The sequence below is a fragment of the Pseudomonas sp. MWU16-30322 genome (assembly GCF_020515535.1).
Taxonomy (GTDB): Bacteria; Pseudomonadota; Gammaproteobacteria; order Pseudomonadales; family Pseudomonadaceae; genus Aquipseudomonas; species Aquipseudomonas fluorescens_H.
Map to the genome: position 1 here is coordinate 397,262 of NZ_JAIWYL010000002.1, position 56,078 is coordinate 453,339.

A 56,078-nucleotide genomic window follows, 5' to 3' on the forward strand; every position below is an offset into this window, starting at 1 on the left:
GCATTCGCGAGCAAGCCCGCTCCCACATTGGTTTTGTGTAGAGGCATGACAGATGTATTCACTTGAAGACCTGCTCCACCTGATGAACCGCCTGCGCGACCCGCAGTTCGGTTGCCCGTGGGACATCAAGCAAACCTACGCGACCATCGTCCCGCATACCCTCGAAGAAGCCTATGAAGTGGCTGACGCCATTGAACGCGGCGACTTCGATCACTTGCAGGGCGAGCTGGGTGATCTGTTGTTTCAGGTGGTCTATTACAGCCAGTTGGCCCGGGAAGAAGGGCGCTTCGAATTTGCCGGAGTGATCGACAGCATCACTCGCAAGCTGATCCGCCGTCATCCGCACGTGTTTCCCACCGGCGATCTGTACGCGCCGCTGGATGTGCCACGGCTGAATGAAGAACAGGTCAAGCAGCGCTGGGAAGAGATCAAGGCCGAAGAACGCGCCGAGAAATCCGCCGTGCCCGAGCAGCTGTCACTGCTCGATGACGTGCCTGCCGCGTTGCCGGCACTGTCGCGTTCGGCCAAGTTGCAAAAGCGTGCAGCGCAGGTCGGCTTCGACTGGCCGGATGCACTGCCGGTGCTGGACAAGGTGCGCGAAGAGCTCGATGAAGTGCTCGAAGCCATGTCCGAAAACGATCCCGACGCGGTGGCTGACGAGATCGGCGACCTGCTGTTTTCCGTGGTCAATCTGGCCCGGCATCTCAAGGTCGATCCGGAAACCGCACTGCGCGCTGCCAACGCCAAGTTCGAACGACGTTTCCGATTTATCGAACAGGCATTGCGCGACACCCGTCGTCCCATGGAAGATTGCACCCTCGAAGAGTTGGACGCCCTGTGGGGTGAAGCCAAACGCCAGGAAAAGAATGTGCCCAGCTGCGGCTGAGCCGTTGCCCAAGTGAGTAAGCATTAATGAGCCTTTCCCTTCGCGACCAGTTGCTCAAAGCAGGCCTGGTCAACCAAAAGCAGGCCAAGCAGGTCAGCAAAGACAAGCAGAAGCAACAGCGTCTGGCCCACAAGGGGCAGGCCGAGCTGGATGATTCGCAGCAACGCGCCGCTCAGGAAGCCATGGCCGAGAAGGTCAAGCGCGACCAGGAGCTGAACCGTCAGCAGCAGGAGAAGGCCGAGGCCAAGGCCCGTGCCGCGCAGGTCAAGCAGTTGATCGAAGTGACGCGTCTGCCGAAGCTCAATACCGAGGACTACTACAACTTCGTTGACGACAAGAAGGTCAAGCGCATCTGCGTCAACACGCTGATGCGCAACAAGCTCAGCAATGGTTCGCTGGCGATCGTGCACCATGCCGGCGGCTACGAAGTGATCCCCCGTGAAGCGGCCCTGAAGATCCAGGAGCGTGATCCGCAGCGCATTGTGCAGCTCAACGTGCAGACCGAAGAGGTCGCAGCCGAGGATGATCCGTACGCGGCCTACCAGATCCCTGATGATCTGATGTGGTAAACCGATAAAGCTGTAACAACACAAACTGTGGCGAGGGAGCTTGCTCCCGCTGGGGCGCGAAGTGGCCCTTGTTTTAAAACAGGGCCTGCTGCGCAGTCCAGCGGGAGCAAGCTCCCTCGCCACAGGTTCAATATTCGCCTAAGCGGATTTCAGATCCCGTTGCTGTTCCTGCAGTTCGAGTTCGGCCTTGTAGTTGTGGGCGTCGATCTCGTTGTGGAACATGCCGACCAGCAAGTCTTGTTGATGCACATCCCAGATCCGTACACCGGCGGCTACGCCTTCATGGGACATGTGTGAATCGTCGCGTTCAGTTACTTTTACAGTCATCTGCTAGCTCCAAATCTCAAGTTATCTGCAGCAAGGCGTGTGCAGGACTCTTTTATATGATTTGTTAGCTTGCTAAGTAAACGCTTGATTTGTGCAAGGTGTTGTTGCGGTTTTTGCAACAGTGCTACAGCCCGCTAAATCCGCGACATTCGGTCGCAGGGCGGGAAGTTGCATGACAGAAGTTTCATTTTCAGGCGCACTGACATCCTTTGTGGGAGCGGGCTTGCTCGCGAAGGCGGTATGTCAGACAGACTGATGTCGACTGACACGACGCTTTCGCGAGCAAGCCCGCTCCCACAGGGTTTTGCGCTGTGGCTGCTGGTTTCAAACCGGCCAAAAAAAACGCCCCGAACCAGTCGGGGCGTTTTCATGTGGAGCTCAGCAGCGGGGAATTACTTGCCTTCCCAGCGCTTCAGCACCAGCGTGGCGTTGGTGCCGCCGAAGCCGAAGCTGTTGCTCATCACGGTGTTGATGGTGGCGTTCTCGCGGGTCTTGGTCAGCACCGGCAGATCGGCCACTTCAGGGTCCAGCTCGTCGATGTTGGCGGAACCGGCGATGAAGTTGCCTTCCATCATCAGCATGCAGTAGATCGCTTCGTGAACGCCGGCGGCGCCCAGGGAGTGACCGGACAGGCTCTTGGTCGAGCTGATCGCTGGCGCCTTGTCGCCGAACACTTCACGCACACCTTTCATTTCCGCGACGTCGCCGACCGGAGTCGAGGTGCCGTGGGTGTTCAGGTAGTCGATCGGGGTGTCGACGGTGGACATTGCCATCTGCATGCAGCGGATCGCGCCTTCGCCACTTGGAGCAACCATGTCGTAGCCGTCGGACGTTGCGCCGTAGCCAACGATTTCGGCGTAGATCTTGGCGCCACGGGCCAGCGCGTGTTCCAGCTCTTCAACCACAACCATGCCGCCACCGCCAGCGATGACGAAACCGTCACGGTCGGCGTCGTAGGCGCGGGAAGCTTGTTCCGGGGTGTCGTTGCGCTTGCTGGACAGGGCGCCCATCGCGTCGAACAGGAACGACTGGCTCCAGTGCTCTTCTTCACCGCCACCGGCGAAGACGATGTCCTGCTTGCCCATCTGGATCTGTTCCATGGCGGTACCGATGCAGTGAGCACTGGTGGCGCAGGCAGAGGCGATGGAGTAGTTCAGGCCCTTGATCTTGAACGGTGTGGCCAGGCACGCGGAAACGGTGCTGCTCATGGTCCGCGTTACACGGTATGGGCCGACGCGCTTCACGCCTTTCTCGCGCAGGATGTCCAGCGCTTCCATCTGGTTCAGGGTCGACGCGCCGCCGGAGCCGGCGATCAGGCCGGTACGCGGGTTGGACACTTGCTCTTCGGTCAGGCCGGAGTCAGCAATGGCGTCTTTCATGGCCAGGTAGGCGTAAGCCGCTGCGTGGCCGACGAAACGATAGATCTTGCGATCGATCAGTTCTTCAAGGTTGAGGTCGATGGAGCCGGAAACCTGGCTACGCAGACCCATTTCAGCATATTCCGGGTTGAACCGGATGCCAGGGCGGCTTGCACGCAGGTTAGCGGAGACGGTCTCTTTGTCATTGCCCAGGCACGAAACAATGCCCAGACCAGTGATAACGACGCGGCGCATGCGAATAACCCTTAGAAGTTGTCAGTGGAGGTGAAAACGCCGACGCGAAGGCCTTCGGCGGTGTAGATTTCGCGACCGTCGACAGTCACCGAACCATCGGCGATGGCCAGGTTCAGCTTGCCCTTGAGGACGCGTTTGATATGAATGTTGTAGGTGACTTTCTTGGCGGTCGGCAGGACCTGGCCGAAGAATTTCACTTCGCCCGAACCCAGCGCACGACCACGGCCCGGCAGGCCTTGCCAGCCGAGGAAGAAGCCGACCAGTTGCCACATGGCGTCCAGACCCAGGCAGCCCGGCATCACCGGATCGCCCTCGAAGTGGCACGCGAAGAACCACAGGTCAGGGTTGATATCCAGCTCGGCGACCAATTCACCTTTGCCGTACTTGCCGCCTTCTTCGCTGATCAGGGTGATGCGATCGACCATCAGCATGTTCGGGGCGGGCAGTTGCGCGTTACCTGGGCCGAACAGCTCACCGCGACTGCAGCGCAGCAGGTCTTCCCGAGTAAAGGCGTTTTGTTTGGTCATGCGAGCTCCTCAATAATCCCATGCGGCAGGTGGGGCAAATCTTCCCGGCCGATCGACGCGTTCATGCCTCGTACCGGCAGCCTACTCATAGACTATTGCGTTGTGGTGAAAGTCACAGCACCAAGGACATGAATGTACACTTGTGCACTGAAATTTTTATTCAAGCCTCTTTTGAGGCTCGTTCGGGTGCCTAAGACTGCCGCACTTTCGCTTTTCACGCCAGTCGCAGATGGTCGAAAAACCGTCACTACTGCACCCAGCGCTGCAGAATCTGTTGTAGGTCATTGCGTTTGAACGGCTTGGCCAGATAATCGTTCATGCCCGCCGAAAGGCAAGTTTCGCGGTCGCCCTGCAACGCGTTGGCGGTCAGCGCGATGATCGGCACCTCGCGGCGTCCGGGCAGTTGGCGGATCTGCCGGGTCGCCTCGTAGCCGTCGATGATCGGCAGCCGGCAATCCATCAGAATCACTTCGAAATCATTGCCTTCAGCGCTGCGCACCGCTTGCGCGCCATCGGTGGCGACGCTGACGGTAAAGCCCAGGCTGCGCAGCATCGCTTCGATGACGGTCTGGTTGACCGGATTGTCCTCCACCAGCAACACATTGCGCCCCTCGCCATGCCCGTTGCCATTGGCCGCGCGCGGCGCCGCCAGTGTCGGCAGCGTCTGCTTATATAGCGCCAGCGGGATTTCCAGGGTGAACACCGAACCCAGGCCTTCTTCGCTTTGCGCCCGCAACGTGCCGCCCATGCGTTCGGCCAGGGTGCGGGCGATCGGCAAACCGAGACCGGTGCCGCCATAGCGCCGGGAAATCGAACTGTCGGCCTGCTGGAAGGCGTTGAACATCAATTCCAGACTCTCAGACGAAATGCCGATGCCGCTGTCGCGCACCGAACAGGTGAACCACAGCAACTCGTGATCCAGCGACTGCCACTGTGCCTCGATGCTGACCCGGCCACGCTCGGTGAACTTCAAGGCGTTGCCCACCAGATTGACCAGAATCTGCCGGATCCGCGTCGGGTCGCCCTGCACCTGCAAGTCGCGCATGTCCTCGGGAATCTGCAGGTTCAGGGCGAGGCCACGCTGCACCGCGCTGTGCTGGAACGATTGGGCGCAGGCACCGATCAGGTCGGCGAGGTTGAACGGAATGTGCTCAAGCTCCAGCTCCGAGCGTTCGATCCGCGAGAAGTCGAGAATGTCGTTGATGACTTTCAGCAGGTGTTCGGTGGACTCGGAAGCGAGCGCCGCGTACTCGATCTGCTCCTCGGTCATGTCGGTGGTTTCCAGCAACTGCAACATGCCCAGCACGCCGTTCATCGGTGTGCGCAGTTCATGGCTCATCATCGCCAGAAAATCGGATTTGGCGTTGTTGGCCTTTTCCGCTTCTTCACGGGTCTGGATCAGTTGCGCCATCGCCTGATGCTGTTCGCGGCTGGCCTGCTCCAGTGCCTGGGCGAGGTTGTTGATGTGCTGCGACAGGGCGCCCAACTCGGTGTCATCGACGATCGGCAGCGGGGTCTTGTAATCACCTTGCTGAATCGCCTTGACCGCGTTGCCGATATCGCGGATCGGCGCCGACAGACTGCCGGCCAGACGCCGCGCCAGAACAAAGGTGAAGAGCAGGGCGAACAACGCCAGAATCCCGGCCTTGAGCAGAATTTCCTGTTGGCGCTGACTGAAGGCATCGTTGGACAGACCGACGATCACCCGGCCCAGGTAATCCTCGCTGGTCACGTTGTTGCTGGCTTTGGCGTCGTGGAAAAAATCGCTGTTGAGGGCGATCCGTTGCAGGCGCACCGGGGCCTGGAACACCTCGACCTGATGCGGTCGGTTGTGCGCGTCGGCGGCTTGTTCAACGTAGGCCAGAATCCGGTTGGCGCTGTCCTGCACTTCCAGAAAGCGTACGTTCGGTGTTGCGAGAGTCGCCTTGAGCAGGCTTTCCAGCACTTCGTTGTTGCCGGAAATCACCCCGTACTCGGTGGCGGGCGCCAGTTGATTGGCGATCAGTTGCCCGGTGTGATTGAGCTCCTGACGCAAATCCTGAATCCGCACGAAGGTAAAGAAACTGATCAGCAGCAGCGTGAGCAGCAGGGCCGGGCCGAGGCTGATCAATTGCGTGCGGGTGTTGATGTCCCAGCGGCGACGCAGATTCATGGGTGGCTTTCTCCTTCAGCCAACTGGCGGGCAACAGACGCTTCATCGATTGGCTCGATACCGAGGGAACGAGCGACCTGCACATTACTTGAGACTTTGAAACGATCGGGGTAGAGCGAGCGCGGCCACGTCGCCGGGGGACGATCCAGCAACCGGTCAAGGATCGCCAGCCAGTCGGGCTGATCGCTGTAAGTGCTGGCGAGGCTGCCGGCACGCACGAACGCCGCGTTCGGCCCGATCAGCGCCACTTGCCGGGAGTAGCTGCTGAGCAGCAGGTTTTTCGCGGTTTTCGGGTTGTACAGATCGGGATCGTCGAGGCCCAGCAACACGTCACTGTTTCTCAACACGGTTTGCAACGGGCGACTGTCCTGGGTGTTGTCCCAACGCTGGCTGACGATTTGCAGGTTCAGCGGCGCAGCAGCCTGGTGCAGCTCCTTGAGCAGGAATTCGCTGTGCTGGTCAAACAGCACGCCAACCCGCCGCACCTGCGGCAGAATCCGCCGAATCAGTTGCAGTTGCCGGCCCAGCGGCGGGTCGCTCCACAGCAGACTCAAGTACGGCGGTTGTGCGGCACCGAGGCGTTGCCGGGCTTGCAGGCGACTGATGCGCAACACCAGCGTCGCCGGCCCCTGAGACTCTTTCAGGCGCCAGTCGAGGCTGGGCAGGTCGAGCAGAATCATCCGCAGATTGGCCGGCAACTTGCCCGGTGCCGGCAGGCTGGCCAGTGGCTGGAAACGTACGTTGTCGGTGGGGCGCAGCTCGCTCAACGCCTGGACGAAGGCCTGCACACCGGGACTTTCTTCTGCGCCGGTCAACAGAATGTCGGCGGCCTGCACCGCCACCCCGTGCAGCCACGCGGTCAAAAACAGACACGCACCGGCCAGCCAGTGGCCCAGGGTTGGTGTCTTGTTTGCCGTGCCGAAGCGCACCCTAGAACTCCAGCTCGGCGCTGAAGTACAGCACCCGGCGTTCGTCGTAATTGTTGTCGACGAAAGTGGTCGGTTCGTTGTCGAGCCGTTGTTGCAGCACGCCGGCCAGTTGCAGTTGCGCCTTGCCCAGCGGGAGGCGTTTGGCGATGCGCGTGTCGACCCGTTCGAAGCGGTAGCCATTGAGCGCGTTGTCGCCGTAATAGAACAGGGCGCTGTTCCAGCCGTGGCCCCAATCGCGCAGCCAGCCGGCAGAACCGCTGTTGCGCGAGGTGAATTGCTGATCCAGCGGATTGCTCGCTTCGGTGTCGACGAAGGCGTAGGTGAAGCGCAGGCGATCAATCATGCTCAGGCGCCAGTCGAGCTGGGTTTCGGTGCCGCGAAAGCGTGAGCTGTTGGCGTTGCTGGCGATGTATTGGTTGTTACGCAGCGGCTCGCTGATCATCCCGGTGATTTCGTCGTAGAACAGCTTCACGTCCACGGCCAGCCCCAGCTCGGCGAAATAGCCGTTGTAGCCCAGTTCGCGCGAGCGCATGTGTTCCTGATCGAGATCGCCCGGGCCACGGGTCTTGACGAAGTAGCGCGCCGAGGACTGACCGTAGGCCGAGGGCCGCAGGTTACTCACCTGATAGCTCCAGTTGACGTTGTTCTCGAACATGTCCGGCGAACGGATCGCCTCCGAGTACACCGCGCGCAGGCCATGACGCGGGTTGATCAGATAGTTGACCGCAAATCTGGGCGTCAGCGAACTGCCGATCAGTTGGGTGTTTTCGAACATTGCGCCGCCCTGCAACAGCCAGTGTTCACTGGCGCGCCACTCCAGTTGGCCGAACGCGCGCCAGGTGGTGTCGTCCAGTGTGCCGTTGAAGTAGGTTTCGGAATCGGCCCGGTCATAACGATAGTTCATGCCGCTGACCAGCCGCAGGCTGTCGGACAGGCTGAGGGTGTCCTGCAATTCCAGATCGTAGCGCGACTCGCGGGCGCTTTGATCGATGTCGCCACACAGGGTCTGGCTGGCACCGTTGCGCCATTGGTCGAGCACCTGATTGGCCAGGGCCATTTCCTGTGGCGTTCCGGCTTCCGGGCCGGGGCCAGTGAAACGGGTGATGTTGCGCGCCAGGCGTTCGGTGTAGTTCGGGTTGAGTTGCCACAGCTGCGTCAGCTGCGGGCTGAACGACACTTCGGCATCACAGGCGCGCCACACCTGCTGGCGATCCCAGTGCTGGGCCGAACCTTGTATATAAAGGCTGTGTTCGGGATTGATGTCGAGATTCCAGCGCACCGAGCCCGCGTAATCCTTGGCGATCACGTCGGAATTGTTCCCGGCAGCGGTAATCCCCGAGAACACCGGGTGGTAGGTGTAGGGCCGCTGGTTGGTACCGTCCTTCGCGTTGATCTGCCAGTCGAGGCTCTGGTTGTCGCTCAGGGTCTGGCTGACGGCGAGGCTGAAGCGGTTCAAGCGGCGGCTGTCGCGGTAATCGGCGCCGGTGCGGTCGCTGTCGAAGCCATCGTCTTCCTGACCGGACAGCGACAAACGCAGGTCGCCGCCATTCCACCCCGTGCCCTGGCTGGCATAGAAGTCGTTGATGCCGCGCTGGCCACGGGTGACCTTCAGGCGCGTGCCGTGGCTGTCCGCCGGGTTGCGGGTGATGATGTTGACCACCGCCATCAGCGCGTTGGCGCCGTAGCTGACGGTGTTCGGCCCCCGAAAAACCTCGATGCGTTCGATGTCTTCCATGGTCACCGGAATGTCGCTCCAGTCCACCGTGGCCAGGCCTGCGCGGTACACCGAGCGGCCATCGATCAGCACCTGCATGCGCCGCGCTTCGCTGGCATTGGTCCCGTGATAGTTGACCGCCGCCTGATTGCCGCTGATGTTGCCGACCATCATCCCCGGCACCAGTCGCAGCAATTCGCTGATGTCCCGCGCGCCACTGGCACTGATCAGCTCACTGTCGATGACGGTCATGCTCCCCGGCACTTCCGCCGGCGTCTGTTTCAGGCGCGTGGCCGTCAGCACCTGCGGCAGCGTTTCGCTGTCGACAAACAGGTCGTCCGCCTGCAACACCGGGCTGAACAACAGCGCCAGCAACAGCGACGAACGCGAGGGGGCAGAGGCAAAAGACACAACACAGCCTTGATCACAAAGAATTGGCGCGCATGTTAACCGAGGACAGTGACTTTTCCAGTCACGATGCGGGCATTTTCCTCGGTTTTATTGGTCTTCTTCCTACAAGTGCCGGTAATTGACGCAGGGGCTGGCCGCGCTTCGGTCGCCCCGTATAATGCCGGCATCGCCACTGGTATGGATTAACGGATTGCATATGACTGAACAGCGCCCGATTGCGGTCCTGGGAGGCGGAAGTTTTGGTACCGCCGTGGCTAATCTCTTGGCCGAGAACGGCCATCAAGTCCGGCAGTGGATGCGTGACCCCGAGCAGGCCGAGGCCATCCGGGTCAACCGCGAAAACCCGCGTTACCTCAAGGGCATCAAGATTCTGCCGGGGGTGACTGCCGTCACTGATCTGCAGGAAACCCTCGACGCCTGCGAGCTGTGCTTCGTTGCGCTGCCCTCGAGCGCATTGCGCACGGTACTGGCCGCCCACGCCGAGCGCCTGAGCGGCAAGATGCTGGTCAGCCTGACCAAGGGCATCGAAGCGCACACCTTCAAACTGATGAGCCAGATCCTCGAAGAAATCGCCCCGCAGGCGCGCATTGGCGTGCTGTCCGGGCCGAACCTGGCGCGGGAGATCGCCGAGCATGCGCTGACCGCCACCGTGGTCGCCAGCGAGGACGAAGATTTGTGCAAACAGGTGCAGGCGGCGCTGCACGGTCGAACCTTCCGCGTTTACGCCAGTGCTGACCGATTCGGCGTCGAGCTGGGCGGCGCACTGAAAAACGTCTACGCAATCATCGCCGGCATGGCGGTGGCGCTGGAGATGGGCGAGAACACCAAGAGCATGCTGATCACCCGCGCACTGGCCGAGATGACGCGTTTTGCAGTGAATCAGGGCGCCAACCCGATGACCTTCCTCGGTCTGGCCGGGGTAGGGGATTTGATCGTGACCTGCTCGTCGCCGAAGAGCCGCAACTACCAGGTCGGGTTTGCCCTCGGTCAGGGCTTGAGCCTGGATGAGGCGGTATCGCGTCTGGGCGAAGTGGCCGAAGGCGTGAACACCCTGAAGGTGCTCAAGGCCAAATCCCAGGAGGTGGGCGTGTACATGCCGCTGGTCGCCGGGCTGCATGCGATCCTGTTTGAGGGGCGCACGCTGGAGCAGGTGATCGGTCTACTGATGCGGGCCGAGCCGAAAACCGACGTCGACTTTATTTCCACCAGCGGTTTCAACTGATTCAACAGGAAGCGAGCCATGAACGATCCGAAAACCGAAGCCAAGTACGAATCCATTCTCCTGCGGGTGCTGTGGATGATCGTCTATGTGCTGGTCTGGCAAGTGGCGCAGTTCATCCTCGGCGCCGTGGTGCTGGTGCAGCTGATCTATCGTTTGATTTATGGCGCGCCGAGCGCCAGTCTGATGAATTTCGGCGACAGCCTGAGCCAGTTTTTGGCGCAGATCGGCCGTTTCGGCAGCTTTCACAGCGACCAGAAACCCTGGCCGTTCGCCGACTGGCCAACCCCGCGTACTCCTGAAGGCGAAGCACCGCACGCCGTGCCGCCAGCGCCGCACCCGGCCCGCGATGAGGAACCCAAGCTATGAAACTCTGGGTGTTGCGTCACGGTGAAGCGGTGCCTTATGGCTCGTGCCCTGACTCCGAGCGGGAACTGACCGAGCGTGGTCGTAAAGAGGCCTTGAGCAGCGCCGCCCATTTGATTGGTCAGCCGCTGACCGCGATCTATGCCAGTCCTTACCTGCGTGCGCAACAGACCGCACAGATTGTCCGCGAAGCCCTGGGATTCGAGCCGGAGATTCGCACGGTCGGCTGGCTGACGCCGGAGAACGATCCGGACAAGGTGGCCGATCAACTGGTGTCGGTGAGTGATGTGCTGCTGGTCAGTCACAACCCGTTGGTGGGCAATCTGCTGAGCTATCTGCAGCATGGCGCCGGGTATCCGCCGGAGAAGGTCGGCACTGCTGGGCTGGCTGAGCTGGAAAGCCCTGAACTGCTGATCGGCTCGATGACCCTCAACAGCCTCAAGCATCCCTGACGCTGATTCCTTGTGGGAGCGGGCTTGCTCGCGAATGCGCTGTGTCAGTCACTGTAAATGTCACTGATAGACCGCATTCGCGAGCAAGCCCGCTCCCACAGGGCCCTCATTTTCAGCCGAAATTATTTGTTTGCATTTTCCAACCAAGCACTTGCTTGGTTGACTACGCTTGCTCCAGACCAAAAAAACAGGAGCGAGTCGCATGTCTGCCGCATTCCGTTTGCCGCTGGACGTGTTTTACGAGCGTGAGGCCCGGCACCCGCGCCAGCGTTTTCTGGTGCAGCCCATCGGCGGCGGGCAGGTCGAGACCCTGACCTGGGCCGATGTCGGTCATCAGGCCCGTTGCGCCGCGCACTGGCTGCGCGCGCGGGAACTGCCGCAAGGCAGCCACATCGCGCTGATCTCGAAAAACTGCGCGCACTGGATCATTGCCGATCTGGCGATCTGGATGGCCGGGCACGTCTCGGTGCCGCTGTATCCCAACCTCACGGCAGACTCGGTGAATCAGGTTCTGACGCATTCGGAAAGTGTGCTGGCGTTCATCGGCAAACTCGATGACTGGCCGGGCATGTCGGTCGGTGTACCGGCGGATTTGCCAACCATCAGTCTGCCGCTGCATCCGCCGGGCGACTTCGCTTTCAGTTGGGACGACCTGCAACGCAGCTCGCCGATCCAGGACGATCCGCGCCCGGCTGCCGAGCAACTGGCGACGATCATTTACACCTCCGGCACCACCGGCCAGCCCAAAGGCGTGATGCATAGCTTCGCCAATCTCGGTTTCGCCACGACCCACGGCACCCGGTTGTTCGGGCTCAATGAGCATGACCGGCTGCTGTCCTACCTGCCGCTGTGTCATGTCGCCGAACGGATGTTCGTCGAGCTGGCGTCGATCTACACCGGGCAAACCGTGTTCTTTGCCGAAAGTCTCGACACCTTTATCACCGACCTCAAGCGAGCACGACCTACCGCGATGTTCGGCGTGCCGAGAATCTGGACCAAATTCCAGATGGGGGTGTACGGCAAGATCCCGGCTAAACGCCTGGATTTCCTCCTTGACCTGCCGTTCATTGGCAAACGGGTCGGGCGCAAGGTGTTGGCGGGGCTGGGGCTGGATGCCTTGCGCGTGGCGCTGTCCGGCGCGGCACCGGTGCCGCAGACCCTGCTCGACTGGTATCAGAAACTCGGCCTCGATGTGCTGGAGGTCTACGGCATGACCGAGAGTTGCGGCTACTCGCACATCTGCCTGCCGGGCCAGTACAAACAGGGCTGGATCGGCAAGCCATGCCCGGAGGTCGAGGTGCGGATCGACGAGTCCGGTGAAGTGCAGGTGCGCAGTCAGGCAAACATGCTCGGCTATTTCAAGGAACCGCAGAAAACTGCCGAAACCCTGACCGAGGACGGCTTCCTGCGTACCGGCGACAAGGGCGAACAGGATGCCGAGGGGCGCTTGCGCCTGACCGGACGACTCAAGGAAATCTTCAAGACCAGCAAGGGCAAATATGTGGCCCCGGCGCCAATTGAAAACCGTTTGGCGGTGCATTCGCGAATCGAGCAGGTCTGCGTGGTTGGCGATGGTCTGAGTGCGCCGCTGGGCTTGTGTGTACTGTCGGTGGTCAATCAGGAGGAAGCGCGGGGCAGTCTGCATTCGAGTCTGGAAAAACTGCTGGAAGAGGTCAACGCCGGGCTCGACAAGCACGAGCGTCTGCGGCGGCTGGTGGTGGTCAAGGACAGCTGGGCGGTGGAAAACGGCTTTCTTACACCGACGTTGAAGATCAAGCGCAACGTCATCGAAGACACCTACGGTGCGCGGTTTGAGGAATGGAGCGCGCGCAGCGAGGCGGTGCTGTGGCAGGATTGAGTGACGATCAAAACAACAAAGGAAGCCTGCGATGACCTTGTGGCGCACCACTCCGAACATCGAGCAGTTGAATGCAATCCAGAAAAACACCATCGGCGAAGTGCTGGATATCCGTTTTGAAGCCTTCGACGAAGCGTCGCTGACAGCGAGCATGGTCATCGACCACCGCACCCATCAACCCTACGGTCTGCTGCATGGCGGCGCCTCGGTGGTGCTGGCGGAAACCGTTGGCTCGATGGCCAGTTACCTGTGCATCGATGCGAGCAAATTCTACTGTGTGGGGCTGGAGATCAATGCCAACCATTTGCGCGGTTTGCGCAGCGGGCGGGTGACTGCAGTGGCCAGGCCAATTCACATCGGTCGCACCACCCACGTCTGGGATATCCGCCTGACCAGTGATGAAGGCAAGGCCAGTTGTGTGTCGCGGTTGACCATGGCGGTGGTGCCATTGGGCGAGCAGCCGCCGGCGCGCTGAGGTTCGATGTGCCCATAGCCATGACCGGACTGTCATCATTCCTGGCAGTTACGGTCATTGCTGCGGGGCGCGGTCTTGCGGACAATCAGCGGCATGTTTTCCGCTCATGGATTTACCGGCATGTCGCAACCGATCTTTTTCGCCCACGCCAACGGGTTTCCCTCGGGCACCTATGGCAAGTTGTTCGCGGCGCTGGCGCCCGAGTATCGGGTCGCGCATCTGGAACAGCATGCCCATGACCCGCGTTTCCCGGCGGACGACAACTGGTACAACCTGGTCGACGAACTGATCCACCATTTACAGCAGCAGGATCAACCGGTGTGGGGCGTCGGCCATTCGTTTGGTGGCGTGTTGCACCTGCACGCGGCGTTGCGCTGCCCTGAGTTGTATCGCGGTGTGGTCATGCTCGACTCGCCGGTACTGACCCGCACCGATCAGTGGGTGATCCGCGCTGCCAAGCGTTTCGGCTTCATCGACAGACTGACCCCGGCCGGACGTACGTTGGGCCGGCGCGAAGAATTCGCCGACCTCGACAGTGCGCGCAGCTATTTTGCCGGCAAGACGCTGTTTCGCGGTTTCGACCCGGAATGTTTCGATGCCTACCTGCAACACGGGCTGCATGCGGTCGGCGACAAGCTGCGTCTGCGCTTCGACCCCGCCACCGAAATCAGTATCTATCGCGGCGTGCCGCACACCAGTCCGGGCCGCACGCGCCAATTGCAGGTGCCGCTGGCCGTGGTGCGTGGCCACAAGAGCCGCGTGGTCATGCGTCATCACACCCGATTCGTCGGGCGCCTGCCGCAGGGTGAAGCGCTGAGCATGCCCGGCGGGCACATGTTCCCGCTCGAGCGTCCACAAGACACGGCGCGCCTGCTCAAAGAGCTGTTTACCCGCTGGGAGCGCCGCCAACAGAAGGATTGCGCATGAACCCGACCTTCGAAGAAGTGCGCCTGAGCCTGCCGCATATCGAACTGGCGGCGCACTTGTTCGGTCCCGAGGATGGTCTGCCGGTGATTGCCCTGCATGGCTGGCTCGACAACGCCAACAGCTTCGCGCGTCTGGCACCCAAGCTCAAAGGTTTGCGCATCATCGCGCTGGACATGGCCGGGCATGGGCATTCCGGGCATCGACCGAATGGCGCCGGTTATGCGCTGTGGGATTACGCCCACGACGTGTTGCAGGTCGCCGAGCAACTGGGCTGGAAACGCTTCGGCCTGCTCGGGCATTCGATGGGCGCGATCGTTTCGCTGGTGCTGGCCGGTTCGTTGCCGGAGCGCATCACTCACCTGGCGTTGATCGACGGGGTGATTCCTCCTACGGACAAAGGCGAAAATGCCGCCGAGCGTATGGGTATGGCCCTGCAAGCGCAGCTGGATCTGCGCGAGAAGCGCAAGCCGGTCTACAACACCCTCGATCGTGCCATCGAAGCGCGGATGAAGGGGCTGGTGGCGGTCAGTCGCGAAGCCGCCGAACTGTTGGCACAACGCGGCCTGATGCCGGTGCCCGGCGGTTATACCTGGCGCACCGACAATCGCCTGACCCTGCCATCACCGCTGCGCCTGACTCAGGAGCAGGCAATGGCCTTCGTCCAGCGCATCACCTGCCCGGCGCAACTGGTGGTGGCCGCCGACGGCATGCTGGCCAAACATCCGGAGTTGCTGGAGCGTCTACCCTTTAGCCAGGAACAGTTGGCGGGCGGGCACCATTTGCACCTGAACGATGAGTCCGGTGCCGACCTTGTCGCAGACTGTTTCAATCGCTTCTTCGCCATTCCTTGACTTGCACCGGGCAACTGTCGAGGCTGGGCGGGTTGAAATGGGAGACAACCACGATGGATTTCTATACCGCTGCGAACCCGACCCGCCAAGCCATGCCGATCCGATGAGCCTGACTATGCGGTCACTCAGTCTGTTGGCGCTGTGCTGCTTCAGTTCCGTTTCGTTCGCCGTCGACGTGCCCGGCAGCCAGGATCTGCAGATCGTGCCGCGTCTGGCCGATGCGCAGATCGTCGACTATCGCCCTCCCGTGGAGCTTGAGCGGATCTATCCGCTGGGCTCGATCCGCAAGATCAGCGGCCAGTTACGCTTTGACGGCCAGGTCACGGCGCGTGGCCAGACCACCTCGGTCACCTATGAGTTACCCCCGGAGCATTCCGCCACCGAAGCCTTCACCGCCGCTCGCGAAGCCCTGCAAAAGCAGGACGCCGAGTTGTTGTTCTGGTGTCAGGCCCGCGACTGCGGCGAAAGTAGCCTGTGGGCCAATGAAGTGTTCGGCAATTCCAAGCTGTACGGCGCCGATGAGCAACAGGCCTATCTGCTGTTGCGTCTGGCCGCGCCGAGGGACAACACCCTGGTGGCGCTCTACAGCATCACCCGCGGCAATCGCAAAGCCTACCTGCATGTCGAACAGTTTGAAGCGGGCGCACCGTTGGGCGAGTTGCTGCCGACCTCGGCCACGCTGTTGCGACAGCTCAAAAGCACCGGTGAGCTGGACTTTCCCAAACTGGTTGGCGATCCGGATGACACCTGGCTACGGCTGATTTCCCGTGGCTTGAACCTCGACACCACTCAACGCGTGACGATTGCTGGACCCAAGGCCGAGGCCTGGCGTCAGGCGCTGATCGGTCAGGGTGTGCGCGCGGCGCGGATGGAGGCGGGGAGCGCCGACGGCTCTGGCCTGCGCATCGATCTGTTGCGATAAGCTGCACCGGGCGTGCGCGCGTGGCGTGTTCGCCTACTCTTTGACGAACTGAATTCTTCGAGACTTTACATGCTCAATAACGATCGGCTGTTGGTGCAAATCCTCCTGCTGGTGCTGTTCGGTGCCAGCCTGTGGGTGATGGCGCCGTTCTGGTCGGCGCTGTTCTGGGGTGCGGTGCTGGCCTTTGCCAGTTGGCCGCTGATGCGCCTGTTGACCCGTTGGCTCAATGGCCGCGAATCTCTGGCCGCAGCCATTCTGACTCTGGGCTGGATGTTACTGGTGGCGGCGCCGCTGGTGTGGCTGGGGTTCAACCTGGCCGATCACGTACGCGACGCCACGGTCTTCATCAAGGACGTGCAGGTCGACGGTCTGCCTGAGGCGCCGGTCTGGCTCGGGACTATCCCGTTGGTGGGCGAACGTCTGGTGGGCCTCTGGAACAGCATTGATGAGCAGGGCGCGGCGCTGATGGTATCGATCAAGCCCTACCTGGGGCAGGTGGGTAACTGGTTGCTGGCGCGCAGTGCACAGATCGGTGGCGGCATCCTTGAGCTGACCCTGAGCATTGTCTTCGTGTTCTTTTTCTATCGTGACGGGCCGCGATTGGCGGCATTCGTTCACAGCCTGCTGGAGCGGCTGATCGGTGAGCGTGCCGGGTATTACATCGAACTGGTGGCCGGTACGGTGCAGCGGGTGGTCAACGGGGTGATCGGTACGGCGGCGGCGCAGGCGATTCTGGCGTTGATCGGGTTTCTGATTGCCGGGGTTCCGGGGGCTCTGGTGCTGGGGATCGTGACCTTTCTGTTGAGTCTGATTCCGATGGGGCCACCCTTGGTGTGGATTCCGGCCACAGCCTGGCTGGCGTGGAAGGGTGAGTATGGGATGGCGGTGTTTCTCGGGATCTGGGGGACGTTCATCATCAGTGGCGTGGATAACGTGTTGAAGCCCTATCTGATCAGCCGCGGTGGGAATCTGCCGTTGGTGATTGTGTTGCTTGGGGTGTTTGGCGGGTTGATTGCTTTTGGGTTTATCGGGTTGTTTATCGGGCCTACGTTGTTGGCGGTGGCTTATAGTTTGTTGACGGATTGGAGTAAAAGTCAGGCTCGGGTTTAGGCGCCTTGGCTTTTTTGGGGTTGTGGGCATATCCGTTGGTTTGGGTGTGGCGGCTGGCGGTTTCGCCCTTACGGCGAGTCACTTTCCCAGACGCCGAAAAGTAACCAAAAGGCTTGGCCCCGGCGTACGGCCCTCGCTTAGGCTCGGGTTCCTTCGTTGCGGGGTTCATCCGGGGGCATCGCCTCCGGTTTGCTTCGCTGCACCTCCTCTCGATGTGTTCGACTTCGTCGAACGGTCGCTGCGCTCCCACCCCCGGATAAACCCCTCCACTCAGCCTGCCGAAGGGGCCGGCACGGCAAGATCAAGAGCTTTCGGCGAGCTGACACTCGGCCATTGAGTGGGGCGGCTTCGCCGCGTGCGGTGCATACAGTTCAAAATTGTGGGAGCCAGCCTGCTGGCGATGGCGGCCTTACAGCCAACCAACCTCTAACTGCCTGTACTCGATCCAATTGTAGGAGTGAGCCTGCTCGCGAAGAGGCATCTCAGGCAACCAGCCTCTCACGGCCACACCCAAATGATCGTTCCCACACCGCTGCATGGAAACGATCACCCATCACGACATCATCTCAGGTCGCCACATTCAGGTATTTGCCCACCGGCGCGGCATTGTCGAGTGAGTATTGTTTGCTCAAGTTGGCAATCATCCGGTTCAGCGCTTCGCTGGTGGTCTGGGTGCTGGCGGTCTGTTCTTCGGGCGGGCGTTCCCGACCTGCCTGTAGCGCCGCTTTCAGTTCGTCGCTGCTCACGCCGCCACTGCTGTCGCTATCCAACACCTTGAGCAGCGCGGCGCTGGTGTCGGTGCTGGTTGTCGAGGTGTTGTCGCTGGTCTGCAGGGCACTGCTCAGTTCGGTAGCGCTGATGTTGCCATCACCATCGGCATCCAGTTGGCTGAACAGTGCGTCGCTGGAGGCTTGTTGCGGGGGCGGAGGTGGTGGGGTCAGGCTGGCGGAGAGTTCGTCCTGGCTGACGGTGCCGTCTTTGTTCTTGTCCAGGGCCGAGAATATTTGGTTGCTGTCGGCGCTGCTGCCTGCGCTGGTCAGGCCGGTGCTCAGTTCGTCGCTGCTGATGGCGCCGTCGCCATCGGTGTCGAGGGCGCTGATCAGGGCGTCGGCGAGGTCGGTGTTCGGTGCTTGATCCTGCGGAGGCGGCGGGGGTGCCATCGCGGTCATTTCTTCGGCGCTGAGGCTGCCGCTATCGTCGCTGTCCAGATCGCCGAATTGCTTGCTCAGGTTGACCAGCAGGCCATCGTCGGATTTCTGCGACAGGGCACTTTTCAGTTCGTCCTGATCCACCGCGCCGTCGCCGTTGCTGTCGAGTTTGGCGAACAGTTCCTTTTGCAATTGCTGGCTGCGGGCGTTCTGGGTGGTGCTGCTGGTGCTGGTATAGCTCGTGTAGTTGCTGACGCTACCGATCATGGGCTCACTCCTTGGACTGTCAAACCGGTTCGCGTACCGGCTTGTGCAGACTCAAGGGGCAAGTTGTCCTGGGTATTTGGGATTTGTACCGGTGGGTATACACGATGGAGTGAACACCACTGAAACCTGTGGGAGCGGGCTTGCTCGCGAAGGCGGCCGATCATTCAACACAGAAGTCGACTGACACACCGCTTTCGCGAGCAAGCCCGCTCCCACGGGGGATAGGTGTGTTTCTCAGGAGCGCGGCAGGCGGATGATTGCGGTCAGGCCGCCACCCGGGGTTTCTTCCAGATTCAACTGGCCACCCAAACGCTGCGCTGCCTCGCGGGCGATGGTCATGCCCAGGCCGACGCCGCCGGAGTTGCGGTTGCGCGAGCCTTCCAGGCGAAAGAACGGTTCGAACACCGCCTCGCGTTTGTCTTCGGCAATCCCCGGGCCGTGGTCGATCACGCGGATCAGCAGTTGCTCGCGTTGATCCTGCAGTTCGATGCGCGCCTGCCCTGCATAGCGCAGGGCGTTGTCCATCAGGTTGTTGATGCACGAGCGCAGCGCCATCGGCTGCACCTGCAGCGGTGCGCAATGGCCGCTGACGTCAACGTCGGCGCCCTGATCCTGAGCGTTTTCGCACAGCGATTCGACCAGCGCCTGCACGTCCATCAACTGCAACGCTTCGCTGGTGCGCTGTTCGTGCAGGTAGGTGAGGGTGGCGTCGAGCATGCCGATCATGTCGTTGAGGTCTTGGCGCATCTGGCCTTGCAGTTTTTCGTCGTCGATCTGTTCCAGACGCAGCTTCAACCGCGACAGCGGCGTGCGCAGGTCGTGGGAGACGGCGCCGAGCATGCGTGCTCGCTGCTGCACCTGTTCGCGAATGCGTTGTTGCATCAGGTTGAAGGTGTTCGCGGCTTGTCGGGCTTCACGCGGGCCGGACTCGTCCAGCGGCGGGCTGTCGAGGTTTTCGCTGAGGCGTTCGGCGGCGTCGCTCAGGCGCTGGATCGGCCGGCTGAGCAGTTTGGCGCCGTACCACGCGGCGATCATCAACGAGATGAACTGGAAGGTCAGCGGCACCAGCGGTCCGCCGAACCACGGACGCGGCGGGCGATGGGCGAAGCGTGGATCCGGCGGTGGCCGTTGGCCGTCGACGCCCTCGGCAAACTCCGGCGGGGGCGGCGGTGGGGGTGGCCCATAGTGATGAAACCAGGCAAAGGCCAGCAGGTGCGCCAGGACGATCGCCACGAACAGCATGCCAAACAGGCGGCCGAACAGCGTGTCGAAGCGCCCTCGCATCAGCCGATGTCTCGTGCGTCGAACAGGTAACCTTCACCGCGCACGGTTTTGATCAACTGTGGGGCTTTCGGGTCGTCGCCGAGTTTTTGCCGCAGGCGCGACACCAGCAAATCGATGCTGCGGTCGAACGCTTCGATCGAACGGCCACGGGCGGCGTCCAGCAGTTGTTCGCGGCTGAGAACGCGGCGCGGGCGTTCGATGAAGACCCAGAGCAGGCGGAATTCGGCGTTGGACAGCGGCACCACCAGGCCATCGTCGGCGATCAGCTGGCGCAGGACGCTGTTCAGGCGCCAGTTGTCGAAGCGGATGTTGGCCCGTTGTTCGGTGCGATCGTCACGTACCCGGCGCAGGATGGTCTGGATCCGCGCCACCAGTTCCCGTGGTTCGAACGGTTTGGCCATGTAGTCATCAGCGCCCAGTTCGAGGCCGATGATGCGGTCGGTGGGTTCGCAGCGGGCGGTGAGCATCAGGATCGGGATGTCCGATTCGGCGCGCAGCCAGCGGCACAGCGACAGGCCGTCTTCGCCTGGCAACATCAGGTCGAGGACCACCACGTCGAAATGCTCGGCCTGCATCGCCTGGCGCATGGCCGCGCCGTCGGTGACGCCGCTGGCGTGGATGTTGAAGCGGGCCAGGTAGTCGATCATCAGCTCGCGAATCGGCACATCGTCGTCGACGATCAGCGCGCGGATGCTCCAGCGCTTGTCGTCTTTCTGCTCATCAATCACGGTCGTTTGGGTGTTGTGCATGGGGCTGTTCATCTGCCTGTAGGCCCGCCAACCACAAGATGGGCGCGAGGTGGTGGTTTCAGCATAGGCGTCCGGCCGTAAAGCGGGAAGTGCTGATGTAAGGACGTGTTGCGGCTGGCGAGGCTAGCGCGCACGCTTGTTGGCCGCGTGTCGGTTGTGTATCTCATTCGACACAATAACGCCGCGGGCTAAGCTGATCACGCCAGCGGCGACGATTTACCGATCATCGGGTGCCGCGCCGCCGCCGCTTCCGCTACAATGCGCGCCGATTTCGACTTGCCTGAGAGCCCATCCATGTCCGCCTGCCAGACTCCTATCATCGTCGCCCTGGATTTCCCTACCCGTGACGCCGCACTGAAGCTGGCCGACCAGTTGGACCCGAAACTGTGCCGGGTCAAAGTGGGCAAGGAACTGTTCACCAGTTGCGCCGCGGAAATCGTCGGCACCCTGCGTGACAAAGGCTTCGAGGTGTTCCTCGACCTGAAATTCCATGACATCCCCAACACCACTGCGATGGCCGTGAAAGCTGCTGCCGAGATGGGCGTGTGGATGGTCAACGTGCATTGCTCCGGTGGCCTGCGCATGATGGCGGCCTGTCGTGAAGAGCTGGACAAGCGCAGCGGCCCGCAACCGTTGCTGATCGGCGTGACCGTGCTGACCAGCATGGAACGTGAAGACCTGGCCGGCATCGGTCTGGATATCGAACCGCAGGAGCAAGTGCTGCGTCTGGCGGCGCTGGCCGAGAAGGCCGGGATGGACGGTCTGGTGTGCTCGGCGCTGGAAGCCACCGCATTGAAGTCGGCGCACCCGTCGCTGCAATTGGTGACCCCGGGGATTCGTCCGGCGGGCAGTGCGCAAGATGACCAGCGCCGTATCCTGACGCCACGTCAGGCGCTGGATGCCGGTTCCGATTATCTGGTGATCGGCCGTCCGATCAGCCAGGCGGCAGATCCGGCCAAGGCACTGGCTTCGGTCGTGGCCGAAATCGCCTGATCAAACACGCAAGATCCAACAATGTGGGAGCGGGCTTGCTCGCGAATGCGGTGGTTCAGTCGAAATTGATATCGACTGACACGGCCTCTTCGCGAGCAAGCCCGCTCCCACAGTGGTTTTAGGGTATTGTCGAGTTAAGTTTCAGACCTTCAGCACCAACTTGCCGAAATTCTCCCCGCTGAACAACTTCATCAGCGTCTCCGGAAAGGTCTGCAGACCTTCGACGATGTCTTCCTTGCTCTTGAGCTGCCCTTTGGCCATCCAGCCGGCCATTTCCTGCGCGGCGCTGGCGTACTGTGCGGCGTAGTCCATTACCACAAAGCCTTCCATACGTGCGCGGTTGACCAGCAATGACAGGTAGTTGGCCGGGCCTTTGACGGCTTCCTTGTTGTTGTACTGGCTGATGGCGCCGCAGATCACCACCCGGGCTTTCGGGGCCAGGCGGCTGAGCACGGCGTCGAGGATGTCGCCACCGACGTTATCGAAATAGACGTCCACCCCTTTCGGGCACTCGCGCTTGAGTCCGGCCAGTACGTCCTCGTGCTTGTAGTCGATGGCGCCGTCGAAGCCCAGTTCATCGATCAGGTATTTGCACTTGTCGGCACCACCGGCGATACCGACGACCCGGCAGCCTTTGATCTTGGCGATCTGCCCGGCAATGCTGCCCACCGCACCCGCAGCCCCTGACAGCACCACGGTGTCGCCAGCCTTCGGTGCGCCCACGTCGAGCAGGGCGAAGTAGGCGGTCATGCCGGTCATGCCAAGGGCCGACAGATACACCGGCAGCGGCGCCAGTTTCGGATCGACTTTGTAGAAACCTCTGGGTTCGCCAAGGAAATAATCCTGCACGCCGAGGGCGCCGTTGACGTAGTCCCCGACGGCAAAGCCCGGGTTGTTCGAAGCGATGACCTGGCCTACGCCCAAGGCGCGCATGACCTCGCCAATCGCCACCGGCGGGATGTAGGACTTGCCCTCGTTCATCCAGCCGCGCATGGCCGGGTCGAGGGACAGGTATTGGTTTTTCACCAGTATCTGGCCTGCGCCCGGCTCGCCGACCGGGACTTCCTGATAAGTAAACGTCTCACGGGTCGCCGCGCCCACCGGGCGTTTGGCGAGAAGGAACTGGCGATTGGTCTGGCTGGTCATGGCAGGCACTCGAACTGAATGAAGCCTTGTTGATAGACCCTCGACGCCAATGCTGCAAGGTTGGCTGATGCGGCGAATGCGCAATGATCCAGTGCAGTGATAGTCCCCCGACAGGTTTTATCACTGCGACGGATGAAGGCATAAACAGCCTTCTGATAGTGCTGACGTGGGGCGCGCCCCGGTGGCTATGCTGCGACTCTGCAAATACCTCCTGCATCTCTCCCTTCGAGGACATAACAATGAGCATGACGTTTTCCGGCCAGGTGGTCGTAGTCACCGGAGCGGCCAACGGTATTGGCCGGGCGACCGCCCAGGCATTCGCCGCCGAAGGCTTGAAAGTGGTGGTGGCCGATCTTGACGCGGCAGGGGGCGAGGGGACGGTGGCGCTGATTCGTACAGCCGGTGGCGAAGCGACCTTCGTGCGCTGCAACGTTACCGTCGAAAGCGAAGTGAAGAATCTGATGGACGAGGTGATCAATACTTACGGTCGCCTGGACTACGCCTTCAACAATGCCGGGATCGAAATCGAGCAAGGCAAACTGGCCGACGGCTCGATGGACGAGTTCGACGCGATCATGGGCGTCAACGTCAAAGGTGTGTGGTTGTGCATGAAGTACCAGTTGCCGTTGTTGCTCGCTCAGGGCGGCGGGGCGATCGTCAACACCGCGTCGGTGGCGGGGCTTGGTGCGGCGCCGAAGATGAGCATTTATGCGGCGTCGAAACACGCAGTGATCGGCCTGACCAAATCGGCGGCGATCGAATATGCGAAGAAGAAAATTCGCGTCAACGCCGTATGCCCGGCAGTGATCGACACCGATATGTTCCGCCGCGCCTACGAGGCCGACCCGAAGAAAGGCGAGTTCGCCAATGCGATGCACCCGGTGGGCCGCATCGGCAAAGTCGAGGAAATCGCCAGCGCCGTGCTGTATCTGTGCAGTGATGGCGCGGCGTTCACCACCGGTCATTCCCTGGCCGTGGATGGCGGCGTCACGGCTTTCTGACGTCTTGCCGCAAGTCCCAGGAAAACCCGCCTTCGTGCGGGTTTTCTCGTTGTTGCCTGTCAGTTCCGTGAAACCATTAAACAATTTGTATCAAGCGGTTAGAACGGTCGCTTTTGACGGCGTTGTCGCACAGCCTGCAGGACGTGGCTGTGATTTACTGCCGCCAGCAAAACGGACAGGAGTTTGCGTGCTCATGGAATTGAGAATTGACCGACAGGCAATGGTGCCGGTCGTACAGCAGATTGTTGATGGCATGACCGAGTGGATCTCGCGAAGTGGTGTGGCGCCGAGCACGCGGCTGCCCTCCGTCAGGCAGATTGCGCGCGCCAATCTGCTCAGTCAGTCGTGTGTGGCGGAGGCCTGCGAGCGCTTGGTGGCGCAAGGCATTCTGGCCTCGCGCCAGGGCGCCGGATTCATGGTGGCCGCGCACGGCAGCGGGTTGCTCGGAATTGACTGCGGGCCGGCAGAAAACTGTTTGAAGCTCGGCGAAGGTGGCTTGCCGCAAAGCTGGCGGGAGTCCGATGACCTGAGTTACGCGATCCGTGAGGTGGCCCGTACCGACATGGCGAGCCTGTTCAATTACAGCAGCCCGCTGGGGCTGCCGGCGCTGCGCGAGCAGATCGTCAAGCGCCTCAGGCTGATCGGCGTCCAGGCCCGGGCAGAACAGGCCCTGACGACTTCCGGTGCCAGCCACGCGCTTGATCTGCTCGTACGCACGCTATTCAAGTCCGGGGATTGCGTCGTAGTCGAAAGCCCCGGGTACGCGCCGTTGTTCGAGCTGTTGCGCCTGCATGGCGTGCAATTGCTGGAAGTGCGTCGCACCCCGAGCGGGCCTGATCCCCAGGCACTGGAGACGCTGTTGAGGCAATTTCGGCCGGTTGCGATGTTCATCAACAGCCACCACCACAATCCCACCGGCTCCTGTCTGACACTGGGCGTGGCGCAACAGATCCTGCAGTTGTGCAACGCCCACGATGTGCGCGTGATCGAAGACGATGTCTACGCCGACTTGCACAATGGTAACGGTACACGCCTGGCGGCACTCGATGAGCGAGTGATCTATGTCGGCAGTTTTTCCAAGACGCTCAGCAGCTCGCTGCGCGTCGGGTTCGTGTACGCCGACCCCCCGCTGATTGCGCGTCTGGCGCGGGTCAAGATGATCAGCAGCATGGGCTCCTCGAGCTTCAACGAGGCGGTGCTGGCCAGTCTCCTGGCCAATGGGGCGTATCGCAAAATGGTCCAGCGTCAGCGTCAGCGCCTCAATACTGATCGGATTGCCGCATTACAGGCGTTGGAAGATGCCGGCTGGGAGGTTTTCGGCAAGCCGTGCGGCGGGCTGTTCATCTGGGCCCGCGCACCGCTGAGCGATCTTGCCCGCTTGCACAGTCAGGCGCAGTGCAGTGGCGTGCGTCTGTGCGCGCCGGGGGCTTTCAGTCCGAGTGGCGAAGTCGGTGAGTGGCAGCGAATCAATGTCGCCTATGCCTGTGATCCGCGCGCCCGACAGTTTTTTCGCAGCACCCGTGTGAATCGACCTCAAGCGTTCTGAAAACGACGCGTGCGTAGCTTTTTGCCATTATTCCGACGCCAGAGACTTGTGCTGCTCCATGGCCGTTGCGAATCTTCGGCAACAGACTTTGGCAGGGGACTAAGCGCAATGATTTCCGCCGTGCAAGGACGTTTTGCCAACCTCGGTATGGCGAAGAAACTGGGTATCGGGTTCGTGCTGGTGCTGCTGTTGACCGCGCTGGTGGCTGCCATCGGTGTTTGGTCCCTGCAGACCATCAGTCATCGTTTCGATGGGCTGAAGCAGATGTCGTCACTCAACAGCGCGTTGCTCAAGGTGCGACTGCTGGAGCAGGACTATGCGCTGCACAGCAACCCGAAAACCGTCGATGCCTTGCACGAAGGCGTCGACGGTTTGCTGGCCCAGGCGGCGCAACTCAAGGCGCAATCCCCGGCCAACGTGGCGGTGATGGGCGATGTCGAGCAGGCATTGGGTGCCTATCGCAAGGCTTTCGATGAGTTCGTCTCGCTGACCCAGGCCAAGGATCTGGCGCTGGAAATGGCCAGTTGGTCGGTGTCCAGCGTGGCCAACAATCTCGATGTGCTGCAAGCCGGACTGGCCGATGATGGCGCGTATACCTTGAAGGACACCGAAGGCAAGGACGGCGCGCAGTTCATCGAACAGGCCAGTCAGGTCAGCCAGGTGTCGCGGTTGATGCTGCAGGCGATGAACGAGGCGCGGATTCGTCTGGACCAGAGCCGCAAGGGCGATGCCGACGGCGCCGGCAAGGGCAATATCGAGCAGGCCGCTCAGGCCCAGGCTCAGGCCGAGCAGTTGAAGACCACGGTCAAGGATGAGGGCTACCTGACAGTCCTTAATGAAGTGTCCGGGCACATCGCCGGTTTCAACGACAAACTCGCCGAGTACACCGGCCTGCTGGCCCAGGAAAAAACCGTCTACGAACAGCTGCACCAGCGCGCGGCGCAGGTGATGGAGCGCGTGGATCAGGCGTATGGCGCAGAGGATAGCGCGATGCAGGCGGAACTGAAGAAGAACTCGGTGTTGATCATCGGTTCTTCAGCGCTGGCATTGCTGGTCGGGCTGATTGCCGCGTGGGTCATTACCCGGTTGATCGTCGCGCCGTTGCGCAGTGTGATGCGGGTTGCACAGCAGATTGCGGCCGGGGATTTGAGTGCGAGGGTAGAGGTCACCCGTCGTGATGAAATTGGCCAGCTGATGCTGGCGATGCAGCAGATGGGCGCCGGGCTGAGCACGATCGTCAGCGGTTTGCAGGCGGGAATTGAACAGTTGGCCAGTTCAGCGCAATCGCTGTCCGCAGTGACCGAGCAGACCAACCTTGAGGTCAACAGCCAGAAGGAAGAAACCGAGCAGGTGGCCACGGCCATGAACCAGATGACCGCCACCGTGCATGACGTGGCACGTAACGCCGAGGAGGCGGCGCTGGCCGCGCAAACGGCGGATGGCAAGGTCGAGAGTGGGCAGCAGGTGGTGCGCCAGAGCATGGCGCGGATCGAGCAGTTGGCGGATTCGGCGACGTCGGCCAGTTCGAGCATCGAAAGCCTCAGTGCGCAGATCCAGAACATCGGCACGGTGCTGGATGTGATCAAGAGCGTGGCCGAGCAGACCAATCTGCTGGCGCTCAACGCTGCGATCGAGGCGGCGCGGGCCGGGGAGCAGGGCAGGGGGTTTGCAGTGGTGGCTGATGAGGTTCGTGCGTTGGCGCGGCGTACCCAACAATCGACCGAGGAGATCGAGCGGCTGGTCAGTGCTTTGCGTTCGGCAGCGCATTCGTCGGTGCAGCAGATTCAGAGCAGTGGTGAATTGGTGAAGCTGGCGGTCAGTGATGCGCTGCAGACGGAGAGTGCGTTGGGGAGTATTGCGGCGGCGGTTTCGCTGATTCAGCAGATGAATCAGCAGATTGCGGCGGCGGCGGAGGAGCAGAGTTCGGTGGCTGAGGAGATCAATCGCAGTGTGACGAGTATTCGCGCGAGTGCGGATCAGTCTTCGATTGCGATGCGGGGGAATGCGGTTTCGAGTGTTGAGCTGGCGCGGTTGGGGGGGGAGCTCAAGGGGATGGTTGGGCATTTTCGGCTTTGACTTGGCGGCCTCTGGGCCGACCAGGTTCTTGGTTGGGGGGTGAATATCCGTTGCTGCGGTAACGGCTTCTTATGGTTCCGCTCTTACAGCGGCTCACTTTTCCAGACGCCGAAAAGTAAGCAAAAGGCTTGGCCCCGGCGTACGGCCCTCGCTTAGGCTCGGGTTCCTTCGTTGCGGGATTCATCCGGGGGCATCGCCTCCGGTTTGCTTCGCTGCACCTCCTCTCGATGTGTTTGGCTGCGCCAAACGTCGCTGCGCTCCCACCCCCGGATAAACCCCTCCACTCAGCCTGCCGATGGGGCCGGCACGGCAAGATCAAGAGCTTTCGGCGAGCTGACACTCGGCCATGAGTGGTGAAGGGCATGCGGGCTGTCTGGACTGCTTTGCTTTTCTGTAGGAGTGAGCCTGCTCGCGAAGGCGGCCTGACAGCCGACCAGTTTTCTAACTCACTCACCCAATCCCACTGTGGGAGCTGGCTTGCCAGCGATGGCGGCCTGACAGCCGACCAGTCTCCAACTGACTCCCCCCAATCCCACTGTGGGAGCGGGCTTGCTCGCGAAGGTGGCCTGACTGCCAACCAATCTCTAACTGAATGTTCGCAATGGCAGTCAGCCCATCACCCACAAAAAAGCCACCTCTCGGTGGCTTTTCTTCAGCTCTCGACAATCAGTCGTAGATCACTTTCTTTTTCCAGTCCGCATCGGCTTCGACTTCCTTGAGGCCTTCGGTCAACTGGTTCACTTCGCCTTCGACTGGAGCAATCTTGTCCATGACCTGGGCGTTGGCGCGGGCCAGCAGTTTTTCCAGGTATTGCAGTTGTTCCGAGTACATCTGCGGGTCTTGCTGTTTGCGCAGGTATTGCACGCCGCGTTCGAAGGCGAGGCGGGCCTGGCCGGGCTGGTTTTGTTGGAGGGATTGTTGGCCGAGGTTGTTGAAGAATTCGATGTGCAGCAGGACCAGGATGTGGCGGACTTCTTTGATCCAGTGTTTGGCTTCGTTTGGTGGCAGGAAGCCGTCGTGGGCGGCGCGGGTGATCTGGCCGTGCAGGGCTTCGAGCAGGAAGCGGACGTCCTTGGCTTTGGCTTCGGTCAGGATCGGTGCCGGTGGGTTGTTGACCGGGATCGATTCGCCCTGGGCCACCAGCGCACTCAGTTCGGTGATTCGTGCTTTGGTCGTGGCGCTGGTTTTTTCCAGGTTCAGCAGGCGCTGGCAGACGTTCAGTTCCAGACGGGTCAGCAACAGCTTGAGCGCCGGGGTCATGAACTGGCCGGGGAAAGTTTCGGTCAGTTCGCCGCAGCGGCGCAGGCGATCGTTGAGTTCGATCTTGGTGCGGGCCTTCTCCAGTTTGTTGTTTTCCACCACATGGTTCATGTAGCCAATGGCGATCAGAATTGCGATCCCGGCTACGACTAGCAGGGTGATCATGAGTGGTGTCACCGGTAAGACCTCTTTATAGGGTTCGCGTGCGAGTTTAGTGGCTGGGCATTTAGGCGCCTAGCGCCGCTCGACGAGTTGGATCGGCAGCTTCAATCTGTATCGGCTGCGCACTGCTTATATGAATGCTGGCGCTGGAAGTGCAGATTGCCATCACTGAGCGGTGGACTATAGCGTCTTGGCGAGTGGCGGAATATAGGCGTCAATCGTCGGGCGACGGAAAACCCCGAATGCTCCCGTAAAGCAGGTCGAAGTCATTGATTTAAATAAATTTATATTCGGGGGTTGACGACCTCTCAAACCATCCATAGAATGCGCGCCACTTGCAGCGTAAAGCACACAGCGAAACGCCGCAGGGAGTGAATGTTGTAGCGTGTCCCCTTCGTCTAGTGGCCTAGGACACCGCCCTTTCACGGCGGTAACAGGGGTTCGAGTCCCCTAGGGGACGCCAATGCGGGAATAGCTCAGTTGGTAGAGCACGACCTTGCCAAGGTCGGGGTCGCGAGTTCGAGTCTCGTTTCCCGCTCCAATTTTAAACGGCACTGCTTTCGGGCGGGGCTGAGTGAAACCAGAGCCAAGTCTTCGGATGCGGATCTGGACACCGAAACACACACCATGTGTTCCGGGTAGCGTGTCCCCTTCGTCTAGTGGCCTAGGACACCGCCCTTTCACGGCGGTAACAGGGGTTCGAGTCCCCTAGGGGACGCCATTGCGGGAATAGCTCAGTTGGTAGAGCACGACCTTGCCAAGGTCGGGGTCGCGAGTTCGAGTCTCGTTTCCCGCTCCAAATTCTAAAAGTGCCGCTCAGTGAGCGGCGTTTTTATTAGTGAAAGTTGTAGCCTGTCCCCTTCGTCTAGTGGCCTAGGACACCGCCCTTTCACGGCGGTAACAGGGGTTCGAGTCCCCTAGGGGACGCCATTGCGGGAATAGCTCAGTTGGTAGAGCACGACCTTGCCAAGGTCGGGGTCGCGAGTTCGAGTCTCGTTTCCCGCTCCAATTTCACAAAAACGCCGATCAGTGATGATCGGCGTTTTTGTTTGCGCAGTATTTGTCGCGCAACAAAAAGGACCTTCGGGTCCTTTTTTGTTTTCACGTCAGGCCCGCTGAATCACGGGCCCCGTGTCTTATCAGAGCTTCGGCAGCTGCCCGACACGCCCCATCATTTCCGTGACGATCTGCAGGTCCAGCAGGAACTGGTCAACCGTCTTGAACTCGCCATCGGTATGGCCGGTGTATTTGACTTCAGGTCGGGCCAGGCCGAATTGCACGCCGTTCGGCAATTCATGCACCGAGGTTGCGCCGGCAGACGTGCCGAACTCGTGCTTCATGCCCAGGTTTTCGGTGGCAACTGCCAGCAGCGCTTTCACCCATTCGCCTTCCGGATTGCGGTACATCGGTTCGGCGATCGAATAGGTGAAGTCCACGGCGACGTGGGTTTTCTTGCTCCAGGCCGTGAGTTTGTCAGCGATTTCCTTCTTCAGTACCTCCGGTGATTTACCCTTCGGCACGCGCAGGTTGACCGCCAGTTTGAAGGCTTTGTCGTCCACGCCCACATAGGTCAGGGAAGTGGTCAACGGGCCCATGAACGAATCGGAGAAACCCACGCCGAGTTTCTTGCCCAGGTAATCCAGGCCCCAATTGTTGGACGCATAGCGTGCAGCGTCGGTGATCTGGTTGTGCTTGAGCGCCACCTTGCCGTCGAGGCTGTTGATGAAGTCGAGCATCCGCGCGACCGGATTGACGCCGGACTCGGGCTCGGAGGAGTGCGCGGATACGCCGGTAATCGTCAGTTTGACGTCTTTGCCGTCAACCTTGGCCGCGACTTCGAAGTTGCCGCCGTGTTTTTTCGCGTACTCGTTGCCGGCCTTTTGCAGGCTCGCCGCCAGTTGCTCAGGCTTGTCGGTGACGAGGGTCGCAACCGAAACCGATGGAATCTGGTTGGTTGCCAGGCCGCCAGTCATCGAGATGATTTCTGCGCCGCTGCCTTCAGCCTTGCGCAGCGGGAAGTTGGCCATGACCGTGCCGTAGCCTTTCTCTGCGATGACCACCGGATAGCCGCCGTCCAGCGCCATGTTGTAGTTCGGCGTCGGGTTGTGTTCGAAGTAATACGGGATCGCGTCGCCGGAGGTTTCTTCGGTGGTGTCCACCAGCAGTTTGAAGTTGCGTGCCAGCGGCAGCTTTTCTTCCTTGATCACTTTCATCGCGTACATCGCGACGACGATGCCGTTCTTGTCGTCCTCGGTGCCGCGGCCATACATGCGGTCGCCGATCAGTGTGACTTTGAACGGATCGAGTTTGGTGCCGTCTTTCAGTACCCAGTTTTCCGGGGTGACCGGCACCACGTCGGCATGCGCGTGAATGCCCACAACTTCGTCGCCGCTACCGTCGAGGGAGATTTCATAGACGCGGTTGTCGACGTTGCGGAACTTCAGGTTGAACGATTCGGCCAGGTTCTTGATCTTTTCGGCGATCTTGATGAACTCCGGATTGTCGTGCTGGGCCACGCCCTCTTTCTGGAAGGTCGGGATTTCCACCAGTTCGCGCAGGGTTTCGAGGGCGGCTTTGCCGTACTTCACGCGGGTGTAGATGCCCAGCAGGCGATAGATCTCGTTCTGCTGTTCGGCGGTCAGGGTCTTGTTGTCGAGAAAGCCATTGATCGCCGGGGCGAGGTTGTCGGTCTTGCTCAGATCACTCTTGGCTACGGCACCGAGAAACTGACGAAAATCGCTGACCGTCGTATCGCTGAAGGTCTTGACGATCGCAGCGCTTTGCTCGGGGGTGATGTTGGCCTGAGCAGGCAGGGTGAACGACGAGAGGCTGGCCAGAACCAGGCTGGCAGCAGCCAGACGCTTGAGGGGAAAATGCATTGCGATGGGCATTCCTTTGCAGGCAGTTGAGTAGGAAGTGTTTGAAAGATGAAACAAATCTTTTCCAAACTAACACCGCGAAGGTGTTGAAGGGGAGCCCCTGAAGTGGGATCCGTCGCACAGAAATGCAAAAGCGGCGCACAAACGAAAAAGGCCCGATCGGCGTTCAACCGATCGGACCTTTGCTTTGAACGCGGCTTTTACATCGACAGCACCAGCCTGCCGGCGAACAGAATCAGGATCACGCCCATGCTGCGTTCGAACCAATGGCCCATGCGCATGAACAGGGTTCGCACCCGGCTGCTGGAAAAAAACAGCGCGACGATCACAAACCACAGCGCATTCACGAAGCACATCCACACTCCGTAAAGCGCCTGGACTTCCAGCGGGGTACTGGCGCTGATGATCGTGGTGAAGATCGCCAGGAAAAACAGCGTGGCCTTGGGATTGGTGGCATTGGTCAGAAAACCGGTGCTGAACGCCTTGAACAGCGATTGCGCAACCAGTGGTTCGTCCGTGCTTTTCTCGCCCTCAAGCGTGGTTTTCGGTTTACTGCGAATCAGGCTGATGCCGAGGTAAAAGATGTACGCGCCACCGATCACCTTGGCCACCGTCAGCAACCACGGTGTGGTGTGCATCAGAGCGCCAACGCCGAGCAACGTGTAGAGAACGTGCACGGAAATGCCGGCGCCGATCCCCAGTGCGGTGCAGATCCCCACCAGTCGGCCGAAGCGTACGCTCTGGCGGATAGTGACAGCGAAGTCCGGGCCGGGAGCGACCACGGCCAGAAAGTGAATGGTGGCCAGCGCCAGAAACTCGCCCAGGTAGTTCGATAACATCTCAGCTCCAGAAGGTCAGGGGTGAAGCATTGCCGCGATAGCCGACAAAGAACGAAAGGCTCAGTCGCGGATCCGCCACGCCCGGGGTGACCGAGTGCATGCAGCGCGAATTGAACATGATGAAATCTCCCGGTTGCGGCCGCACTTCAAGGGTCGGTGGGCCGAGTAGCGACGGGTCGATGCCGTAACTGTCACCGCGCATCTCGTCGAACTGATCCGGGGTGATGTCGTCGTCCCACATCTGCAGCGCGCCGCCTTCGGTCGGCATGTTCAGGTAGACGTTGCAGGCGAACTGCGCCTCCAGGCTGCGGGCCTGAAAGCTGTCCGGGGCGTCTTTGGCGAAAATGTCGTGATGGGCAAGAAAGCACACGCCGGGTTTGACCACCCGTGACAGGCCGACGTACATCTTGCGGCCGTAGAGGTTTTCCAGATGGGCACCGGCCGGCCATGACTCATCGAGCATGCAGCGCAGGGTGTCGACCGGCGAGGAGTAGGGCGCACAACGCTCGCGCAGTTCGGCGATGTTACTGGCGGCGCGTTCGAAGTAGTCCTCGATCAGCAACGGCTGGTTTTCCGCCTCGTAAAACGCCATACCGATCCGGCCGATGCTCGGCGCGTTGATGTAGCCCTCGAAGCCCGGAGCCAGAATCTTGTCGCCAATCTGGATCGCCAGCGGCTCGGGCAAAAAGCCTTTGACGCGGATGGCGAGGACTTCTTCGTTGGCCAGTTTTTTTATGCACGTCTCATCGAGACGCTCGACGTCTAGCATCATTGTTTTTAGGTCCATCTATCGATAGTCAACGGAACCGGCGAGTGCGGTTCCCCCGGCGTCGGACGCTGCGTGGAGCAACGCCCGAGATGCTTAATCCACGCTGTAGTGGACGGATAACGTGCCTTTCTTCTGCGAAAGGGAGGCGATCGTGACTGTGCCCAAATCCTTCAGGCTGCGTACATGGGTGCCACCGCAACCGTAGGCCGGCAGTTCGCCAAAACCGATTTCCCGCGCGCCTTCACGTAGCGAGGTCAGGCGCGGCAGATCGTGTTCGATCCACTGTCGGATACCGTATTGAACGGTTGACGCGTCGACTTCCTGAGCGGCATCGCCCGGCTTGAACTGCACCCGGCCTTCGTCTGGCCAGTGGTGCGCCTTGATCGGTGTCCAGCCCATGGCCTGGACGAAATGCCCGATCAAATGCCCGGCAGAATGCATGCGAGTGTTGTAGCGGCGACGTTGTTCATCGACGTGAATACAGGTCATGCCCAGTTTCACCGGACGATCGACGTAATGCACGATCCGGTCGGGCTCCTGCACCACGCGCAGCACCTGGCTTTCGCCGATCATGCCGGTATCACAAGGCTGACCACCGCCTTGCGGGTGAAACAGGGTGGCGCGCAGCACCACGGCGAATTCGTTCTCGTGGGGCGTGCAGTCGAGGACTTCCACATTAGCCTTGAGGTCATCACTATGGAAAAAGAGGCGAAGCGTCATATTCCATGCCCTTATTAAAGTTTCTATTTTTATTATATGAATCGTGCAATAACGTGATAATCCGTTCAAACATCAAAGGACTTGTGCGCTGTGAGCATCAATCTACCGCTGCCACTGCTCGGTGAAATGGCGATTTTCGTCAAGGTCGTAGAGACCGGCAGTTTCTCCGAGGCTGCCCGCCAACTCGGTTCGTCGCCGTCGGCGATCAGTCGCAGCATTTCTCGGCTGGAGAAGGCCTTGGCCACGCGTTTGTTGCAGCGCACCACCCGCAAATTGCGCTTGAGTGACGGTGGCGAGGAAGTGTTCAAGCGCTGTCAGGAAATGGTCAGCGCCGCCAAATCGGTGATGGAGATCAGCGGGCAGTTCACCCACGAGGCGGAAGGGCTGGTGCGGGTCAGTGTGCCGAAAGCGGTCGGGCGTTTCGTGATTCATCCGCACATGCCCGAGTTTCTGCGGCGTTATCCCAAGGTGGATGTCGAGTTGCTGTTGGAAGACCGGCAGGTTGATTTGATTGACGATCATGTCGATCTGGCGATTCGCATCACTGATCGACCACCGGCCGGGCTGGTCGGGCGGCAGTTGCTGACCATCGACCATTTGCTCTGCGCCACTCCGCAATACCTGGCCGAACACGGCACCCCGACCCACCCGCATGACCTGCTTGATCACAGTTGCATCTATCTGGGGGAAACCCCGAGCGATGCACGCTGGAAATTCAAGAAGGGCAGTAAAGCGGTGACCGTCGGCGTGCGTGGCCGCTATGCCGCCAACCATACCGGCGTGCGGCTGGGAGCAGTGTTGCAGCACATCGGTATCGGCAGCCTGCCGTACTTCACCGCGCGCTATGCCTTGGAGCAGAAGTTGATTGTGCAGGTGCTGCCGGAATGGACGTTCCTGGCTTCGTATCACGGTGGGCTGTGGTTGCTGCATTCGCCGACGCGTTACCTGCCGCCGAAGCTGCGGGTATTCATCGATTATCTGGTGGAGTGCCTGGAGAAGGAGCCGACGTTGAGCAAGCCGGGGAAGGCGGGGGCGCCGAATAATCTGGCGATGGCGTATGAATTACCGGAGAGCGAGGGGCTGCTTTAAAAGCAAAAGATCGCAGCCTGCGGCAGTTCCTACATTGAACGTGCGTACACGAGATCTGTGTAGGAGCTGCCGCAGGCTGCGATCTTTTGATCTTCAAACCATTAAATCAGTGCTTGCTGTCCTGAGCAGACATCGCCATCAGCTGCTTTTCCTGATTCCAGTCGAACGGTTCGTCGTTCTGTTCGGCTTCGTAGCGACGTTCTTCCAGTGCCTGATACAGATCGATTTCTTCATCGGACAGGTAGTGCAGGCAGTCGCCGGCGAAGAACCACAGCAGATCCCGCGGAATCAGGTGGGCAATTTGCGGATAACGGGTAATCACTTGGGTCAGGATGTCCTGGCCCAGGTACTGGCTTTCGATCGGGTCGATCGGCAGGGACGCCAGCAGTTCGTCGAAGCGCTCCAGGAACAAGGCATGGCTTTCTTCGGGAACCTGTTCGGCCTCACCTACGGCGACCAGGATACTGCGCAGATGGTCGAGCAAAACCAGATGATCGGCAACGACGTTGGACACGAGATAAGTCCTCAAGAGCAAAACGGGCGCGGGAGTATAAAGCTCTCGCGCCCGTTTTTCATAAATAAACAGCTACACGGTCGTCAGCATTAGCGGACTTTACCCTCAGCCTGCTTCAGCTCTTCCTTGTCGAAATCATCGACGTCGATCACCTTGCGCCGTGCCGCTTCGGCATCGCGCAGGGTCTGTGCTTCCGCCGCTTGCAACACCCCGGCCTCCAGCGCAGCGTCGATGGCGTGTTCGCCAGCCACCGGTTTGACCTGACCGCTTTTCAGCGCCGTGTGCAGTTTCTTATGCAGCGGTTGCGCGGCAGTCAGCAGATCGCTGGCGTGTTGCAGAGCACCGACAGCGTCGTCGGCAGACTGTGGGCGATAGCAGCCGGCGAGCAATTCTTCGAGGGTCGGATCGCCTTTGGCGCGACCGATCACAGCTGCCACTTCGGCACCCAGTTTGTCCGAAGGGCCTTTGTGGCGACGACCGAACGGGAACACGATTACTCGCAACAGATATCCGAACACTTTGTTCGGGAAGTTGCTCAGCAGTTCATCCAGCGCTCGTTCCGACTGACCGAGGCTTTCTTCCATGGCCCAACGGAACAACGGCTCCATATGCGCCGGCGAATCCAGGTCGTGATAACGCTTGAGCGCGGCGGAGGCCAGATACAGGTTGCTCAATACATCGCCCAGACGCGCGGACAGGCGTTCGCGACGTTTCAGTTCGCCGCCCAGCAACATCATGCTGAAGTCGGCGAGCATGGCAAATGCTGCGGCCTGACGGTTGAGTGCGCGGAAATAACCTTGGCTGATCCTGTCCCCAGGCGCATGTTCGAAGTGGCCGAAGCCCAGGTTCAGCACCAGGGTGCTGGCCGCGTTACCCACCGCAAAACCGATGTGCTTGAGCAGCAGGCCATCGAACTCTTTCAGTGCCTGGTCTTTGTCTTCACGGCCGGCGAGGGCCATTTCCTTGAGGACGAACGGATGGCAGCGGATCGCGCCCTGACCGAAGATCATCAAGTTGCGCGAGAGGATGTTCGCGCCTTCCACGGTGATGAAGATCGGCGCGCCGTTCCAGCTACGGCCGAGGTAGTTGTTCGGCCCCATGATGATCGCCTTGCCGCCGTGCACATCCATGGCGTGGCTGATGCACTCGCGGCCGCGTTCGGTCAGGTGGTACTTGAGGATCGCCGACAGCACCGACGGTTTCTCCCCCAGATCCACCGCGTTGGCAGTTAGCATGCGCGCCGCGTCCATCATCCAGGCATTGCCGCCGATGCGCGCCATCGCTTCCTGAATGCCTTCGAAGGCCGACAGCGGGACGTTGAACTGTTCACGAATCTGCGCGTACTGACCGGTCACCAGGCTGGTGAACTTGGCCGCGCCAGTGCCAACTGCAGGCAGCGAAATCGAACGCCCGACGGACAGGCAGTTCATCAGCATCATCCAGCCCTTGCCGAGCATTTCCTGGCCGCCGATGAGGAAGTCCAGCGGAATGAACACGTCTTTGCCCGAGTTCGGGCCGTTCATGAAAGCGGCACCCAGTGGCAGGTGACGACGACCGATTTGCACGCCGGCGGTATCGGTAGGGATCAGCGCCAGGCTGATACCGAGGTCTTCCTTGTCGCCCAGCAGATGCTCCGGGTCGTAGGCCTTGAAGGCCAGGCCCAGCAGGGTCGCGACCGGGCCGAGGGTGATGTAGCGTTTTTCCCAGTTCAGGCGCAGGCCGATGACTTCCTGGCCTTCCCATTCACCTTTGCAGATGATCCCGGTGTCCGGCATGGCGCCGGCATCGGAGCCGGCCAGCGGGCCGGTGAGGGCGAAGCACGGAATGTCGTCGCCACGGGCCAGCCGCGGCAGGTAGTGATTGCGTTGCTCGTCGGTGCCGTAATGCAGCAGCAGTTCGGCCGGGCCGAGGGAGTTGGGCACCATCACCGTGGAGGCGAGGTCGCCGCTGCGGGTCGCGAGTTTCATTGCCACTTGCGAGTGGGCGTAGGCGGAAAAGCCCTTGCCGCCGAACTCCTTGGGAATGATCAGGGCGAAGAAGCCGTGCTCTTTGATATGGCTCCAGGCTTCGGGTGGCAGATCCATCGACTGGCCGATCTGCCAGTCAGTGACCATTGCGCAGAGTTCTTCGGTCGGGCCGTCGATGAAGGCTTGTTCCTCTTCGCTCAGTTGCGCTTTTGGATAGGACAACAGTTTGTCCCAGTCCGGACGCCCGCTGAACAGTTCACCGTCCCACCAGACGGTACCGGCATCGATCGCGTCGCGCTCGGTCTGCGACATCGGCGGCAGGGTTTTCTGGAACCAGTTGAACAGCGGCGCGGTGAAGTGTTTGCGGCGCAGGTCGGGCAGCAGCAAAGGCGCGGCAACCGCTGCGAGCACGACCCAGAACACCAACAGCAACCAGCCCGGAGCATGGCTGAAAATGCCCATCGCCAGCAGGTAAATGGCGACGATACCCAACGCGGGCAGGGGGGCGATGCGACGGTGGGCGAGGTACGCCACACCGACGATCAGAACCAGTATCCACAACAACAGCATATGTAATCCTCCGTGAACCAGGGCAAACCGACCCTCCAGAGCTTAGACGGCATCTGTAAAACGGGTTGGTCAGAACATGGTGATTGAACTTGTGGGAAACCCCGGATGGTTTTCGTAGGTTCGGTGGGCAACATCCGTGGGAAATCGTTCGCCGTTCCCGCGTCTTTGCGTCCATGTTTGGCCGAAACGTCGTTATCTCTGTGCTTGAGCTGTCGCTAGACTCGGGACTCACCCAGGAGAACATCGTCATGCGCGAGTATCTGAGTCCCGGCCGCTTCATCGATAGTGACCACCCGGCGGTTGTGGAGTTCGCCGAACAGCACCGGGGTGCCAGCCGCGACCCGCTCGCGCAGGCGATCAGTCTCTATTACGCCGTGCGTGAAGCGGTGCGCTACAACCCGTATACCTTCAGCCTCGACCCGCAGACCTTGTGTGGCAGTTACGCGCTGGCGGCCGGGGAAAGTTATTGCGTGCCCAAGGCCACATTTCTCGCCGGGTGTGCGCGGCATTGCGGCATTCCCGCGCGCATTGGTCTGGCCGACGTCAGGAATCACCTGTCGACCCCGCGTTTGCTGGAGCTGTTGCGCAGCGATGTGTTCGCCATGCACGGCTACACCGAATTGTTTCTCAACGAGCGCTGGGTCAAGGCCACACCGGCCTTCAACCAGAAGCTCTGCGAATTGTTCAACGTTGCGACGCTGGAATTCGACGGGATCAACGACAGCGTTTTCCACCCGTACAACCGTGACGGCGCGCTGCTGATGGAATATCTGGTCGATCACGGCCAGTTCGCCGATGTGCCGGAGCGATTCTTTTTCGAACACCTGGAAAAGTGCTACCCGCATCTGTTCGGCGAACACCAGGCGACGGTGCTGGGCGATCTGCAGAGTGATTTGAGCCGTGCCTGATCCGGCGTATGCTGCTTGCCCACGCATTGGAAAAGAGGCGGTCATGCTGAAGATCTGGGGACGGAAAAACTCATCGAATGTCAGGAAACCACTGTGGGCCGCCGAGGAGCTGGGCCTGGCCTACGATGCGATTGACGCGGGTGGTGCCTTCGGTGTGGTTGATACACCTGAGTATCGGGCGATGAACCCGAACGGTCGGGTACCGGTGATCGAGGACGACGGCTTCGTGCTGTGGGAATCCAACGCCATCGTGCGTTATCTGCTGGCCAAACATGCGCCAGACAGTGCGTGGTACTCGGCAGACCCGCAGGGCCGGGCCATCGCGGACAAGTGGATGGACTGGACCACCTCCAGTTTTGCCGGGCCGTTTCGCACGGTGTTCTGGGGCGTGTTGCGCACACCGGCAGACAAGCAGGACTGGCCGGCGATCAACGCGGCGATCAAGGAGTGCACAGCGCTGCTGTCCATGGCCGATCAGGCCCTCGCCCGCCAGCCGTATCTGTCCGGCAGCGACATCGGCATGGGCGATATTCCACTGGGCAGTTTCATTTATGCCTGGTTCGAGATGCCCATCGAGCGTGCCTCGCAGCCGCATCTGGAAGCCTGGTATGCACGGTTGAAGCAGCGTCCGGCGTATCAGAAAGCGGTCATGACCGCGTTGACTTGATAATAACTATCGACACACTTGACTGTACTTGTGTGGCGGCGGCAAGCACCATTGCGTTCACGCGCCGTGGTTGTTTTGTCCGCCGCCCGGCCCAATCTTTCCTCTTCTTCCCTTCTTGGTGCGTAAATCCGATATGAGTTCCGCTCTGTCCATCCGGCAGCTAACCAAAACCTACGGCAACGGGTTCCAGGCCTTGAGTGGTATCGATCTGGACGTCGCCGAAGGTGACTTTTTCGCCTTGCTCGGCCCCAACGGCGCTGGCAAATCCACGACCATCGGCATTCTCTCGACCCTGGTCAACAAGACCAGCGGCACGGTGAACATCTTCGGTCACGACCTGGACAAGAACCCCGCCGCGCTCAAGCGCTCGATCGGCGTGGTGCCCCAGGAATTCAACTTCAACCAGTTCGAAAAGACTTTCGACATCGTCGTGACCCAGGCCGGTTACTACGGCATTCCGGCGAAAATCGCCAAGGAACGCGCCGAACAGTACCTGACCCAGCTCGGCCTGTGGGACAAGCGCGATGTGCCCTCGCGCTCGCTGTCCGGTGGCATGAAGCGCCGACTGATGATCGCCCGCGCCCTGGTGCATGAGCCGCGCCTGCTGATCCTCGATGAGCCGACCGCTGGCGTCGACATCGAACTGCGTCGCTCGATGTGGACGTTCCTCACCGAGCTGAACCAGAAAGGCATCACCATCATCCTCACCACGCACTATCTGGAAGAGGCTGAGCAGCTGTGCCGCAACATCGGCATCATCGACCACGGCACCATTGTCGAGAACACCAGCATGAAACAGCTGCTGGGCCAGTTGCACGTCGAAACCTTCCTGCTGGATCTGAAAAACGACTTGAACACCGCGCCGCAATTGCTCGGCTATCCCGCCCGGTTGCTCGATGGCCATACCCTGGAAGTTCAGGTCGACAAATCCATGGGTATCACCGCGCTGTTCACCCAGTTGGCGCAGCAGAACATCGAAGTGCTGAGCCTGCGTAACAAAACCAATCGCCTCGAGGAGCTGTTCGTGTCTCTGGTAGAGAAGAATCTGTCGAAGGTGGCGGTATGAGTTCCGAGTTCCGTCCCAACCTCGTCGCCCTCAATACCATCGTGTATCGGGAAGTCCGCCGCTTTACCCGGATCTGGCCGCAGACGCTGCTGCCGCCGGCGATTACCATGGTTTTGTATTTTGTGATCTTCGGTAACCTGATTGGTCGGCAGATCGGCGACATGGGTGGCTTCACCTACATGGAGTACATCGTGCCGGGGTTGATCATGATGTCGGTGATCACCAACTCCTACGGCAACGTGGTGTCGAGCTTCTTCGGCAGCAAGTTCCAGCGATCCATCGAGGAACTGATGGTCTCGCCGGTGTCGCCGCACACCATCCTGATCGGCTACACCGTTGGCGGCGTGCTGCGTGGCTTGATGGTCGGGGTCATCGTGACGATCCTGTCGCTGTTCTTCACCCATCTGCAGGTGCATCACCTCGGCGTGACTTTGCTGGTGGTGATCCTGACCGCGACGATCTTCTCGCTGCTGGGCTTCATCAACGCGGTGTTTGCGCGCAACTTCGATGACATTTCGATCATCCCGACGTTTGTGCTGACCCCGCTGACCTACCTCGGTGGCGTGTTCTACTCGATCACCTTGCTACCGCCGTTCTGGCAGACCGTGTCGCTGGCCAACCCGGTGCTGCACATGGTCAACGCGTTCCGTTACGGCATTCTTGGCGTGTCTGATATCCGTATCGGCATCGCGATCACCTTCATGCTGGTGGCGACGGTGGTGTTGTATCTCGGTTGTGCGCGGTTGCTGGTGAGTGGACGCGGGATGCGGACCTGATCCGAAACCGCGTCGCTGCCATCGCGAGCAGGCTCACTCCTACAGAAGGGCGCGTTCCATTGTAGGAGTGAGCCTGCTCGCGATGGGGCCTATTCAGGCGCTACAAAAAAACGGCCTCCACTGCGGAGGCCGTTTTGCATTCAGTGCATGCGGTTTTTCTTGCGCCGCGCCCATTGCCGCGCCACCCACCAGCGCCAATAGAGCATCACCGTGAAGTAGGCGAGGATGCCGAGTAGCAGTCCGCATACCACCGACCCCAGCAAAAACGGCTGCCACATGGTCGAGAGCTCTCCGCTGACCCATTCCCAGGTCAACGAATCGGGCAGGGTACGGGCAGGCACATTCATCAACCAGGCCCCGGCCTGATAAGTGCAGAAAAATACCGCCGGCATGGTGATCGGGTTGGTCAGCCACACGAGGCTGACGGCAATCGGCATATTGCCGCGCACGGTGATTGCCAGTGCGGCGGCTACCAGCATCTGCGCCGGAATCGGCAGGAACGCGGCGAACAGGCCGACGGCCATCGCCCGGGCCACCGAGTGACGATTGAGGTGCCAGAGGTTCGGGTCATGCAGCAACTTTCCGAGAAAGCGTAAGGATTTGTGTTCCCTGATGCTCGTCGGGTCGGGCATGTAACGTTTGAATAAGCGCCGGGGCATAAGGCTTCTCGGTCGGTTAAGGCGGCAAGTATGTCTGGATTCTACGAAGCGCCCATTCAGACTTTGTGACAATTGTTGACGACGCTTGTGCTCCACGCCAGCTAAGCATAGTGAGGGGACTCTCAAGGACAGGCTTATGCGCACAGGGATGATGGCGCTGGCAGCCGGTTTGCTGGTTGCAGGTTTTTTGCCGGTTTTACCGCCGGTCGGGTTGATGATGTTGTTGCCCATGGTGGGGCTGATGTTGCTGCCGTTTCGCAGCTATCCCTTGGCGTTTCTGCTGTTCGGTTTTACTTGGGCTTGCGTCAGTGCGCAGTGGGCGCTGGATGAGCGATTACCGGCGCAACTTGACGGTGAAACCCGCTGGGTCGAGGGGCGGGTGGTCGGCTTGCCGCAAACCAGCGAGGGCGTGGTGCGTTTCGAGTTGGCCGATGCCCGCTCGCGCCACGACAAACTGCCGTCGTTGATGCGTCTGGCGTGGTACGCCGGGCCAGCGGTCAAAAGTGGCGAGCGCTGGCGTCTGGCAGTGAAACTCAAGCGCCCCGGCGGTTTGCTTAATCCCGATGCCTTCGATTACGAAGCCTGGCTGCTGGCGCAACGCATCGGCGCGACAGGTACGATCAAGGATGGTCAGCGCCTTGCCGAGGCAAACTGGGCGTGGCGCGACGGCATTCGCCAGCGTTTGCTGGCAGTCGATGCACAAGGGCGGGCTGGTGCATTGGCGGCGCTGGTGCTGGGTGATGGCTCCGGGCTCAGTCGCGAGGACTGGCAGATCCTGCAGGACACTGGCACCGTGCATCTGCTGGTGATTTCCGGCCAACACATCGGGATGTTGGCGGCGGTGATGTATCTGCTGGTCGCCGGGCTGGCGCGCTACGGATGTTGGCCGCTGCGCAGGCCTTGGCTGCCATGGGCCTGTGGGCTGGCGTTTGCCGCGGCGCTCGGCTACGGCGTGCTTGCCGGGTTTGATGTGCCGGTGCAACGGGCCTGTGTGATGGTCGGGCTGATACTGCTGTGGCGTCTGCGATTTCGCCATCTCGGTGCGTGGTGGCCGCTGTTACTGGCGTTGAATGCGGTGCTGTTGCTCGACCCGTTGGCCAGTTTGCGTCCCGGTCTATGGTTGTCGTTCGCCGCTGTGGGGATTTTGATTTTCACCTTCGGTGGCCGACTCGGTGCGTGGAAATGGTGGCAGACCTGGACGCGGGCGCAATGGCTGATCGCGCTGGGTCTGTGCCCGGTGCTGCTGGCGCTGAATCTGCCGATCAGCCTCAGCGGACCACTGGCGAATCTGCTGGCGGTGCCGTGGGTCAGCCTGTTGGTGCTGCCACCGGCGCTGCTCGGCACGCTGTTGTTGCCGGTGCCTTATGTCGGTGCAGGGTTGTTGTGGCTGGCGGGTGGCTTGATCGACTGGCTGTTTCGCGGCTTGTCGATGATTGCCGGGGCCTGGCCGGCGTGGATCTCGCCGTCGCTGCCGTGGTGGGCTTTGTTGATTGGCAGTTTCGGCGCCTTTTTGCTGCTGTTGCCGCGCGGAGTGCCATTGCGACCGCTGGGCTGGCCGTTGCTGCTGATTCTGGTGGCGCCGCCTCGCGAGCGGGTGGCCGAGGGGCTGGCCGATATCTGGCAGCTCGATGTCGGTCAGGGCCTGGCGATCCTGATCCGTACGCGTCATCACACGTTGCTCTACGACGCCGGTCCACGCTTCGGCGATTTCGATCTGGGCGAGCGAGTGGTGCTGCCGACGCTGCACAAACTGGGGGTCGAGCGCATCGATCTGATGCTGCTCAGTCATGCCGACGCCGACCATGCCGGTGGTGCGCTGGCGGTATCGCGGGGCTTGAAAGTGACTCGGGTGATCAGCGGCGATCCGCCGGGCCTGCCCGCCATACTGCGGGCCGAGGCCTGTGAAACCGGGCGGCAGTGGCAGTGGGACGGGGTCCGTTTTCAGCTGTGGCAATGGTCGGCCGCCAATGACAGCAATCAGCGCTCCTGCGTGTTGCAGATCGAGGCCAACGGCGAGCGTCTGCTGCTGACCGGCGATATCGACATCGCCGCCGAACGGGTTCTGCTCGCCAGTCCGCTGGCCGTGCCGACGCACTGGCTGCAGGCGCCGCACCATGGCAGTCGCAGTTCCTCCTCGATGGCGCTGCTTCGGGCATTGAAGCCGCATTCGGTGCTGATCTCCCGGGGCCAGGGCAATTCGTTCGGTCATCCGCACCCGCTGGTGCTCGCGCGTTATCGTCAGCAAGGGCTGCGCATCTACGACAGCGCGCAGCACGGCGCCATTCAGCTGCGCCTGGGCAGCTTTCAGGCGCCGTGGCTGATGCGTCAACAACGGCGTTTCTGGCGTTGAAACACCATTGATCGCGGGATCGCCGAATGTGGCATCAGGTCGTCGGGGCAGCGGGTCTTAATCGCCAACCGGTATGGTAAAGTGGCGCACTTTTTCGAGGGGACTGTCACTGTGTGGGAATTGGTCAAATCCGGCGGCTGGATGATGTTGCCGATCATTCTGAGTTCCATCGCGGCCATGGCGATTGTCGCCGAGCGCCTGTGGACCCTGCGCGCCAGCCGCGTCACCCCCGAGCATCTGCTGGGTCAGGTCTGGGTCTGGATCAAGGACAAGCAGCTCAATAAAGAAAAGCTCAAGGAATTGCGCGCCAATTCGCCGCTGGGTGAAATCCTCGCCGCGGGCCTGGCCAACTCCAAGCATGGTCGCGAGATCATGAAGGAATGCATCGAAGAAGCCGCCGCGCGGGTGATTCACGAGCTCGAACGCTACGTCAACGCGCTGGGCACGATTGCCGCCATGTCGCCGTTGCTGGGCCTGTTGGGCACGGTACTGGGCATGATCGACATTTTCAGCGCCTTCACCGGTTCCGGCATGACCACCAACGCCTCGGTATTGGCCGGTGGTATCTCCAAGGCGCTGATCACCACGGCGGCGGGCCTGATGGTCGGTATTCCGTCGGTGTTCTTCCACCGTTTCCTGCAGCGCCGCATCGATGAGCTGGTGGTGGGCATGGAGCAGGAAGCGATCAAACTGGTCGAAGTGGTGCAGGGCGACCGTGACGTCGATCTGGCCGGGGACAAAGCGTGAAATTCCGTCGCAAACCCCGGGAAACGATCGACATCAACCTCGCGTCGCTGATCGACGTGGTGTTCATCCTGTTGCTGTTTTTCGTCGTGACCACCACCTTCACCCGCGAGACACAGTTGCGCGTCGATCTGCCGGAATCGGTCAGCGGTTCGCCCGCCGAAGACCAGCAGCTCAAGCAACTGGATGTCGCGATCAGCGCCGAAGGCGTGTTCTCGGTGAACAACAGGATTCTGCCGAAAAACGACCTGGCGACGCTGATGGAAGCCATGCAGAAAGAAGCCAACGGTGACACCAACATGCCGTTGTCGATCAGTGCCGACGGCAAGACCCAACACCAATCGGTGATCACCGCCATGGACGCGGCCGGCAAGCTCGGTTTCAGCCATCTGCGCATGACCACGGTCGAGGCGGCGCCCAAATCCTGATGAGCCTGTCCGATCGTTTGCTCGCCGCGTGGTATCAGGGGCATCCGGCCCTGACGCTGCTGCGGCCGCTGGAAATGCTCTACCGCCGCGTGGTGGTCAACAAGCGTCAGCGTTTTCTCGACGGTGAAGGCCAGATCTATCAGCCACCGGTGCCGTTGATCGTGGTCGGCAACATCACGGTGGGCGGCACCGGCAAGACACCGATGATCCTGTGGCTGATCGAGCATTGCCGACGCGCCGGTCTGCGGGTTGGTGTGGTCAGCCGAGGTTATGGCGCCAAACCGCCGCAACTGCCGTGGCGGGTCTCCGCTGAGCAGAGCGCCGAGATCGCGGGCGACGAGCCGCTGTTGATCGTGCAGCGCACCGGCGTGCCACTGATGATCGACCCTGATCGCAGCGCGGCGGTCAAAGCCTTGCTCGCCAGTGAACCGCTGGACCTGATCCTGTCTGACGACGGCATGCAGCATTACCGTATGGCGCGGGATCTGGAGCTGGTGCTGATCGACGCCGCCCGTGGTTTGGGCAACCAGCGCTGCCTACCTGCCGGTCCGTTGCGCGAGCCGATCGAACGCCTGCAAAGCGTCGATGGCGTGCTGTTCAACGGTGCCACTGCGGACCGCGAAGATGGCTTCGCGTTTCGCCTGCAAGCGACGGCGCTGGTCAATCTGCGCAGTGGCGAGCGCAAGCCGCTCGATCATTTTTCGCCTGGTCAAGCGGTGCACGCGGTAGCCGGGATCGGCAATCCGCAACGTTTCTTCAATACCCTCGAAGCGCTAGACTGGCGAGCAGTCCCCCATGCGTTTGCCGACCACGCCGAATACAGCGTGCAGGCCTTGAATTTCACACCGTCATTGCCGTTGGTGATGACCGAAAAGGACGCGGTGAAGTGCCGTGCCTTCGCAGCAGACGACTGGTGGTATCTGGCCGTCGATGCCGTGCCGTCACCGGCCTTCATGGCCTGGTTCGACACCCAGTTGATGCGCCTGTTGCCCGATCGTCTTTTGCCTTAACTCTTTATCCAGGGAATGTTCATGGACACCAAATTGCTCGACATCCTCGCGTGCCCGGTCTGCAAAGGCCCGCTCAAGCTCAGCGCCGACAAGACCGAATTGATCAGCAAGGGCGCCGGCCTGGCCTATCCGATCCGCGACGGCATCCCGGTGATGCTCGAAAGCGAAGCGCGTACCCTGACCACTGACGAGCGTCTGGATAAATGACCACTGCTTTCACCGTTGTCATACCGTCGCGTTACGCCTCGACCCGCCTGCCGGGCAAACCGCTGCTGGATATCGCCGGCAAGCCGATGATCCAGCATGTCTGGGAGCAGGCGAGCAAAAGCAGCGCCAGCCGTGTGGTGGTCGCGACTGACGATGCGCGCATCGTCGAAGCCTGCAAGGCGTTCGGCGCTGAAGTGGTGCTGACCCGTGAAGATCACAATTCCGGCACCGATCGTCTGGCTGAAGTCGCCGCCAAACTGGGCCTCGAGCCTGACGCGATCGTGGTCAACGTGCAGGGTGACGAGCCGCTGATCCCGCCAAGCGTGATCGATCAGGTTGCCGCCAACCTCGCCGCCCACACCGAAGCGCGCATGGCCACCCTGGCCGAGCCGATCGAAGACGTCGAAACCCTGTTCAACCCGAACGTGGTCAAGGTCGTCAGCGACCTCAATGGTCTGGCGCTGACCTTCAGTCGCGCGACCTTGCCGTGGGCCCGCGATGCGTTCGCCAAAAATCGCCAGCAGTTGCCGGAAGGTGTGCCGTACCGTCGTCACATCGGTATTTATGCCTACCGCGCCGGGTTCCTTCAGGACTTCGTGAGCTGGGGCCCGTGCTGGCTGGAAAACACTGAATCCCTCGAACAACTGCGTGCTCTGTGGCACGGCGTGCGGATTCATGTGGCCGATGCGTTGATCGCGCCGCCGACCGGTGTCGACACCGCTGAAGATCTTGAGCGCGTTCGGCGCCTGCTGGAGGCCTGATGCGCGTCCTGTTCGTGTGCTTGGGCAACATTTGCCGCTCGCCCACCGCTGAAGGCGTGTTGCGCCACAAACTGCGCGAAGCGGGGCTGGCGGATCAGGTCGAAGTGGCCTCCGCCGGCACCGGTGACTGGCATGTCGGCAATCCGCCGGACAAGCGCAGCCAGGCTGCGGCCAAACTGCGTGGTTACGACCTGTCGGCGCAACGTGCGCAGCAGGTCAGCCGTGCCGATTTCGCCAGTTATGACCTGATTCTGGCCATGGACAACAGCAACCTGCGCAACCTCAAGGCGCTGCAACCGTCCAGCGGCAAGGCCGAGCTTGACCTGTTCCTGCGCCGTTATGCCGGTGTGGTCGATGAAGTGCCGGATCCGTACTACGACGGCGATCAGGGTTTCGAGCAGGTGCTGGATCTGATCGAAGCAGCCTGTGACCAACTGTTGATCGAAGTGAAGGGCCGGTTATGAGTTTGCAGGTGCAGCCCCAGATTTCGCTGAAACCGTTCAACAGTTTTGGCGTGGACGTGCGCGCGCAGTTGTTCGCCGAGGCCCACAGCGATGCCGACGTGCGCGAAGCCTTGGCCTATGCGACTGCCCATGACGTGCCATTGCTGGTGATCGGCGGCGGCAGCAACCTGCTGCTGACGGCTGATATCCCGGCGCTGGTGCTGCGCATGGCCAGCCGTGGCATTCGGCTGATCAGCGATGACGGCAGCCGCGTGGTGATCGAGGCTGAAGCCGGCGAACCGTGGCATCCGTTTGTGCAACACACCTTGGCGCTGGGATTTTCCGGTCTGGAAAACCTCAGTCTGATTCCCGGCACCGTTGGCGCGGCGCCGATGCAGAACATCGGTGCCTACGGCGTCGAGATCAAGGATGTGTTCGCCGGGCTGACCGCGCTGGATCGCCAGACCGGCGAGCTGCGCGACTTCAGCCTGGAAGAATGCAACTTCGCCTACCGCGACAGCCTGTTCAAGCAGCAGCCGGGGCGTTGGCTGATCCTGCGGGTGCGCTTCAAGCTTGATCGAGTTGCCCACCTGCATCTGGAATACGGCCCGGTGCGTCAGCGCCTGACCGAGCAGGGCATCGAGCAACCAACGCCCACCGACGTCAGCCGCGCGATCTGCAGTATCCGCAGCGAAAAATTGCCGGATCCGGCGGTGCTCGGCAATGCCGGCAGTTTCTTCAAGAATCCGCTGGTGTCGGCGGCGCTGGTCGAGCAGATCAAGGCGCAGCACCCGGATCTGGTGGCCTATGCGCAACCGAACGGGCAAATGAAGCTGGCCGCCGGCTGGTTGATCGAGCGCGCTGGCTGGAAGGGTTTCCGTGAGGCCGATGCTGGCGTGCATAAATTGCAGGCGCTGGTGCTGGTCAACTACGGCTCCGCGACCGGCCTGCAATTGCTCGATCTGGCGCAACGCATCCAGAAAGATATTGCCGAACGTTTCAATGTCGAGCTGGAAATGGAGCCGAACCGTTATTGAGGCTACGCTTTCCAGAAGCCATCCAAAGCCCTGCACTGAGCAAAAAGTGCAGGGCTTTTTTGTTAACGGTGGGTTAACTTAGCCAGCTAACGATAACCGTCATTTGCTCCACCAAAGGCCCGGTGCAGACGTTCGCGTCGGCACAAGAGAGCCTGTGCCAACCACATATCAGTCAGCGATGACCCTGTGGCGAGGGAGCTTGCTCCCGCTGGGGCGCGTAGCGGCCACGCTTTCAAGAAGGGCCTGCTACGCAGTCCAGCGGGAGCAAGCTCCCTCGCCACAGGATCAGTATTCAGCTTCACTGATGTGTATCGGCCGATTAGCCTGAGTCGATCTGCGCGAACCACACCGCTGATTTCCAGCGGCAGATTGCTCGACCCCATAACCACTAGAAATATGCGGGCGTGCCCATGATTACCCTGAAACTCAATGGCCAGGATCACCCACTGGACGTCACCGAAGACATGCCGCTGCTCTGGGCAATCCGTGACGTCGCCGGATACAACGGCACCAAATTCGGCTGCGGCATGGGCCTGTGCGGCGCCTGCACCGTTCACATCGATGGCTTGCCGGCGCGCAGTTGCATTACGCCGATCGGTTCGGTAATCGGGCAGAACGTCACCACCATCGACAACCTGCACGCCGATCCGGTGGGGCAGGTGGTGCAGCAAGCCTGGCTCGACAGCGCCGTGGCGCAATGTGGTTTTTGTCAGGGTGGGCAGATCATGTCCGCCACCGCGTTGCTCAAAACCAATCCGAACCCGAGCGACGAGCAGATCGAAGAGGCAATGGTCGGCAACATTTGCCGTTGCGGCACTTACAACCGGATCAAGACCGCGATCCGCCAGGCCTCCACTCACTTGAAGGAGGCCAAGGCATGAGCCGCTTGCCGAATGATTTCGCCCTGAGCAATCTCAGCCGTCGCGGTTTTCTCAAAGGCGTCGGCGCCACGGGCGCATTGGTGCTGGCCGCGAGCTGGGGCTGGCAGGATGCACTGGCTGAAGACGCGCCGAAGAAGTTCGGTGCCGACGGCATGCCCAATGGCTGGATCGACGATCCCAAGGTCTACGTCAGCATTGCCGCAGACGGCACGGTCACCGTGGTCTGCAACCGCTCGGAAATGGGCCAGGGCGTGCGCACCAGCCTGAGCATGGTGGTCGCTGATGAACTGGACGCCGATTGGGCCAAAGTCAAAGTGCAACAGGCGCCGGGTGACGAAGTACGTTTCGGCAACCAGGACACTGACGGTTCACGCAGCATGCGTCACTGGTATGAGCCGATGCGTCGTTGCGGCGCGGCGGCCCGGACCATGCTGGAACAAGCCGCCGCCGCGCAGTGGCAGGTGCCGGTGGGCGAGTGTCAAGCGCAGTTGCACAAAGTCCTGCACAAACCGTCCGGTCGCGAGCTGGGTTACGGCGAACTTGCCGCTGCAGCCAGTGCGCTGGCGGTGCCGGCCCGTGACAGCCTGCGCCTCAAGCAGCCGTCAGAGTTTCGCTACATCGGCAAGGAAGGCACCAAAGCCATCGACGGCGCCGACATCGTCAACGGGCGCGCGGTGTACGGCGCCGACGTGCATTTCGACGGCATGCTCTACGCGACCATCGCGCGTCCGGCGGTGTATGGCGGCAAGGTCAAGTCGCTGGATGACAGCGCGGCGCTGAAAGTCCCAGGCGTGCTAAAAGTCATGCAGATCGAAAGCCGCCCACTGCCTTCGGAATTCCAGCCACTGGGCGGTGTAGCGGTGATTGCCAGCAATACCTGGGCAGCGATCAAGGGGCGTGAGGCGCTGAAAATCGAGTGGGACGACGGCCCTAATGCCAGTTATGACTCGATCGCTTATCGCAAAGAGCTGGAAGCGGCGTCGCGCAAACCCGGCAAAGTGGTGCGCAACACCGGTGATATCGACAAGGCTCTTAACGGCGCCGCCAGCAGTCTCGAAGCATCCTACTATCTGCCGCATCTGGCGCAGGCACCGATGGAGCCGATGGTCGCCATCGCCCGCTACGACAAAGGCGTGTGTGAAGCGTGGGCGCCGAGTCAGGCGCCGCAGGTAACTCGCGAGCGCATCGCCGAGCGCCTCGGGCTGCCGTTCGACAATGTCACCTTTAATGTCACGCTGCTCGGTGGCGGTTTCGGCCGTAAATCCAAGCCGGATTTCGTCGTCGAAGCGGCGATCCTCGCCAAAGAGTTCCCCGGCAAAGCGGTACGGGTGCAATGGACGCGCGAGGATGACATCCACAACTCGTATTTCCATACGGTGTCCGCCGAGTATTTGAAGGCCGCCATTGGCAAGGACGGCATGCCCTCCGGCTGGCTGCATCGCACGGTGGCGCCGAGTATTACGGCGCTGTTCGCTCCGGGCATGAACCATGAGGCGGCGTTCGAACTGGGCATGGGCTTTACCAACATGGCCTACGCGATTCCCAACGTGCGTCTGGAAAACCCCGAAGCCAAGGTACACACCCGAGTCGGCTGGTATCGCTCGGTGTCGAACATTCCCCACGGTTTTGCGATCCAGAGTTTTGTCGATGAACTGGCGCACAAGGCCGGGGTTGATCCGCTGAAATACCAGATCAAGTTGCTCGGCCCGGATCGGCAGATCGACCCGCGTACCCTGAGCGAGGAGTGGAACTACGGCGAATCCCCCGAGCGCTACCCGATCGACACCGGGCGCATGCGCACGGTATTGGAAACCGCGGCCAAGGCTGCCGGCTGGGGGCGCCAATTGCCCAAGGGCCGAGGCCTCGGCCTGGCGGTGCATTACAGCTTCGTCACCTATGTGGCGGCGGTGATCGAAGTCGAGGTCAAGGACGACGGCACGCTGATCGTGCACAAGGCTGACATCGCCGTCGATTGCGGGCCGCAGATCAACCCTGAACGCATCCGTTCGCAGTTCGAAGGCGCCTGTGTGATGGGCCTGGGCAACGCGGTGCTGGGTGAAATCAGCTTCAAGGACGGCAAGGTCCAGCAGGACAACTTCCATATGTACGAAGTGGCGCGCATGTCGCTGGCGCCGAAGGAAGTTGCCGTGCATCTGGTGACGCCGGCGGGCGACGTGCCGTTGGGCGGTGTCGGTGAGCCGGGCGTGCCGCCAATTGCGCCGGCGCTGTGCAATGCGATCTTCGCCGCCACTGGTCAGCGCATCCGCAACTTGCCGGTGCGTTATCAGTTGCAGGGCTGGCAGAAGGCGCACGCGTAATGGACAGCGTCGACCTCAACGTCCTGCGCAGCGTGCTCGAGTGGCGCCGCGCCGGGCAGCGAGTGGTGCTGTTCAGCGTGGTGCAGACCTGGGGCACCGCGCCCCGGGCACCCGGCGCGATGCTCGCGTTGCGCGAGGACGGCGTGGTGATCGGCTCGGTGTCGGGCGGTTGTGTCGAGGATGACTTGATTGCCCGCCTGCACGACGGGCGCATCGCCAGCGACGGCCCGCCGGTACAACTGATTACCTATGGCGTCACTCGCGAGGAGGCGGCGCGTTTCGGCTTGCCCTGTGGCGGCACGCTGCGTCTGACCGAGGAGCGGGTCGGTGATCCGGCGTGGGTCGCCGAGTTGCTGGCGCGTTGTGAAAACCATGAGATTGTCGCCCGTGAGCTGAACATCGAAACCGGTGAGGTTGTGCTGTCGGCGGCGAGCAAATCCGATGTGCTCGAATTCGATGGCAAGACCCTGCGCGCTATTTATGGTCCGCGCTGGCGTCTGTTGTTGATCGGCGCCGGGCAGCTGTCGCGTTACGTGGCGGACATGGCGCGGCTGCTGGATTTCGAAGTGCTGATCTGCGATCCGCGTACCGAGTTCGTCTACGGTTGGGAAGAGCACCACGGTCGCTTTGTCCCGGGCATGCCGGATGACGCGGTGTTGAGCATTCAGACGGACGAGCGCACGGCGATTGTGGCGCTGACCCACGATCCACGCCTGGACGATATGGCGCTGCTCACCGCACTCGATTCGCCGGCCTTTTATGTCGGTGCACTCGGATCGCGGGTCAACAGTCAGAAGCGCCGGGACAATCTGGCTCAGCTGGGCTTGTCATCCGAGGCGATCAACCGTTTGCACGGGCCGATCGGTTTGCACATCGGCAGCCATTCACCGGCGGAGATTGCCCTGTCGTTGTTGGCGGAGATCGTCGCGATCAAGAACGGCGTCGAGTTGAAACAGAAGAAAGTTGTGGAGGCGTCATGAGTCGATCCATCGCAGTGATTGTGCTGGCGGCGGGCGAGGGCAGCCGCTTTCGTCAGGTTGCGGGTGCGGACAAGGACAAGCTGCTGGCCGATTGCACCGGTCGTGATGGTGCGGTGCGTTCGGTGATCGAGCAGGTATTGCTGAATCTGCCGGCCGGTCTCGACAAGCGGGTGCTGGTCACCACCGAAGCGCGGCCGCAGGCGATGCGCATGGCACAGGCCTATGGCTGTGAGGTGGTCTCGATTGATTCGACCGGGATGGGTGACAGTATTGCGGCGGGCGTTGCGGCTTGTCCGGAGGCGGATGGCTGGTTGATTGTGCTGGGGGATATGCCGTTTATTTTGCCGTCGAGTATTGAGCGGGTGGCGGCGGCGATTGCCGAGGATGCGGTGAGTGTGCCGGTGCAGGAGGGCGAGTTTGGGCATCCGGTGGGGTTTGGGCGTTCGTTCGGGCCGGCGTTGCAGGCGTTGAGTGGCGATCGCGGGGCCAGACCGTTGTTCAAGCAGGGGCGGGTGGTTGAAGTGGTGGTGGATGATCCCGGGGTGTTGTGGGATATCGATGTGCCTGAGGCGTTGGTGTTCACTCAATCCTGAGCCCTGCATAAATCCTCTGTAGGAGTGAGCCTGCTCGCGATAGCGGTGGGTCAGTGTCATTTGTGGAGGCTGATACACCGCTATCGCGAGCAGGCTCACTCCTACAAGGGATCGGGGTGATGCTTGAATTGGATGAGATAAAAAAGCCCCGCCTGATTGCTCAGGCGGGGCTTTTTATTGGCTTTTGGAATCAGACGAGCGGTTTAGGCTCGTGTTCTTTTTCCTGGGCCTCTTGGTGATGCTCGACCGCGTCCTGAACGGAGCGTGGTGCTTCGGCGATCACCGACTCAACCACCGCTTCTTCAGTCACGGAAGCAGCAACCTCTACGACTTCAGCAGCTGGAGCTGCAGCGGCAGCCAGTTCGGCTTCCTTCTGCAGGCGCTCGGCTTCACGCTTGCGGCGACGCACTTCACGTGGGTCGTTTGGCGCACGGCCGTTTGGCGTCAGGGCGCTGACCGGAGCGGCTTCAACCACTGGAGCAGGGGCTTCAGCAACCACAGGCGCTTCGACGGCCGGTGCTTCAGCCACTGGCGCTGGAGCAGGTTCGGCCACTTCAACCACTGGCGCGGCGGCCTTGGCTTCTTCAACCACCGGGGCTTCTGCTACTGGCGCTGGCGCTGGCGTTTCAGCGACGGCAGGCTCGGCAACCCAGTTGAAGGCGGTCTGTTCTTCGCGAACTTCACGCACGGTTTCGGTCACGGTTTCAGCGACGGTTTCAGCAACCGGCTCTGCGACCACAACTGGCGCCTCGACAACCGGAGCAGGCTCGGCAGCGACTTCAGCCTGAGGCTGAGCTTCGCGAACCGGTGCCACTTCGACTTCCGGAGCAGCAACCACTTCCACTGGGGTAGTGGCTTCAACGACCGGCGCTTCCACTGGAGCAGTTTCCAGAGTGGCGGCGGTGGCGCGTTCAGCTTGCTCGTGTGCTTGTGCTTCGGCTGGAGCGCTGATCACGCTGCTGGCAACAGCGGCTGTCACGGCCAGGCCGGCAGCCAGATCGGCAGCGCTTGGTGCTGTTTCAGCGTTTTCGCCGGACTCGGACTCTTCCGAACCTTCGATCACGTTGCCGTTGGCATCACGCTGACGCTCGCGACGGTTGCTGCGACGACGCTGACCACGGGAGCGACGACGTGGACGATCGCCTTCGGCGTTGTCCTGACCGTCTTCCGACAGTTGCTCTTCGCCGGTGATGACTTCTTCTTCGGCTACCGCAGCAGCTTGTTCGGCACGCGGTTGACGCTCTTCACGCGGCGGACGCGGTGCGCGCTCTTCGCGTGGCTGACGGGCCGGACGCTCTTCTGCGACAACAGCGGCAGCGGCAGCAGCTATGGGTGCGGCCGGAGCGGCGTCCAATGGCTCGCGCAGTTCACGGACACGCTCTTCACGCTCGCCACGTGGCTTGCGGTCTTCACGTGGCGCACGTGGTGCACGTTCTTCACGCGGAGCGCGGGGTGCGCGTTCTTCGCGAGCGGCTGGCGCTTCGGTGCGGGTTTCACGCGGCTCACGGGCTTCACGCGGCTGACGCTCTTCACGCGGCTCGCGTGGGGCGCGCTCTTCACGCGGTGCGCGTTCTTCGCGCGGCTTGCGCTCTTCATCGCGGCGACCGTTACGGTTGCGGCTCTGCTGACGACCGTTGCGACGCTCTTCGTTGCGGGCTGGACGCTCGGTGGCCGGTTTTTCAACGACGACCGGAGCGGCTGGCTCTTCTTTGGTCGCGAACAGGCTGACCAGCGATTTCACCAGGCCTTTGAACAGGCTTGGCTCTGGCGCGGCAACCGGAGCGGGTGCCGCGGCGGCAGGCGCGGCGACTTCGGTCGGTACCGGAGCGTTGGCGCGGGCCGGAGCAGTCTTGACCGCGGCTTCCTGGCGAACCAGGGTGCGGGTCGCAGCGGCTGGCTGGACTTCTTCGACTTCAGCAGCGGCAGCAGCGATTTCGTAGCTGGACTGGTTGGTCGCAGCTTC

At 61.2% G+C, this 56,078-nt stretch carries 51 protein-coding genes, 6 tRNA genes and 1 pseudogene (1 of these 58 cut by a window edge); 38 read left to right on the top strand and 20 right to left on the bottom strand.

Annotation, left to right across the window (positions count from 1 at the left end; all coding sequences use genetic code 11):
• Positions 1-52: 52 nt before the first annotated feature.
• Together mazG and LCH64_RS04785 are read left to right on the top strand one after the other, a co-directional pair.
• Positions 53-886, top strand: coding sequence for a nucleoside triphosphate pyrophosphohydrolase (mazG, locus tag LCH64_RS04780; protein WP_226499629.1), 834 nt, complete (start codon positions 53-55; stop codon positions 884-886).
• 26 nt (positions 887-912) lie between these two features.
• Complete coding sequence (locus LCH64_RS04785; RefSeq protein WP_003227155.1) at positions 913-1,455, top strand: DUF2058 domain-containing protein; 543 nt, start codon at positions 913-915, stop codon at positions 1,453-1,455.
• Positions 1,456-1,593: 138 nt separating this feature from the next.
• Here LCH64_RS04785 and LCH64_RS04790 read toward each other — a convergent pair whose 3' ends face one another.
• The 6 genes from LCH64_RS04790 to LCH64_RS04815 all read right to left on the bottom strand — a co-directional run bounded on the left by LCH64_RS04790 (position 1,594) and on the right by LCH64_RS04815 (position 9,128).
• The gene (locus tag LCH64_RS04790) at positions 1,594-1,782 is read right to left on the bottom strand and encodes a hypothetical protein (RefSeq protein WP_003227153.1); all 189 of its coding nucleotides are present in this window, start codon (positions 1,780-1,782) and stop codon (positions 1,594-1,596) included.
• A gap of 392 nt (positions 1,783-2,174) precedes the next feature.
• A complete protein-coding gene (gene fabB / locus LCH64_RS04795) occupies positions 2,175-3,395 on the bottom strand; it encodes a beta-ketoacyl-ACP synthase I (protein WP_003227152.1) in 1,221 nt (406 codons plus the stop codon).
• Positions 3,396-3,406: 11 nt separating this feature from the next.
• The gene (gene fabA / locus LCH64_RS04800; protein WP_003227150.1) at positions 3,407-3,922 is read right to left on the bottom strand and encodes a 3-hydroxyacyl-[acyl-carrier-protein] dehydratase FabA; all 516 of its coding nucleotides are present in this window, start codon (positions 3,920-3,922) and stop codon (positions 3,407-3,409) included.
• Positions 3,923-4,169: 247 nt separating this feature from the next.
• Positions 4,170-6,074: a response regulator gene (locus LCH64_RS04805; RefSeq protein WP_003227145.1), complete on the bottom strand. Its 1,905-nt coding sequence runs from the start codon at positions 6,072-6,074 to the stop codon at positions 4,170-4,172.
• Positions 6,071-7,003: an ABC transporter substrate-binding protein gene (locus LCH64_RS04810; protein ID WP_226499630.1), complete on the bottom strand. Its 933-nt coding sequence runs from the start codon at positions 7,001-7,003 to the stop codon at positions 6,071-6,073. Before LCH64_RS04810 ends, LCH64_RS04805 begins: the two co-directional genes overlap by 4 nt.
• Position 7,004: 1 nt before the next feature.
• Positions 7,005-9,128, bottom strand: coding sequence for a TonB-dependent receptor (locus LCH64_RS04815; RefSeq protein ID WP_226499631.1), 2,124 nt, complete (start codon positions 9,126-9,128; stop codon positions 7,005-7,007).
• Positions 9,129-9,324: 196 nt separating this feature from the next.
• On the opposite strand from LCH64_RS04815, the gene LCH64_RS04820 reads away from it, so the two are divergent.
• From LCH64_RS04820 to LCH64_RS04860, 9 genes are all read left to right on the top strand, one after another.
• Positions 9,325-10,350: an NAD(P)H-dependent glycerol-3-phosphate dehydrogenase gene (locus tag LCH64_RS04820; protein ID WP_103485468.1), complete on the top strand. Its 1,026-nt coding sequence runs from the start codon at positions 9,325-9,327 to the stop codon at positions 10,348-10,350.
• Between the two features lie 18 nt (positions 10,351-10,368).
• Positions 10,369-10,716 (top strand): DUF4389 domain-containing protein, encoded by a 348-nt coding sequence (locus LCH64_RS04825; RefSeq protein WP_095137170.1) that lies wholly within the window; start codon positions 10,369-10,371, stop codon positions 10,714-10,716.
• A complete protein-coding gene (gene sixA / locus LCH64_RS04830) occupies positions 10,713-11,165 on the top strand; it encodes a phosphohistidine phosphatase SixA (protein ID WP_103485469.1) in 453 nt (150 codons plus the stop codon). Before LCH64_RS04825 ends, sixA begins: the two co-directional genes overlap by 4 nt.
• Before the next feature lie 202 nt (positions 11,166-11,367).
• Positions 11,368-13,023, top strand: coding sequence for an AMP-binding protein (locus LCH64_RS04835; RefSeq protein ID WP_226499632.1), 1,656 nt, complete (start codon positions 11,368-11,370; stop codon positions 13,021-13,023).
• 31 nt (positions 13,024-13,054) lie between these two features.
• Positions 13,055-13,498: a hotdog fold thioesterase gene (locus tag LCH64_RS04840; RefSeq protein WP_103522001.1), complete on the top strand. Its 444-nt coding sequence runs from the start codon at positions 13,055-13,057 to the stop codon at positions 13,496-13,498.
• Positions 13,499-13,618: 120 nt separating this feature from the next.
• Entirely contained in the window at positions 13,619-14,425 is an 807-nt protein-coding gene (locus LCH64_RS04845; RefSeq protein WP_226499633.1) for an alpha/beta hydrolase, read from the top strand.
• The gene (locus tag LCH64_RS04850) at positions 14,422-15,276 is read left to right on the top strand and encodes an alpha/beta hydrolase (RefSeq protein ID WP_134787091.1); all 855 of its coding nucleotides are present in this window, start codon (positions 14,422-14,424) and stop codon (positions 15,274-15,276) included. Before LCH64_RS04845 ends, LCH64_RS04850 begins: the two co-directional genes overlap by 4 nt.
• A 115-nt stretch (positions 15,277-15,391) precedes the next feature.
• Positions 15,392-16,198, top strand: coding sequence for a DUF4892 domain-containing protein (locus LCH64_RS04855; RefSeq protein ID WP_226499634.1), 807 nt, complete (start codon positions 15,392-15,394; stop codon positions 16,196-16,198).
• 69 nt (positions 16,199-16,267) lie between these two features.
• A complete protein-coding gene (locus LCH64_RS04860; protein WP_103522223.1) occupies positions 16,268-17,308 on the top strand; it encodes an AI-2E family transporter in 1,041 nt (346 codons plus the stop codon).
• A 566-nt stretch (positions 17,309-17,874) separates the two neighbouring features.
• Here LCH64_RS04860 and xopAW read toward each other — a convergent pair.
• From xopAW to LCH64_RS04875, 4 genes and pseudogenes are all read right to left on the bottom strand, one after another.
• Positions 17,875-18,723 carry a XopAW family type III secretion system calcium-binding effector gene (xopAW, locus tag LCH64_RS04865; RefSeq protein WP_226499635.1) on the bottom strand — a complete coding sequence of 283 codons (849 nt, stop codon included), beginning with the start codon at positions 18,721-18,723 and terminating at the stop codon, positions 17,875-17,877.
• Between the two features lie 120 nt (positions 18,724-18,843).
• Positions 18,844-18,939: pseudogene (locus LCH64_RS28335) on the bottom strand (DUF4381 domain-containing protein); the annotation flags it as partial.
• Positions 18,940-18,957: 18 nt separating this feature from the next.
• Positions 18,958-20,007: an ATP-binding protein gene (locus LCH64_RS04870; RefSeq protein WP_103486660.1), complete on the bottom strand. Its 1,050-nt coding sequence runs from the start codon at positions 20,005-20,007 to the stop codon at positions 18,958-18,960.
• Positions 20,007-20,756 carry a response regulator gene (locus LCH64_RS04875; RefSeq protein WP_003227123.1) on the bottom strand — a complete coding sequence of 250 codons (750 nt, stop codon included), beginning with the start codon at positions 20,754-20,756 and terminating at the stop codon, positions 20,007-20,009. The genes LCH64_RS04870 and LCH64_RS04875 overlap by 1 nt, the downstream gene beginning before the upstream one ends.
• 294 nt (positions 20,757-21,050) lie before the next feature.
• On the opposite strand from LCH64_RS04875, the gene pyrF reads away from it, so the two are divergent.
• Complete coding sequence (gene pyrF / locus LCH64_RS04880) at positions 21,051-21,749, top strand: orotidine-5'-phosphate decarboxylase (RefSeq protein WP_003227121.1); 699 nt, start codon at positions 21,051-21,053, stop codon at positions 21,747-21,749.
• 141 nt (positions 21,750-21,890) lie between these two features.
• Here the strand turns inward: pyrF and LCH64_RS04885 are convergent, their stop codons facing one another.
• Positions 21,891-22,895: an NADP-dependent oxidoreductase gene (locus tag LCH64_RS04885; protein ID WP_003227119.1), complete on the bottom strand. Its 1,005-nt coding sequence runs from the start codon at positions 22,893-22,895 to the stop codon at positions 21,891-21,893.
• A gap of 239 nt (positions 22,896-23,134) precedes the next feature.
• On the opposite strand from LCH64_RS04885, the gene LCH64_RS04890 reads away from it, so the two are divergent.
• The 3 genes from LCH64_RS04890 (at position 23,135) to LCH64_RS04900 (ending at position 27,518) form a co-directional block, all read left to right on the top strand.
• A complete protein-coding gene (locus LCH64_RS04890) occupies positions 23,135-23,896 on the top strand; it encodes an SDR family oxidoreductase (protein WP_003227117.1) in 762 nt (253 codons plus the stop codon).
• Positions 23,897-24,089: 193 nt separating this feature from the next.
• Positions 24,090-25,442, top strand: a complete 1,353-nt coding sequence (locus LCH64_RS04895) for a PLP-dependent aminotransferase family protein (RefSeq protein WP_226499636.1) — start codon at positions 24,090-24,092, stop codon at positions 25,440-25,442.
• Positions 25,443-25,550: 108 nt separating this feature from the next.
• Positions 25,551-27,518 (top strand): methyl-accepting chemotaxis protein, encoded by a 1,968-nt coding sequence (locus LCH64_RS04900; RefSeq protein ID WP_226499637.1) that lies wholly within the window; start codon positions 25,551-25,553, stop codon positions 27,516-27,518.
• Positions 27,519-28,184: 666 nt separating this feature from the next.
• Here the strand turns inward: LCH64_RS04900 and LCH64_RS04905 are convergent.
• On the bottom strand, positions 28,185-28,943 hold the full coding sequence (locus tag LCH64_RS04905; RefSeq protein ID WP_177434685.1) for a hypothetical protein: 759 nt from the start codon (positions 28,941-28,943) through the stop codon (positions 28,185-28,187).
• 384 nt (positions 28,944-29,327) lie between these two features.
• Between LCH64_RS04905 and LCH64_RS04910 the strand changes: the two genes are divergently transcribed.
• The 6 genes from LCH64_RS04910 to LCH64_RS04935 all read left to right on the top strand — a co-directional run bounded on the left by LCH64_RS04910 (position 29,328) and on the right by LCH64_RS04935 (position 29,948).
• Positions 29,328-29,403: transfer RNA gene (locus LCH64_RS04910), tRNA-Glu, on the top strand.
• A gap of 2 nt (positions 29,404-29,405) precedes the next feature.
• Positions 29,406-29,481 (top strand) — tRNA-Gly (locus LCH64_RS04915).
• Between the two features lie 104 nt (positions 29,482-29,585).
• A tRNA-Glu gene (locus tag LCH64_RS04920) sits at positions 29,586-29,661 on the top strand.
• 2 nt (positions 29,662-29,663) lie between these two features.
• A tRNA-Gly gene (locus tag LCH64_RS04925) sits at positions 29,664-29,739 on the top strand.
• Between the two features lie 55 nt (positions 29,740-29,794).
• Positions 29,795-29,870, top strand: a tRNA-Glu gene (locus tag LCH64_RS04930).
• 2 nt (positions 29,871-29,872) lie between these two features.
• Positions 29,873-29,948: transfer RNA gene (locus LCH64_RS04935), tRNA-Gly, on the top strand.
• 131 nt (positions 29,949-30,079) lie between these two features.
• Here LCH64_RS04935 and LCH64_RS04940 read toward each other — a convergent pair.
• From LCH64_RS04940 to LCH64_RS04955, 4 genes are all read right to left on the bottom strand, one after another.
• Positions 30,080-31,819, bottom strand: a complete 1,740-nt coding sequence (locus LCH64_RS04940; protein WP_226499638.1) for a dipeptidase — start codon at positions 31,817-31,819, stop codon at positions 30,080-30,082.
• A gap of 200 nt (positions 31,820-32,019) precedes the next feature.
• Positions 32,020-32,658 (bottom strand): LysE family translocator, encoded by a 639-nt coding sequence (locus tag LCH64_RS04945; protein WP_103484752.1) that lies wholly within the window; start codon positions 32,656-32,658, stop codon positions 32,020-32,022.
• Between the two features lies 1 nt (position 32,659).
• A complete protein-coding gene (locus LCH64_RS04950; protein ID WP_003227104.1) occupies positions 32,660-33,430 on the bottom strand; it encodes a 2OG-Fe(II) oxygenase in 771 nt (256 codons plus the stop codon).
• A gap of 90 nt (positions 33,431-33,520) precedes the next feature.
• Positions 33,521-34,147, bottom strand: a complete 627-nt coding sequence (locus tag LCH64_RS04955; protein ID WP_226499639.1) for an alanyl-tRNA editing protein — start codon at positions 34,145-34,147, stop codon at positions 33,521-33,523.
• A 90-nt stretch (positions 34,148-34,237) separates the two neighbouring features.
• Here LCH64_RS04955 and LCH64_RS04960 point away from each other — a divergent pair, with 90 nt between their 5' ends.
• Complete coding sequence (locus LCH64_RS04960; RefSeq protein ID WP_045122588.1) at positions 34,238-35,236, top strand: LysR family transcriptional regulator; 999 nt, start codon at positions 34,238-34,240, stop codon at positions 35,234-35,236.
• Positions 35,237-35,342: 106 nt separating this feature from the next.
• On the opposite strand, the gene LCH64_RS04965 is transcribed toward LCH64_RS04960, so the two are convergent.
• The gene (locus LCH64_RS04965) at positions 35,343-35,750 is read right to left on the bottom strand and encodes a PA2817 family protein (protein WP_003227100.1); all 408 of its coding nucleotides are present in this window, start codon (positions 35,748-35,750) and stop codon (positions 35,343-35,345) included.
• Between the two features lie 89 nt (positions 35,751-35,839).
• Positions 35,840-38,287 (bottom strand): acyl-CoA dehydrogenase, encoded by a 2,448-nt coding sequence (locus LCH64_RS04970; protein ID WP_226499640.1) that lies wholly within the window; start codon positions 38,285-38,287, stop codon positions 35,840-35,842.
• Between the two features lie 248 nt (positions 38,288-38,535).
• Here LCH64_RS04970 and LCH64_RS04975 point away from each other — a divergent pair, with 248 nt between their 5' ends.
• The 4 genes from LCH64_RS04975 (at position 38,536) to LCH64_RS04990 (ending at position 41,704) form a co-directional block, all read left to right on the top strand.
• Positions 38,536-39,195 carry a transglutaminase family protein gene (locus LCH64_RS04975; protein ID WP_226499641.1) on the top strand — a complete coding sequence of 220 codons (660 nt, stop codon included), beginning with the start codon at positions 38,536-38,538 and terminating at the stop codon, positions 39,193-39,195.
• Positions 39,196-39,238: 43 nt separating this feature from the next.
• Positions 39,239-39,862: a glutathione S-transferase gene (locus LCH64_RS04980; protein ID WP_226499642.1), complete on the top strand. Its 624-nt coding sequence runs from the start codon at positions 39,239-39,241 to the stop codon at positions 39,860-39,862.
• Positions 39,863-39,995: 133 nt separating this feature from the next.
• Complete coding sequence (locus LCH64_RS04985) at positions 39,996-40,928, top strand: ABC transporter ATP-binding protein (RefSeq protein ID WP_226499643.1); 933 nt, start codon at positions 39,996-39,998, stop codon at positions 40,926-40,928.
• Entirely contained in the window at positions 40,925-41,704 is a 780-nt protein-coding gene (locus tag LCH64_RS04990) for an ABC transporter permease (RefSeq protein WP_003227090.1), read from the top strand. The genes LCH64_RS04985 and LCH64_RS04990 overlap by 4 nt, the downstream gene beginning before the upstream one ends.
• Before the next feature lie 140 nt (positions 41,705-41,844).
• Here LCH64_RS04990 and LCH64_RS04995 read toward each other — a convergent pair whose 3' ends face one another.
• The gene (locus LCH64_RS04995) at positions 41,845-42,363 is read right to left on the bottom strand and encodes a DUF2062 domain-containing protein (RefSeq protein WP_226499644.1); all 519 of its coding nucleotides are present in this window, start codon (positions 42,361-42,363) and stop codon (positions 41,845-41,847) included.
• A gap of 136 nt (positions 42,364-42,499) precedes the next feature.
• Between LCH64_RS04995 and LCH64_RS05000 the strand changes: the two genes are divergently transcribed.
• The 12 genes from LCH64_RS05000 to LCH64_RS05055 all read left to right on the top strand — a co-directional run bounded on the left by LCH64_RS05000 (position 42,500) and on the right by LCH64_RS05055 (position 54,115).
• Positions 42,500-44,713 (top strand): DNA internalization-related competence protein ComEC/Rec2, encoded by a 2,214-nt coding sequence (locus LCH64_RS05000; RefSeq protein WP_226499645.1) that lies wholly within the window; start codon positions 42,500-42,502, stop codon positions 44,711-44,713.
• 111 nt (positions 44,714-44,824) lie between these two features.
• Positions 44,825-45,460 (top strand): MotA/TolQ/ExbB proton channel family protein, encoded by a 636-nt coding sequence (locus LCH64_RS05005; protein ID WP_003227083.1) that lies wholly within the window; start codon positions 44,825-44,827, stop codon positions 45,458-45,460.
• The gene (locus tag LCH64_RS05010; RefSeq protein ID WP_025112998.1) at positions 45,457-45,885 is read left to right on the top strand and encodes a biopolymer transporter ExbD; all 429 of its coding nucleotides are present in this window, start codon (positions 45,457-45,459) and stop codon (positions 45,883-45,885) included. The genes LCH64_RS05005 and LCH64_RS05010 overlap by 4 nt, the downstream gene beginning before the upstream one ends.
• Positions 45,885-46,895, top strand: coding sequence for a tetraacyldisaccharide 4'-kinase (gene lpxK / locus LCH64_RS05015; RefSeq protein WP_226499646.1), 1,011 nt, complete (start codon positions 45,885-45,887; stop codon positions 46,893-46,895). Before LCH64_RS05010 ends, lpxK begins: the two co-directional genes overlap by 1 nt.
• A gap of 21 nt (positions 46,896-46,916) precedes the next feature.
• Positions 46,917-47,102, top strand: a complete 186-nt coding sequence (locus LCH64_RS05020; protein ID WP_003179363.1) for a Trm112 family protein — start codon at positions 46,917-46,919, stop codon at positions 47,100-47,102.
• Complete coding sequence (gene kdsB, locus LCH64_RS05025; RefSeq protein WP_103522244.1) at positions 47,099-47,863, top strand: 3-deoxy-manno-octulosonate cytidylyltransferase; 765 nt, start codon at positions 47,099-47,101, stop codon at positions 47,861-47,863. Before LCH64_RS05020 ends, kdsB begins: the two co-directional genes overlap by 4 nt.
• Positions 47,863-48,327 carry a low molecular weight protein-tyrosine-phosphatase gene (locus LCH64_RS05030; RefSeq protein WP_226499647.1) on the top strand — a complete coding sequence of 155 codons (465 nt, stop codon included), beginning with the start codon at positions 47,863-47,865 and terminating at the stop codon, positions 48,325-48,327. Before kdsB ends, LCH64_RS05030 begins: the two co-directional genes overlap by 1 nt.
• Positions 48,324-49,343, top strand: a complete 1,020-nt coding sequence (gene murB / locus LCH64_RS05035) for a UDP-N-acetylmuramate dehydrogenase (protein ID WP_226499648.1) — start codon at positions 48,324-48,326, stop codon at positions 49,341-49,343. The genes LCH64_RS05030 and murB overlap by 4 nt, the downstream gene beginning before the upstream one ends.
• 410 nt (positions 49,344-49,753) lie before the next feature.
• Entirely contained in the window at positions 49,754-50,224 is a 471-nt protein-coding gene (locus LCH64_RS05040; protein ID WP_226499649.1) for a (2Fe-2S)-binding protein, read from the top strand.
• Positions 50,221-52,542 carry a xanthine dehydrogenase family protein molybdopterin-binding subunit gene (locus tag LCH64_RS05045; RefSeq protein ID WP_226499650.1) on the top strand — a complete coding sequence of 774 codons (2,322 nt, stop codon included), beginning with the start codon at positions 50,221-50,223 and terminating at the stop codon, positions 52,540-52,542. Before LCH64_RS05040 ends, LCH64_RS05045 begins: the two co-directional genes overlap by 4 nt.
• Positions 52,542-53,522 (top strand): XdhC family protein, encoded by a 981-nt coding sequence (locus tag LCH64_RS05050; RefSeq protein WP_226499651.1) that lies wholly within the window; start codon positions 52,542-52,544, stop codon positions 53,520-53,522. The genes LCH64_RS05045 and LCH64_RS05050 overlap by 1 nt, the downstream gene beginning before the upstream one ends.
• On the top strand, positions 53,519-54,115 hold the full coding sequence (locus tag LCH64_RS05055) for a nucleotidyltransferase family protein (protein ID WP_226499652.1): 597 nt from the start codon (positions 53,519-53,521) through the stop codon (positions 54,113-54,115). Before LCH64_RS05050 ends, LCH64_RS05055 begins: the two co-directional genes overlap by 4 nt.
• Positions 54,116-54,305: 190 nt before the next feature.
• Here LCH64_RS05055 and rne read toward each other — a convergent pair whose 3' ends face one another.
• Positions 54,306-56,078: the 3' portion of a ribonuclease E gene (gene rne / locus LCH64_RS05060; protein ID WP_226499653.1), read on the bottom strand. Its footprint extends 1,470 nt past the window's final position; only the last 1,773 of its 3,243 coding nucleotides appear in the window; the start codon falls outside the window, past its right edge; the stop codon is at positions 54,306-54,308.

Excerpts from the sequence above, each read along its gene's own strand:
- mazG (WP_226499629.1), top strand. The coding sequence starts at position 53 with ATGTATTCACTTGAAGACCTGCTCCACCTGATGAACCGCCTGCGCGAC.
- LCH64_RS04785 (WP_003227155.1), top strand. The coding sequence starts at position 913 with ATGAGCCTTTCCCTTCGCGACCAGTTGCTCAAAGCAGGCCTGGTCAAC.
- LCH64_RS04790 (WP_003227153.1), bottom strand. The coding sequence starts at position 1,782 with ATGACTGTAAAAGTAACTGAACGCGACGATTCACACATGTCCCATGAA.
- fabB (WP_003227152.1), bottom strand. The coding sequence starts at position 3,395 with ATGCGCCGCGTCGTTATCACTGGTCTGGGCATTGTTTCGTGCCTGGGC.
- fabA (WP_003227150.1), bottom strand. The coding sequence starts at position 3,922 with ATGACCAAACAAAACGCCTTTACTCGGGAAGACCTGCTGCGCTGCAGT.
- LCH64_RS04805 (WP_003227145.1), bottom strand. The coding sequence starts at position 6,074 with ATGAATCTGCGTCGCCGCTGGGACATCAACACCCGCACGCAATTGATC.
- LCH64_RS04820 (WP_103485468.1), top strand. The coding sequence starts at position 9,325 with ATGACTGAACAGCGCCCGATTGCGGTCCTGGGAGGCGGAAGTTTTGGT.
- LCH64_RS04825 (WP_095137170.1), top strand. The coding sequence starts at position 10,369 with ATGAACGATCCGAAAACCGAAGCCAAGTACGAATCCATTCTCCTGCGG.
- sixA (WP_103485469.1), top strand. The coding sequence starts at position 10,713 with ATGAAACTCTGGGTGTTGCGTCACGGTGAAGCGGTGCCTTATGGCTCG.
- LCH64_RS04835 (WP_226499632.1), top strand. The coding sequence starts at position 11,368 with ATGTCTGCCGCATTCCGTTTGCCGCTGGACGTGTTTTACGAGCGTGAG.
- LCH64_RS04840 (WP_103522001.1), top strand. The coding sequence starts at position 13,055 with ATGACCTTGTGGCGCACCACTCCGAACATCGAGCAGTTGAATGCAATC.
- LCH64_RS04845 (WP_226499633.1), top strand. The coding sequence starts at position 13,619 with ATGTCGCAACCGATCTTTTTCGCCCACGCCAACGGGTTTCCCTCGGGC.
- LCH64_RS04850 (WP_134787091.1), top strand. The coding sequence starts at position 14,422 with ATGAACCCGACCTTCGAAGAAGTGCGCCTGAGCCTGCCGCATATCGAA.
- LCH64_RS04855 (WP_226499634.1), top strand. The coding sequence starts at position 15,392 with ATGCGGTCACTCAGTCTGTTGGCGCTGTGCTGCTTCAGTTCCGTTTCG.
- LCH64_RS04860 (WP_103522223.1), top strand. The coding sequence starts at position 16,268 with ATGCTCAATAACGATCGGCTGTTGGTGCAAATCCTCCTGCTGGTGCTG.
- xopAW (WP_226499635.1), bottom strand. The coding sequence starts at position 18,723 with ATGATCGGTAGCGTCAGCAACTACACGAGCTATACCAGCACCAGCAGC.
- LCH64_RS04870 (WP_103486660.1), bottom strand. The coding sequence starts at position 20,007 with ATGCGAGGGCGCTTCGACACGCTGTTCGGCCGCCTGTTTGGCATGCTG.
- LCH64_RS04875 (WP_003227123.1), bottom strand. The coding sequence starts at position 20,756 with ATGCACAACACCCAAACGACCGTGATTGATGAGCAGAAAGACGACAAG.
- pyrF (WP_003227121.1), top strand. The coding sequence starts at position 21,051 with ATGTCCGCCTGCCAGACTCCTATCATCGTCGCCCTGGATTTCCCTACC.
- LCH64_RS04885 (WP_003227119.1), bottom strand. The coding sequence starts at position 22,895 with ATGACCAGCCAGACCAATCGCCAGTTCCTTCTCGCCAAACGCCCGGTG.
- LCH64_RS04890 (WP_003227117.1), top strand. The coding sequence starts at position 23,135 with ATGAGCATGACGTTTTCCGGCCAGGTGGTCGTAGTCACCGGAGCGGCC.
- LCH64_RS04895 (WP_226499636.1), top strand. The coding sequence starts at position 24,090 with ATGGAATTGAGAATTGACCGACAGGCAATGGTGCCGGTCGTACAGCAG.
- LCH64_RS04900 (WP_226499637.1), top strand. The coding sequence starts at position 25,551 with ATGATTTCCGCCGTGCAAGGACGTTTTGCCAACCTCGGTATGGCGAAG.
- LCH64_RS04905 (WP_177434685.1), bottom strand. The coding sequence starts at position 28,943 with ATGATCACCCTGCTAGTCGTAGCCGGGATCGCAATTCTGATCGCCATT.
- LCH64_RS04940 (WP_226499638.1), bottom strand. The coding sequence starts at position 31,819 with ATGCATTTTCCCCTCAAGCGTCTGGCTGCTGCCAGCCTGGTTCTGGCC.
- LCH64_RS04945 (WP_103484752.1), bottom strand. The coding sequence starts at position 32,658 with ATGTTATCGAACTACCTGGGCGAGTTTCTGGCGCTGGCCACCATTCAC.
- LCH64_RS04950 (WP_003227104.1), bottom strand. The coding sequence starts at position 33,430 with ATGATGCTAGACGTCGAGCGTCTCGATGAGACGTGCATAAAAAAACTG.
- LCH64_RS04955 (WP_226499639.1), bottom strand. The coding sequence starts at position 34,147 with ATGACGCTTCGCCTCTTTTTCCATAGTGATGACCTCAAGGCTAATGTG.
- LCH64_RS04970 (WP_226499640.1), bottom strand. The coding sequence starts at position 38,287 with ATGCTGTTGTTGTGGATACTGGTTCTGATCGTCGGTGTGGCGTACCTC.
- LCH64_RS04975 (WP_226499641.1), top strand. The coding sequence starts at position 38,536 with ATGCGCGAGTATCTGAGTCCCGGCCGCTTCATCGATAGTGACCACCCG.
- LCH64_RS04980 (WP_226499642.1), top strand. The coding sequence starts at position 39,239 with ATGCTGAAGATCTGGGGACGGAAAAACTCATCGAATGTCAGGAAACCA.
- LCH64_RS04985 (WP_226499643.1), top strand. The coding sequence starts at position 39,996 with ATGAGTTCCGCTCTGTCCATCCGGCAGCTAACCAAAACCTACGGCAAC.
- LCH64_RS04990 (WP_003227090.1), top strand. The coding sequence starts at position 40,925 with ATGAGTTCCGAGTTCCGTCCCAACCTCGTCGCCCTCAATACCATCGTG.
- LCH64_RS04995 (WP_226499644.1), bottom strand. The coding sequence starts at position 42,363 with ATGCCCCGGCGCTTATTCAAACGTTACATGCCCGACCCGACGAGCATC.
- LCH64_RS05000 (WP_226499645.1), top strand. The coding sequence starts at position 42,500 with ATGCGCACAGGGATGATGGCGCTGGCAGCCGGTTTGCTGGTTGCAGGT.
- lpxK (WP_226499646.1), top strand. The coding sequence starts at position 45,885 with ATGAGCCTGTCCGATCGTTTGCTCGCCGCGTGGTATCAGGGGCATCCG.
- LCH64_RS05020 (WP_003179363.1), top strand. The coding sequence starts at position 46,917 with ATGGACACCAAATTGCTCGACATCCTCGCGTGCCCGGTCTGCAAAGGC.
- kdsB (WP_103522244.1), top strand. The coding sequence starts at position 47,099 with ATGACCACTGCTTTCACCGTTGTCATACCGTCGCGTTACGCCTCGACC.
- LCH64_RS05030 (WP_226499647.1), top strand. The coding sequence starts at position 47,863 with ATGCGCGTCCTGTTCGTGTGCTTGGGCAACATTTGCCGCTCGCCCACC.
- murB (WP_226499648.1), top strand. The coding sequence starts at position 48,324 with ATGAGTTTGCAGGTGCAGCCCCAGATTTCGCTGAAACCGTTCAACAGT.
- LCH64_RS05040 (WP_226499649.1), top strand. The coding sequence starts at position 49,754 with ATGATTACCCTGAAACTCAATGGCCAGGATCACCCACTGGACGTCACC.
- LCH64_RS05045 (WP_226499650.1), top strand. The coding sequence starts at position 50,221 with ATGAGCCGCTTGCCGAATGATTTCGCCCTGAGCAATCTCAGCCGTCGC.
- LCH64_RS05050 (WP_226499651.1), top strand. The coding sequence starts at position 52,542 with ATGGACAGCGTCGACCTCAACGTCCTGCGCAGCGTGCTCGAGTGGCGC.
- LCH64_RS05055 (WP_226499652.1), top strand. The coding sequence starts at position 53,519 with ATGAGTCGATCCATCGCAGTGATTGTGCTGGCGGCGGGCGAGGGCAGC.